Source organism: Methanoregula sp. (assembly GCF_050010295.1).
Classification (GTDB): domain Archaea; phylum Halobacteriota; class Methanomicrobia; order Methanomicrobiales; family Methanospirillaceae; genus Methanoregula.
In genome coordinates this window covers 1-40699 of record NZ_JBEKLH010000014.1, presented here as the reverse complement: position 1 = coordinate 40699, position 40699 = coordinate 1, and the positions used below count along the sequence as shown (strand labels likewise).

32 protein-coding genes and 1 pseudogene are annotated in these 40699 nt (G+C 50.0%); 24 read left to right on the top strand and 9 right to left on the bottom strand.

Annotated features, from left to right (window positions below):
* Window positions 1-526: 526 nt before the first annotated feature.
* A complete protein-coding gene (locus ABSB80_RS12890; protein WP_428371037.1) occupies window positions 527-1729 on the bottom strand; it encodes an ammonium transporter in 1203 nt (400 codons plus the stop codon).
* Window positions 1730-2025: 296 nt separating this feature from the next.
* Here ABSB80_RS12890 and pap point away from each other — a divergent pair, with 296 nt between their 5' ends.
* Window positions 2026-3504, top strand: coding sequence for a polyphosphate:AMP phosphotransferase (gene pap / locus ABSB80_RS12885; protein ID WP_428371036.1), 1479 nt, complete (start codon window positions 2026-2028; stop codon window positions 3502-3504).
* A gap of 401 nt (window positions 3505-3905) precedes the next feature.
* Here the strand turns inward: pap and thiI are convergent, their stop codons facing one another.
* Window positions 3906-5138 carry a tRNA uracil 4-sulfurtransferase ThiI gene (gene thiI, locus ABSB80_RS12880; protein WP_428371035.1) on the bottom strand — a complete coding sequence of 411 codons (1233 nt, stop codon included), beginning with the start codon at window positions 5136-5138 and terminating at the stop codon, window positions 3906-3908.
* Window positions 5139-5704: 566 nt separating this feature from the next.
* Here thiI and ABSB80_RS12875 point away from each other — a divergent pair.
* Both ABSB80_RS12875 and ABSB80_RS12870 read left to right on the top strand, forming a co-directional pair.
* A complete protein-coding gene (locus ABSB80_RS12875; protein WP_428371034.1) occupies window positions 5705-6337 on the top strand; it encodes a DUF2150 family protein in 633 nt (210 codons plus the stop codon).
* A complete protein-coding gene (locus ABSB80_RS12870; protein ID WP_428371033.1) occupies window positions 6334-6786 on the top strand; it encodes a DUF5814 domain-containing protein in 453 nt (150 codons plus the stop codon). The genes ABSB80_RS12875 and ABSB80_RS12870 overlap by 4 nt, the downstream gene beginning before the upstream one ends.
* Before the next feature lie 856 nt (window positions 6787-7642).
* Here ABSB80_RS12870 and ABSB80_RS12865 read toward each other — a convergent pair.
* The 3 genes from ABSB80_RS12865 to ABSB80_RS12855 form a co-directional block, all read right to left on the bottom strand.
* Entirely contained in the window at window positions 7643-9097 is a 1455-nt protein-coding gene (locus ABSB80_RS12865) for a tetratricopeptide repeat protein (RefSeq protein WP_428371032.1), read from the bottom strand.
* Window positions 9098-9476: 379 nt separating this feature from the next.
* Entirely contained in the window at window positions 9477-11465 is a 1989-nt protein-coding gene (gene feoB, locus ABSB80_RS12860) for a ferrous iron transport protein B (RefSeq protein WP_428371031.1), read from the bottom strand.
* Window positions 11462-12181 (bottom strand): metal-dependent transcriptional regulator, encoded by a 720-nt coding sequence (locus ABSB80_RS12855; RefSeq protein ID WP_428371030.1) that lies wholly within the window; start codon window positions 12179-12181, stop codon window positions 11462-11464. The genes feoB and ABSB80_RS12855 overlap by 4 nt, the downstream gene beginning before the upstream one ends.
* A gap of 313 nt (window positions 12182-12494) precedes the next feature.
* On the opposite strand from ABSB80_RS12855, the gene ABSB80_RS12850 reads away from it, so the two are divergent.
* Entirely contained in the window at window positions 12495-15164 is a 2670-nt protein-coding gene (locus tag ABSB80_RS12850) for an oligosaccharyl transferase, archaeosortase A system-associated (RefSeq protein WP_428371029.1), read from the top strand.
* A gap of 110 nt (window positions 15165-15274) precedes the next feature.
* On the opposite strand, the gene ABSB80_RS12845 is transcribed toward ABSB80_RS12850, so the two are convergent.
* Both ABSB80_RS12845 and ABSB80_RS12840 read right to left on the bottom strand, forming a co-directional pair.
* Window positions 15275-16426 (bottom strand): glycosyltransferase family 4 protein, encoded by a 1152-nt coding sequence (locus ABSB80_RS12845; RefSeq protein ID WP_428371028.1) that lies wholly within the window; start codon window positions 16424-16426, stop codon window positions 15275-15277.
* A gap of 10 nt (window positions 16427-16436) precedes the next feature.
* Window positions 16437-17594 carry a glycosyltransferase family 2 protein gene (locus ABSB80_RS12840; protein WP_428371027.1) on the bottom strand — a complete coding sequence of 386 codons (1158 nt, stop codon included), beginning with the start codon at window positions 17592-17594 and terminating at the stop codon, window positions 16437-16439.
* Between the two features lie 259 nt (window positions 17595-17853).
* Here ABSB80_RS12840 and ABSB80_RS12835 point away from each other — a divergent pair, with 259 nt between their 5' ends.
* The 14 genes and pseudogenes from ABSB80_RS12835 (at window position 17854) to ABSB80_RS12770 (ending at window position 32086) form a co-directional block, all read left to right on the top strand.
* Window positions 17854-18261, top strand: coding sequence for a hypothetical protein (locus ABSB80_RS12835; protein ID WP_428371026.1), 408 nt, complete (start codon window positions 17854-17856; stop codon window positions 18259-18261).
* A gap of 354 nt (window positions 18262-18615) precedes the next feature.
* Window positions 18616-18867, top strand: a pseudogene (locus ABSB80_RS12830) (glycosyltransferase); the annotation flags it as partial.
* 75 nt (window positions 18868-18942) lie between these two features.
* Window positions 18943-19419, top strand: a complete 477-nt coding sequence (locus ABSB80_RS12825; protein ID WP_428371025.1) for a dTDP-4-dehydrorhamnose 3,5-epimerase family protein — start codon at window positions 18943-18945, stop codon at window positions 19417-19419.
* A 21-nt stretch (window positions 19420-19440) separates the two neighbouring features.
* Window positions 19441-20403: a dTDP-glucose 4,6-dehydratase gene (gene rfbB / locus ABSB80_RS12820; protein WP_428371024.1), complete on the top strand. Its 963-nt coding sequence runs from the start codon at window positions 19441-19443 to the stop codon at window positions 20401-20403.
* A gap of 11 nt (window positions 20404-20414) precedes the next feature.
* Window positions 20415-21206 (top strand): dTDP-4-dehydrorhamnose reductase, encoded by a 792-nt coding sequence (gene rfbD, locus ABSB80_RS12815; RefSeq protein WP_428371023.1) that lies wholly within the window; start codon window positions 20415-20417, stop codon window positions 21204-21206.
* 1 nt (window position 21207) lies between these two features.
* Window positions 21208-21942 (top strand): sugar phosphate nucleotidyltransferase, encoded by a 735-nt coding sequence (locus tag ABSB80_RS12810; protein ID WP_428371022.1) that lies wholly within the window; start codon window positions 21208-21210, stop codon window positions 21940-21942.
* 312 nt (window positions 21943-22254) lie between these two features.
* Entirely contained in the window at window positions 22255-23193 is a 939-nt protein-coding gene (locus ABSB80_RS12805; protein WP_428371021.1) for a glycosyltransferase family 2 protein, read from the top strand.
* A gap of 171 nt (window positions 23194-23364) precedes the next feature.
* Window positions 23365-24372: a glycosyltransferase family 2 protein gene (locus tag ABSB80_RS12800; protein WP_428371038.1), complete on the top strand. Its 1008-nt coding sequence runs from the start codon at window positions 23365-23367 to the stop codon at window positions 24370-24372.
* A 48-nt stretch (window positions 24373-24420) separates the two neighbouring features.
* Window positions 24421-25203, top strand: a complete 783-nt coding sequence (locus ABSB80_RS12795) for an ABC transporter permease (RefSeq protein WP_428371020.1) — start codon at window positions 24421-24423, stop codon at window positions 25201-25203.
* Entirely contained in the window at window positions 25200-27038 is a 1839-nt protein-coding gene (locus ABSB80_RS12790; RefSeq protein ID WP_428371019.1) for an ABC transporter ATP-binding protein, read from the top strand. Before ABSB80_RS12795 ends, ABSB80_RS12790 begins: the two co-directional genes overlap by 4 nt.
* Before the next feature lie 13 nt (window positions 27039-27051).
* A complete protein-coding gene (locus ABSB80_RS12785; RefSeq protein WP_428371018.1) occupies window positions 27052-30003 on the top strand; it encodes a glycosyltransferase in 2952 nt (983 codons plus the stop codon).
* Window positions 30003-31190 carry a glycosyltransferase family 4 protein gene (locus ABSB80_RS12780; RefSeq protein WP_428371017.1) on the top strand — a complete coding sequence of 396 codons (1188 nt, stop codon included), beginning with the start codon at window positions 30003-30005 and terminating at the stop codon, window positions 31188-31190. The genes ABSB80_RS12785 and ABSB80_RS12780 overlap by 1 nt, the downstream gene beginning before the upstream one ends.
* Before the next feature lie 59 nt (window positions 31191-31249).
* Window positions 31250-31585, top strand: a complete 336-nt coding sequence (locus ABSB80_RS12775; RefSeq protein WP_428371016.1) for a class I SAM-dependent methyltransferase — start codon at window positions 31250-31252, stop codon at window positions 31583-31585.
* 78 nt (window positions 31586-31663) lie between these two features.
* A complete protein-coding gene (locus ABSB80_RS12770; protein WP_428371015.1) occupies window positions 31664-32086 on the top strand; it encodes a hypothetical protein in 423 nt (140 codons plus the stop codon).
* A gap of 31 nt (window positions 32087-32117) precedes the next feature.
* Here the strand turns inward: ABSB80_RS12770 and ABSB80_RS12765 are convergent, their stop codons facing one another.
* A complete protein-coding gene (locus tag ABSB80_RS12765) occupies window positions 32118-32348 on the bottom strand; it encodes a hypothetical protein (RefSeq protein ID WP_428371014.1) in 231 nt (76 codons plus the stop codon).
* A 715-nt stretch (window positions 32349-33063) separates the two neighbouring features.
* Between ABSB80_RS12765 and ABSB80_RS12760 the strand changes: the two genes are divergently transcribed.
* The 6 genes from ABSB80_RS12760 to ABSB80_RS12735 all read left to right on the top strand — a co-directional run bounded on the left by ABSB80_RS12760 (window position 33064) and on the right by ABSB80_RS12735 (window position 39331).
* Window positions 33064-34335 carry a UDP-glucose dehydrogenase family protein gene (locus tag ABSB80_RS12760; RefSeq protein ID WP_428371013.1) on the top strand — a complete coding sequence of 424 codons (1272 nt, stop codon included), beginning with the start codon at window positions 33064-33066 and terminating at the stop codon, window positions 34333-34335.
* Window positions 34336-34362: 27 nt separating this feature from the next.
* Entirely contained in the window at window positions 34363-35250 is an 888-nt protein-coding gene (galU, locus tag ABSB80_RS12755) for a UTP--glucose-1-phosphate uridylyltransferase GalU (protein ID WP_428371012.1), read from the top strand.
* Window positions 35247-36257 (top strand): UDP-glucuronic acid decarboxylase family protein, encoded by a 1011-nt coding sequence (locus ABSB80_RS12750; RefSeq protein ID WP_428371011.1) that lies wholly within the window; start codon window positions 35247-35249, stop codon window positions 36255-36257. The genes galU and ABSB80_RS12750 overlap by 4 nt, the downstream gene beginning before the upstream one ends.
* Before the next feature lie 134 nt (window positions 36258-36391).
* Window positions 36392-37501 carry an NAD-dependent epimerase/dehydratase family protein gene (locus ABSB80_RS12745; RefSeq protein WP_428371010.1) on the top strand — a complete coding sequence of 370 codons (1110 nt, stop codon included), beginning with the start codon at window positions 36392-36394 and terminating at the stop codon, window positions 37499-37501.
* Between the two features lie 518 nt (window positions 37502-38019).
* Window positions 38020-38760 (top strand): zinc ribbon domain-containing protein, encoded by a 741-nt coding sequence (locus tag ABSB80_RS12740; RefSeq protein WP_428371009.1) that lies wholly within the window; start codon window positions 38020-38022, stop codon window positions 38758-38760.
* A gap of 301 nt (window positions 38761-39061) precedes the next feature.
* Window positions 39062-39331 carry a hypothetical protein gene (locus ABSB80_RS12735; RefSeq protein ID WP_428371008.1) on the top strand — a complete coding sequence of 90 codons (270 nt, stop codon included), beginning with the start codon at window positions 39062-39064 and terminating at the stop codon, window positions 39329-39331.
* A gap of 705 nt (window positions 39332-40036) precedes the next feature.
* Here the strand turns inward: ABSB80_RS12735 and ABSB80_RS12730 are convergent.
* Window positions 40037-40699 (bottom strand): hypothetical protein (locus ABSB80_RS12730; protein WP_428371007.1); only part of this gene is annotated, 663 nt, incomplete at its 5' end.

Below are 40699 nucleotides of genomic sequence, written 5' to 3'. Positions count from 1 at the left end.
TACGGGCCCGGATGGGAGGTACTCAGAATTGCCCGTCAGGAAGCCATCCGGAGCTAGAAAATATGCAGAGACAGGCTAAAACCTGTCCCCCCTCCCTTTTCGCCTTCCAAATACACCCAAATAGCGTCTCATGTTTTCAGAAGTAAAAATGACCGGAATTGCATGAATTAATGTCTCATTTTCCGGAATTACTGTCTCTGTGTCCGGAAAAACAGGGAATCGGAGCCCGTACAGTGCCCCGTTCCATCAGGAAGGGGGGATGAGAAGAACCCGAACGGGTTCTTCGAGGGCGTATTTTGGAGGTACTCTCGCGGACTGTCAAGGCTAGGAGAGGACAAGGAGAACTCATCAGAGTTCTTCGATATGAGAAAGGGGGTCTCCTCATGACTATCTGAAATTATAAGAAATATATTTGAAAATAGGATTTCTCCAGAGTCAAGATATTTTCATCTTATAATGATGAGCTCAGATCCCGTAATATACGATTTTTTTAAAAAGTTTTCCGGATAGGTCCGGAAGATTAGGTCTACCTGCAGCTTTCGCCATGCTGGGAGAGGTCAAGGCCGACATACTCCTCCTCCTCACTCACACGGAGTCCTATCGTCCGGTCTATACCGATTGCCAGGATGTAGGTCACGACAAATGCGTAGACGGTGACAACCACAGCACCGATCACGTTTGCGGTGAACTGGTGGACATTCCCTTCAAGAAGACCGGAATAACTGCAGACCGCTGTGGTTGCAAAGATCCCGGTGCAGACAGTGCCGAAGAAACCTCCCACTCCGTGCACTGCCCAGGCATCGAGACTTTCGTCCATCCCGCTCTTGATCCGCCAGAGCATCGCCTTGTAACAAAGAATACCGGCAATTGCCCCGATCAGGATTGCTGTAAGAGGGGTTACGTATCCGGCCATTGGAGTGATGGTACCCAGCCCGGCTACAGCCCCGGTCACCATCCCCAGTGAACTCGGCTTGCCGTTGATCCAGCTCACTACCATCCACGAAAGCGCGCCTGCCGCCGCCGCTGTATTTGTAACGACGATTGCATTGACTGCCATCCCGTTCGCTGCAAGGGCGCTGCCGCCGTTGAACCCGAACCAGCCGAACCACAGCAGCCCCGCCCCGAGGAGGGTCATCGGGATGTTATGGGGTTCCATGGAGTACTGCCCGTATCCTGCACGTTTCCCGATCACGAGAGCGAGGGCAAGTGCAGCGAAACCGGCACTGATATGAACGACCATGCCCCCGGCAAAATCGATGGCCCCGAGCGAAGCAAGCCATCCGCCGCCCCAGACCCAGTGGGCGATCGGGTCATAGACGAAGGTTGTCCAGAGGAGCGTAAAGATGATAAAGGAACTCAGTTTCACACGTTCCGCGAGACCCGACGTAACAATTGCAACAGTAACTGCAGCAAAAGTCAGCTGGAAGATCATGTAGAGCAATGGCGGGTACCCTGCATTCCCTGTGGTCATCCCCACCCCGTTCAGGCCGAGATTCCCGAGGTTCCCGATGATGCCACCTGCATCCTGACCGAATGCAAAGGTGTACCCGACCAGGATCCACTGGATGCTCACAAGCGCAAACGCGATGAACGAGAGACTGATCATCGATATGAAATTCTTTTTCCGTACAAGGCCGCCGTAGAAAAATCCTACGCCCGGTGTCATCAGCATCACAAGCGCAGTCGCTGTGATAAGCCAAGCTATGGTTGAACTGCCATCCGCTACCATGTGTCTTCCCTGTTCCCGTCAGTATGTTGATTCCCGCACCTCTCGTCACCACACGGAGAAGGTGCGGTTAAAACATTTCTACAATTCCCGGAATTTTTGTACGACGGGATACTACATAAAATGGAAGGAAAATGTGTTCTTTAGTATTTGAATTTTTCATTTTCAAGAGATAAACATCCAACCAATAATCCGGCTGATCGGGAAGCATATACCTTCAGGTAATTTCATAACCTGTGGTGCCCTACGGTTCGATTATCCGGACTGAATGACATACTTTAAGGAGTAATGAGGCTACAATGCTGGAAAAAATTGACCTGACAAAGACTGTGAGCGATAAAGAGTTCAATGAGGCTCTTCCCAGACTGAAAGCGCGACTGTCAGTTCTCCAGCGGATACTTCGCGACAGGAAAATCCCGACGATTATCGTTATTGACGGGTGGAATACCGCGGGAATTACCATGTCGACTCACTCAATTATCCAGTCACTCGACCCTCGCGGGTTCACCCTTCATGCCACAGGGAGGCCTACGGAAGAAGAGAAGGAGAGTCCGTTTATGTGGAGTTTCTGGATACGGACACCCGCCCGGGGCCGTATCGCGCTCTTTGCGCGGAGCTGGTACAGCAGGGCGATAACAACAGAGATGCAGAAATCCGGCTGGAAAAAATCCCTGGAAGGCAAATCCGGTCCCATAAATAATTTTGAACGGACTCTGACTGATAACGGCGCAGTCATCATCAAGTTCTTCCTGCATATCGACAAGGCGGAGCAGAAACGGCGACTGGAAGAGAGGGAACGCAACCCTCTCACGGCATGGCTTGTTACCCCGCTTACCTGGAACATCCACTATCATTATGAAGACTCGCTCCCATATATCGACCAGTTCCTTGAGAAAACAGATACGCCATATGCTCCCTGGCACGTAATTGGAGCCACTGATCGGAACTATGTGATCCTGAAAGTTTACTCAATACTGGTAAAAACCCTTGAAAAACGGACCGAATCCGTAAACGACTCCAAGTCGAAGAAAGAGAGACTGAGGGAACCCGTCCTCCCGAAAAAGAACCCGGTAAAGCGGATATCCGTTCCTGAAAATACCTGTACCAAAGAAGAATGCCAGCAGACGCTCAGCAATCTCCAGATCGAGATGCTCGAATTGCACTACCTCATTTTCAAACGGAAGATCCCGCTCATCATTATGTATGAAGGCTGGGATGCAGCAGGAAAAGGCGGAAATATCACGCGGATTGCCCGCTACATGAACCCACTGGGCTATGATGTGATCCCCATTGCTGCACCGGACGAGACCGAGAAGGACCACCATTATCTCTGGAGATTCGTCCGGCACTATCCCAGAGCGGGGCATGTCGCCATCTATGACCGCAGCTGGTACGGGCGGGTGCTTGTCGAACGGGTCGAAGGTTTCTGCTCAACTGCCGAATGGCAGCAGGCCTATCACGAAATCAACGACATGGAAGCCGATTACGTACATTCCAGCGGGGGGGGCATCGTCAAGTTCTGGCTGGAGATCAGCAAGGAAGAGCAGCTCAGGCGGTTCCAGCAGCGGGCAAACGATCCTGAAAAGATCCACAAAATTACTGAAGAAGACTGGAGGAACCGGGAGAAGTGGGACCTGTACGACGAGGCCATTGACGAGATGCTGGCACGGACGAATACGGAGATCGCCCCATGGACGGTCATCGAGTCAGATGACAAATGGTATGCCCGGGTCAAGGCACTGACAACCGTCATCGACTGCGTGAAAAATCTCCTCTGAATATCCGCCGGTCAAAAACCCTGGTGGAGGTCAGTACTTTCCTGCATTCAGGATCACGTCCCGGAATTCGCCAGGTGTGATATGGCGACGGAGGGATGCATCCGGAAAAATTCCGCCCACCCCGGCTGCATGCTTGGCGGGGGCTCTTCACCAAAATTCGGGCCGGGACCTGTGATAACCGGAGAGGAGCCTAGTCCTGCAAGACCCCCCCTCCAGGCGCGGGTGGGTCAACCCTGCATTCATGGGGACAGACAGTGCAGCTTGTCAGCAGCGCGAAGGCACGGTCAGCCTGCTCCACGAACTCCCCGGATTCATAAAGGGCAAGATATCCCGGTTTTTCCATTTTGCTCATCGCAATCCGCTGCCGGAACCGGGTAAACAAAATCGTAGGGTATTTCCAGTCAGAGCGCAGTATGGTATCCTGTCGGTGTGATCACGCCGTTCTGTGCTTTTACAAACCGTACAGACTCACAGGTTTGTTCGGTAATCCTGTCAACCTCCATGGCCTGCTCGCACTTCAGGATCTCTTCTAATATGGCAGCTGTCGCCGGCATCCTGGGGGCTGCACGGCAGACAAGATCACCCGGGTGCGGATCAAAAGTCCCGATCCTGCGGGCAAGCCAGATCGTCTCTTCCTTGTCATAGGTAATAAGGGGACGGAGGACCGGTACGGCGACCGCCTGGGAGATCACGGACAGGTTGGCGAGGGTCTGGGATGCGACCTGCCCGAGGTTCTCTCCGGTGACTATTGCCCGGGCCCCTTCCTTTTGCATCATGCGTGCTGCGACCCGGTGCATGAACCGTTTGCAGATTACACAGCGGTAGCGTGCGGGAGTCCGGAGCCTGTGCATCTCGTCAAAGAGCGGTTCGCTGTCGGCAATTATCATCGAAAGTTCGTAACCGGGACACCAGAGGGAGAGTCTGCGGTGGTTCTCGGTTGCAGCAGGCGTGACGTCACAACCCGCCCACCGCCCGGCATCAAGGTACAGGTGGCTGGTCTCGCACCCCCTTTTCATCGCAAGCCACGAGGCGACTGGGGAGTCAATACCCGCAGACAGGAGTACGAGGACCCGGCCCTGCGTACCCAATGGCAGCCCCCCGGGGGCTTTGATCCGGGAATCATAAACCAGCCCGCCAACATCACGGACTTCCACAAAGATCTCATACTCCGGGCAGTTCAGGTCGACCCTGAGGCCGGGGACCCGGTCATAGATAGCGGAACCGATCAGGGTTCCCAGTTCCTGGCTGGTCAGCCCCGTTTTCAGCTGGCGTTTGGCCCTGACGGCAAAACTCATGCCAGCTGTCAACTGTTTGGAAGCGAGTGTTACTGCCGCAGCAGTGAGGTCTTCAGGACTGCTGCCTGTCCGGGTGCAGATGCTGACATCGACAACCCCGAATACGCGTGCAACGATCCATGCAATTTTTTCCGGCTGGTCACCGAAGATGAGTATGCGGCCGCGGGGGGTCTCGTAATGGGCAGAGAGCCCGTGGGCGGAAAGTGCACGACGGATGTTGCGGAGGAGCATGCCGATAAAGTGGTATTTGACCGGTTCGCTTTTGAGGAACAGCTCCCCATACCTTACCATAACCGGGTTTTTTACTCCCCCCGCGCCGCAATTATCAGCTGCTGCCATGTTCTCTGTAGTATATAAAAGTCAAGGGAGATAACCATTGGCGGCAGTCCCGGCCGGAGGACACCGGGACAGGTTCTTCCGGGTTCTTCTTCCACAGTATAGTGCAGACAACGGCTTTGTAAAAATCATCGATATTCGTTGTGGACGCTCATAGAGGAGACTGCTGTTCGAAGGTCGGCTTTTTGCCTCCCTTCTCATCCTCAAGGTTCTGATGAACCTTTCAGATTCTCGAAGGGAAGATCAGGCGGGAGAAGAACCGGCAGGTTTTTCGTTTAGGTCGAAGGTCGGCTCACGCCTCCCTTCTCTTCGTCGAGGTTTTGAGAAACCTCTCCGATTTTCGAAGAGGTCAATCAGGACCTTGAGGATAAGAAGAACTCGTCAGAGTTTTTCGACTTGTCGAATCTCAAAAGAGATGAGACATCAGAAGAACTCGTCAGAGTTCTTCGACGTGAGAGAGACGATTACTCTCATAAACAGTGAATATGAGCGAATTACACGATAAAATAGGATTTCTCCGAGCACAGACAACAAAATCCTTTAATCACGAGAGGGAATAGTGTACTGAAATGGCGAAAAAGGCGAGCAAAAAAACCGAAGAGGAACCGCTCAGGTTGTTCTATATCTTTTACAACCAGGAGCGCTGGGACAACTGGCTGAAAACACTTCAGGAATCAAGTTTCGAGATCGACCCGAAGAGCGAGGAACTCCCGGAGGGGTTCCGGGTGCTGGACAGTTTCTCTGTTGATATCACCCTTGAGGTTCTGAAGATCATCAGACTCTACCAGAACAAGCGCTTCGGCCGGGAAGAGACGCTGGACAAGCTCTCTCAGGTGGAAGCGATTGTCATGTCGGCCGCGCCGGAAGGCGATCTTGAAGAGATCGTCGAGATCCTCCAGCTCCCGAAGCTCGCGCTCTTTGCCGGGAGCCGGAAGTACCTTGAGGGAGGTTTCGACAAGGATATCAAGACCCTCGTGAAAAAGGGACGGGATCAGATAGAAAAAGATATGGAAGCCGCACTTGAATCGGCAGCAAGCATCGGAGCAAGTGTTATTGACGGTGCAGCCTGCTGCGGGAAGTACGTGAAGGATGACCTCGAGAACCCGACACTCTTTGACGAGTGGCTCATCGAATGCGAACGCATGAGCGATGCAATTACCTCCCTGAAGAACTTCGATGAGTCGACGGGAGAAGACGATTGATTGCTGACCGGGCACGGTTCCGTCACGCAAAAAAACTTGAACGCCTCGCCGGCTATCGTCTTCCCGAGCTTGCGTTCTCGGGAAACATGCTTGAGACCCTCTGCTCGCGGCTCAATTACGATGCGCTTGACTTCGCGGTGAGGGAGCAGATCCTTGCTTTTTTCAATGATTTCCTGCGCTGCGACTGCAGGGAATCCCCGCTATGCGGTTGCCCCGAGAAAAAATTTGCCCGTAAGGTGATCGAGCTCCGCGAGAACGGGCTGGACCACCGGCAGATCGCGGCGTTTCTGCTGGATGAATATGGTATCGAAGTATTTCCTGCAGATATCCTTTCGTTTCTTGAAGAGTCCGTGCATGTGCTTGAGGCCATCTCAGATGTGGCCCGGCTGCAGGGCATGGACGGGCTGGCGAAAAAGACCGATGATACCATTCGCCTGATCGAACGGTAATGGGTCCCCCCTGGCGAACGCAGGACATTTTCTCCACGCACAACTCACCGGTTTTCCTCTGTCCAGGGTTATTTTTGCATGGCACCGGGGACAACCTCCTCACCGCACGCCGGGATAGCGCTGGAGAGACAAAAGACGACTTCCCAGGTACGTCCGTGGATGAGTGCAGCGGGTGGCAGATCATGAGGCGGCTCGTATACTGCTTCAATGATCACATCACGGCAATTCGTTGATATTAAGAGCGTCCGGACATGATGTGAAAGTGAAGGCAACAGGTCTCCCAGTCCCGGTACGTGAATACCGTGTCCCATCCGCTGCCGCAGGATTATCCCGGGGAGTTCACTCCTTTTCCTCACGCCCCCGGTCCCTTGTGAGGATTGCGCATCCCCCTTCAATGTTTAGCTCGATCCGGTTTTGAGCGCCCCGGGCATGCAGGAGGTGATCAGTTTTCCGGTCATCACGTGGAGGGATCTTTTGCCATCTTCAGGATCAGTTTCACAGGTAGCGGTGAAGTCGGCATAGTTGGTAAGCGCGATGACAAGCAGATCCGGTTGGGTATCGACGAGTGTTCTCTCCGGCTTTCGGCCCTTTTTGCCGGAGAAACTTTTTTTTTGCTATCCTTTTTGCTGTGCCATATATGAAAAATGAAATACCACAATGATAGTTTCAAGATCCCACGGGCCTGCCTCGCACGCGTCACCGTCTCACGAAAAAAATGTGCCTGTAAACTTCTCATGGTTGTTTTTCGTCCCGGTTCCATTTACTGGATTATCTGAACGAAAAGATGTCGGATCTTGTTTTCCCGGCCGGGAGATCCCTACCGATAGTTCCTCACACGACCCGCGAGTTTGCATGACTAGCGGAAGTGCCGTTTATAATAATCCACGAGCGCCTTGTCCGCGATCTGGCGGGTCTCGGCATCGACCCGGATAAAAAAGTATTCCTCGTCCTGGACACGTACAAAAACCCCTTCACCGGACTTTTTTATCTCCAGCCAGCAAAGCGTCGTATCCTGAATTTTCGGGAACTGTATCCGGATGAATTCATTCATGTTATGAAAAATTTCCGGCGGAAGGTATTTTCGTATGACTTCGTCGACGATCATCCTGCGGTAACCATCTGTTGTCGGGTCCTTCAGTTTCGAATACTCGGCTTCTATCCCGGCGATCTCGTTTCTCATGCCCTTTTTGTTCTCCTTTATGCCGATGATGAGGTTCCCTCCTTCGGTATTGAGGAAACCCGCAAGGGTTTTCGCAACGATGAATTTGGACGTTTCCCTGCCGAACTTGTGTACTTCCCGCGACTCACTGGCTGAGATATCCGCTTTTGTAAAAGATTTGCTCCAGAGCGTGCTCGTCTTGTATTCAACGAGCTCGTTCTCGCCTTCCGTGACGAGACGGTGAAACTCTTCACTCCCCGGGGAACCGTTATTTTCCGGCAGTCCGTCATGGGCGATGCCTGGAGATCGAATCGTTTTACCCTGTTTTTCATCGTCAGTGAGGATCGTCCGGAAACGCGAGTACGCCTTCGCAAAATCCGCATTATCCGGTTCAAGTTTCACCGCCTCCCGGTATTCATGGAAAGCATCAACGAGCAGGCCTTTGATGACAAAAGCATCTGCCAGTTTTTTGTGGACTTCTGCATCTTCCGGATCGAGCCGCAGGGCAGCCCGGTATTCCGATATTGCTTCGTCGGCAAAATTGGAGATAAAATAGATATCTGCCAGTTTCCAGTGAAATGAGGGATTTTTCGGGTAGATGCGCAGTGCTTCGCGGTAATTTTCCACAGCCTCGTTCAGCAATCCCTTCTCAAAAAAGATCTGGCCGAGGATACTATACGGGTGCGCGCGGGACAGCGTAAATGCATCATCGTTCCGGGCTGATGGTTCAAGGCCGGCAAAAATTTCGGTGCACTGCCGGAAAAATTCCCGTGTTTCAGAAAATGACCGTTTTTTCTGGAAGATGGAGAGGATCTGTTCCGAGAAATGGTACAGCATTCCCGGTTCCCTCCGGATTGCCTCGTACAGAATCGGTACTGCCTCACAAAACCGGTCCTGTTCCATCAGGACGAGCGCCAGCCAGTACCTTGAATTGCCATCGAGCGGATTTTTTTTGATCGCACAGGAAAATTCTTCGATTGCCTCGGCATGCAGTTTTTTTCCAAGCAGGGAACGCCCAAGGTAATGATGAATGCCGGTGGTTTCCGGGTCCAGATCGAAGACTTCCCTGAACTTCTGGATTGCCTCATCGTACTCCCTGTTCTGGAGACAGAGAAGCCCTTCGTCAAATCTGGATTGAATGGTATCCGGCATTGTGTAATCCTCTCAGGCAATCCTCTACTCCCGGACCCGCGGGCCGACCGGAAAACGTGCGTTCGAATCAGTTACAGAGTAAATTCCTGTCAGGTGCGCATCCAACCCGTTCTCCTGACATCTCATTACGATGCCAATCTATTAGAAATGTATCGGCAGAAGCGCCGGAGAAGAAGAAAGGACAGGTACGCCCGTTACAAGCCGGGATCAGGAAAAAAATTCCGGGAGACGTAGAACGGGGAGCTCTCGTAACTGAATGACTTTCATGGTTCCTAGATGAATTCTTATTCATGTCTGGTTCTCCAGAGCCACAAGAACATCAGTTCTCGGAGAAAATGGAGTGCCTGAATTTGCACGTAGTGCTTCCGCGCCCGGAACCTCACATCCACAGTCCCAGCAGCCGGAACGCTATCCCGCCGAGCCCGATAGCCAGTACGATCTCAGTGAAGGAGATCGCAAGTGACCGTTTCCACCCGAACTCAGATGCCAGCACCAGTATCACCGATATGCACGGGATGTAGAGCATTGAGACAAGGGCGATGACGATGAGCTGGACCGGGGTGAGGAAGGCCGCGAAGTTGGTCGAACCGAAGAGCACCGCGAGGGTGAGGATGGTGAGTTCCTTTCTCACAATGCCGAAGATGAGGGTGATCCCGACAATTACGGGAAGGCCGAGCCAGAAGACCGTGACGGGCGCGAGGAGATTGTTGACCGGGTTGAGCAGGCCGACCGCGTAGAAGACCTGGATCGCGGCGCTCCCGATGATGTATGCGGGAAAGACAAACCAGATGAGCGACTTTGTCCGCGCCCATGTCTGCTTTATGACGACTGAGGCTGAAGGGACATGGTAGTCCGGCATCTCCATGATCAGCCCGACCGACTCGCCCGGCACCACTTTGAAGGCGATCCTCCCGACAATGATTATCAGGAGGATATCAAACGCATAGAGCGCGAGCGCCCACCAGATGCTGACGAATTTACCGACGAGGCCGAGGATGACAACCGTCCGGGCCGTACAGGGGATGAGGGTGACCAGAAACGCAGCGAGCAGTTTCTGCTTGGGCGATTCCATGATCCGGCATGAGAAGCAGGCCGGGACATTGCACCCGTAGCCAAGGATGAGGGGAATGACTGCCTTGCCGTGCAGCCCGAGCTTGTGCATCCCCCGGTCGAGCATCACGGCGATCCGGGTAAGGTAGCCGGAGTCCTCCATCACCGCGAGGAGGAGATAGAACGGCAGGACGTACGGGATGACCAGCGTGACTCCCGCGACAAATCCCGAGAACGCGCCGTTCCAGAGGATGCCGGCGACCGGGCCGGTGATGACCGGTTCATATGGCGCGATCTGCGAAAGGATTGTCTGGATGAAGTCGGAAATACGGGCACCAACGACAAAGGTCCATACGAGCAACCCCCCTATCACGAGAAAGACCGCGAGATATCCGAGAAATGGGTGGAGGGCGACACGGTCGAGCCGGTCGGTCAGGGACTTTTTCTGCGGCCCCTCCGACATGGAGTGCATCGTGATTACATCTGCAGCGATCCGGTCGGCGACCTGGTACCGCTCCGCGCTCATCACTACGCAGACCGATTCTCCGTGCATTGTCTCAATCTCTCCGGCGAGCTGTTCAGCTGTCCCGACGATGGCCGGGGCCTGCTCCTTCACGATCTTCACCATTGAGGGGTCGCGTTCGAGGAGCTTGATGGCGGTAAACCGTACGGGGTAAGGGATGGTCAGCTGCCCCAGCAGGAGAACGAGTTTTTCGATCCGTTCCTCGATCTCCTTTCCGTACCGGAGGACAGGGGGTGTCGGGCGGCGCTGCGCGAGATCGAGGATCGCATCGGTCAGCGTGGCGATCCCCTTGCCCTTGATCGCGACGGTCGGGATGACCGGGACGCCCAGGAGTTCGGCGAGTTTCTCTGTGTCAATGGTGATCCCCTTCTTCTCCGCGAGGTCGATCTGGTTGACCGAAATGAGGAGCGGCGGGGCAAGTTCGAGGAGCTGGATGGTAAAGAAGAGATTCCGCTCCAGCGCCGAAGCATCGATGACGTTGACGACAGCATCCGGCCGCTCGAGGGCGATGAAGTCCCGGGAGACGAGTTCCTCCATCGAGTAGGTTGAGAAGGAGTAGATGCCAGGCAGGTCGATGATCCGGATCCGGTGCCCTTTGTATTGGAGGAGACCTTCCGCACGTTCGACCGTCTTCCCCGGCCAGTTCCCGATGATCTGGTCGACACCGGTGAGCTGGTTGAAGGTCACGCTCTTCCCGACGTTTGCGTTGCCCGCGAGCGCGATCGTATATTCGGCGTCTTTTATCTTGGTCTCGCCTTTTGGCGGGCAGGCCTTACACTCCCCGCATCCGCTCATGATCGCCCGGCCCGCGGCGCATCGACAAAGATGTTCTCGGCGATGGCGTGGTCGATGGCAAGTTTTGTCCGCCGGACGAACACCTCAACCGGCCCGTTCATGGGGGCTTTCCGCGTCACGGATACCGTAGTCCCGAGCGTAAGCCCGAGATCGGAGAGGCGCTGGACGATCCTGCAGTCCCCCCGGATGAATGCGATCTTTCCCTTGTCCTCGGGGCCGAGGTCCGTGATCGGGATGATCTTCCTCTCCCGTGCTGCCAGGGTCTCTCCTGCTTCTGCTTCGGTCCGGCACTCGGTACAATTCGTGATACCTTTGTCGCACGGTCCGATCGGGCTCCCGTGCGGGCAGCGCGAAGGCGCGTCCAGCATCTTACAGAGGGCACACTCGGTCTCTTCTGAGATGGTGTGCTCCATCTTGCACGCCTCGTCGTGCACCTTCGCCCGGTTGATCTTGAGGACATCGGTCAGGAATACCTCGAGGAGGCGGTGGCGGCGCTTGATCTTCTCCGCAATCGTCCTGCCCGCTTCCGTCAGGGTTGCACCCTGGTACGGCTCGTACTGGATGAGCCCTTTCCTCTCGAGGTTCCGGAGGGACTCGGTAACGCTTGCCGGAGCAACATCGAGACATTTTGCTATCGCGGTCGTCTTCGCTGAACCGTCCATCTTCTGAAGATCGTAGATCGACTCGAGGTATTCTTCCGTATGTTCCTGCGCCATCGTACCAGATATTTAGGATGTCCTAAATAAATAAAGATTCAGGTTGAGCTAAAAATCGGGATCACTGTGCCACAATTCTGCCAATCCCTCAACAAAGGAACAGAACCGGTGCCCGCACAAAAGGGGATCACTGATTGAACCACCCGTGATACACCTTTGCCAAACGAGATCTCCCTTTTTCTCCGGCCCGTTCAGCACAATCCGGTTATCCATTCTTTGATCCAATCGGAAGGAATATAGAATCCAGACAATGAACATATTCTGATATTTGTGAAACACCCATGGATACCATAAAATAATCTGGGAATGGATTATGCTTTCATTAAAAATCAGATGGGATACCCGTTATTGGATAGTGGCGGTTATTCTTTTTTTTATGGCCATTGCTCTTCTTCTCCGTCTCATTCCTGCGCTGTTTATCAAGGATGCAGGTTTTTTGTATACCTATGACACGGATGGATGGTATACCCTGCGACAAATCGAGGTGATGGTGCACCATTTCCCGCAGTACAACTGGTTTGACCCTATGACTGCGTACACGACCGGAAAATTTATCGACTGGGGGCCGCTCTACCCCTTTATCGCTGCACTTTTCTGCCTGATCGGCGGGGCGACATCCCAGGCCGCGATCGTTTCAGCGGCAGGCTGGGTCTCCCCGCTCATGGCCGCGCTCATGGTCCCGGTTGTGTACTACGTGGGAAAGACGATCTGGAACTGGCAGGCCGGGATCGTTGCTGCCGGTCTTGTTGCGGTGATATCCTACCACTATTTCTTCCTTTCGTCCTATGGCCTGATCGGCCACCACATTGCCGAATCTCTTTTCAGCACGATATTTTTGCTGGTATATCTTTCCTCCCTCGCGTATACACGAAAATACGGACTGGACAGAAAAGATCTCCGCACATTTTATGTTCCGGCTCTGCTTGCTCTCGGAGGAGGCGTTATCTATTTTTGCGCACTGCTTGCTTCACAGACGGTTATCTTGGTATTACTCGTCGTAGGTATCTTTACCTTTATCCAGAGCATTCTTGATCACTGGACCGGCCGGTCTTCCCTTGACCTTCTGATCCTGAATGGAATCTCCCTTTTGGTATCAGCATCGCTCCTGATCCTTTTTGGATTCAAACAGACCGGTTTCTCAATCACCCAGTATTCCCCTGGCCTTGTGTATGCGCATCTCGCCGTTCTCGCTGAGACGGGGCTGCTCGTGGGTATCTCATCGATATTTATTGGGAAAAGGTACTCCTATTTATTCAGCATCGGCGCACTCTGCGCGGCAGGGATTGCCGTGATCGAACTGTATCCCCCGTTCCAGTATCTGAGTGCTCAGGGACTGGGACTCTTATTTGGATCCATGCAGTATTCTGTGGGTGTTGTTGAAACACAGCCTCTCACCCTGCCGCTGGCGTGGGACTATTTAGGGCTTGCCCTTCTCCTTACCGTTGGCGGGTTCCTGGTGCTGGGATATTCTATCCTGAAAAAACCGAAGGCCGAATGGATCTTTCTTTTGATCTGGTCGGTCGTGATGCTGCTGTTGACCGTCAAGTTTCAGAGATTTGACTACTACAGCACGGTCAATATTGTCCTGCTCAGTGCCATCTGTATCACGGAGCCCTTCCGCTGGCAGGATGCCGGCGTGAAAGCAAAAATCTCTTCCCTTGTATCCCTGATTGTCCTGACTCCTCCAGCTTCTTCAGGCGCAGAAGACCCTCAGGGAAGACCAGCGGGTGCTCCCGAACGTTCAGGGAAGAAAAAGAGGAGCCCCCGTTCCCGGGATGAGCGGGATGCCATGGGGACGCTTAAGGTCCTGTGCGTTGCACTGGTTCTTCTCCTTACCGTGGTTCTTGTGGGTGTTTCCATGTACAAGGATCTCGATCAGGGACTTCACACGCCGGATCACGAATTGTCTCCTGACTGGATCGAATCGCTCATATGGCTTGGAAATGCCACGCCTGCTACTGGAGTCAGTTATTTTGGCGAGTACCCATCTTCCGGGTATAGGTATCCCAACAGTTCCTACGGGATCCTGGCAACATGGGATGCCGGCCACTGGATCACATTCTTTGCGCACCGGATCCCGATCACCAATCCGTTCCAGGACAACCTTGCCGGCAGGAACGGCGCTGACGCGTTCTTCCTTGAGCAGAACGAGTCACAGGCAGATGCGATCCTGGAAGGATTCGGCGGGCGGTACGTTATCGTCGACTCAACCCTCGCGGTGGACAAATTCACGAACCTCATCCCATGGGCGAGCGATTCGACCGATATTTCGCCCTACATCACGTGGTTTATGCTCCCGGAGCCTGGCAACACCAAAAACCTGGACAAGGTCCACCGGTTTAAAGACGGGTATTTCCAGACTATGGTCTCCCGTCTCTACAACTTTGACGGATCCATGACCCTGCCTGCGAATGCAGAGTATATCCGGTACGTGATCCGGCAGGTGCCTGCGGCGGGGGAGTCCGCGGGAGATGTAAACGGGTACGCAAGGGTGATCTCAGGCGATGCGCCGGTCGACATCTCCTCGGGAACCGGGAATCTCACGCTCATACTGGAGGGCCAGACGCTCTCCGCATCGGGCTATGCCGGCCTCTATTCCAGTCTCCCGAACGAGCCGGTCGCGACCGTCCCGGCCCTGAACCATTACCGGCTCGTCCACGAATCACCGGACAATGCGTCTGTCATGGCATTTCCTGAGTCGGGTACTGTCACGCTCCCCGGTATAAAATCGGTCAAGGTTTTCGAGTATGTCAATGGGGCACAGATAGCCGGTGACGGGATCATCGAGCTCCCTGTCATCACCAACACGGGACGGACCTTTGTCTACCGCCAGGTAAGCGAGAACGGTCTGTTTACCGTGCCGTATTCTACGTCAGGTTCACCCTACGAGGTCAGGGCAACCGGGCTGTACCATCTCCTCGGAACAGATCGGTACGTCAACGTGACCGAAGAAGATGTGATACAGGGCAACTGGGTTCGATGAGGGATCCTTTTTGGCAGCTGTTACTTGTTGCTTTTACGATTTCGGTGGGGGGACCGGATTAAGCATCTCTTTTTTGGAGGAACCCTTACCTTTGTGATTACGGATCCCTGCTAGTTAGTCGGTCCTTTCGCTCCTGTCTTTGTAATCACCGATCGGTAATACTCCTCGCACTCTGCTGCGATGCGATCCCAGTCGTAGGCCGCTGCATTTGCGATACAGGCCTCGCGCATCTCCCTATGGTGCCCGAGAGCCCCGCGGATCTTTTCTGCACAGTCCTCTGTGGAAAGGGACGAGAGAAACCCGTTTCTTTCCGTGATGAGATCCCGGACGGCGTTTGCCGGGTGGTCGATTGTCACGACGGGCAGTCCGCACGCGAGCGCTTCGAGCGCGGTGATGCCAAACCCTTCCCGTGTCGAAGGAAGTATAAAGACCTTGGACGACCGAAAGAGCGAGATAAGCTCCTGGTGGTCTTCACAAAACCTTTTCAGGGTAACAGAACCCTCCAACCCCCGTGCCCGGATCAACGACTGTATCCGATCGCGTTCCGGCCCATCGCCGATAATAAGGACCTTCAGATCGGGGAACTGCGGCATGAGCAGCTCGGTGGCCGCAATGAGGAGGTCCACGTGTTTCTCCCGGATCAGCCTCCCGGCAAAGATGAGATCGGATCTCTTTTCGGAGGGGCGGGCCGTAGCGATCTCTGCGAGGTCAATCCCGTTGGGGATAACGACAGGACGCAATCCGGGAGACAGGCGCCGGAGTCGTCCCGCGGTCGTCTCCGATACCGCGATGGTATCGGACATGATCCGTGAAACGAACCGCTCGGTAATCGTACCGAACACTCCTTGGTATCCCAGGTAATCGTACCAGTAGTCGTCCCAGACCTCGTGCCAGGTGATGACGAGCGGTGTTCTTTTGATGATGGCCAGGAATTTTGCCGAGAAGCAGGAGAAAAAAGGAAACTGCTGGCAGTCGATGATATCGAACCGGTACCTTCCCAGGTGCGGGATGAGCCGGAGGCCGAAATTACATGCTTCTTCCACGGTCCTTTTTCCCCCGGCATAGAGAGGACGTGACGGGCAGACCCCGTGCAGGATCACCCCGTCGCGGATCAGGATATCATCCCCCTCCCAGTATTTCATGCCGAAGAGATGGACTTCGTGGCCCCTCTTTGCCAGCCGCACCGCCACCTCCCAGACCCGTTTTTCCACCCCGCCTTTCACGTACGGGTAGATGACATCGGAGACAAAGGCGATCTTCATGGTTGCCTGCCTATGCATGGCCGTTATTCTCGTTCAGGAGCATCATGCTCTGGAAGATGGCAAAGAGAAAGACCTGGATACCGCTCACGATCAGGACCAATGACACAATCGCCGTAGAAATCTCCGAGAGAAACCCAAACCCGACAGCGACCCACTGGATCAGGATATTGAGGCCGAGAATCACGCCACCCAGAATAAGGATAAGGCCCAGGACGAGGAATTTTTCCAGGCTGCTGTACTGCATGACAAGCGTGATGATACCCGCTCTTTTCTCATACCCGTGGATGACCGAGTAGGACTTCATCAAAAAAGCGGTAAGGATCACCTGCATACCGCCCATGATCATGATGGCGCCGACGATGAACGTGTGGAGGTGAGAGGACTCGACATTTCCCTCGAGAGCAAAGAAGGCCATCAGGAGGAGCCCGACCAGCGAGAAGAGCAGGCCCGGTATGGCAAGGAACGGGAGGGGTTTCATGAGGAGCACAAACCGGATGTGGCGCCAGCCATCGGCAAAACTGTGCAATTTGGACGGCGCAACCCGGGGGTGATAACTGACCGGGACCTCTTCGATACGCAGGCCTTCTTTGGAGGCCATCACGAGCATCTCGGAGGCAAGTTCCATGCCCCCGGTCATCAGGTTGAGCCGGTCGAGCGCGTCGCGGGTGATCGCCCGGAACCCGCTGTGCGTGTCCGTGAAACGGGTATGGAAGATGTGATTGATCATCCACGTGAGGAGCGGGTTGCCGATGTACCGGTGCAGAGGGGACATCGATCCTGCATGGATAGTTCCCTTGAACCGGGACCCGATGACAAAGTCCGCGCCGTTGTTTATCGGATCCAGAAGCAGGGGGATCTCGGAGAAATCATAGGTGTCATCGGCATCGCCCATGACGATGATGCGCCCCTGCGCGTGCCGGAACGCGCTCAGGTAAGCGTTGCCGTACCCGCCCTTTTCCGGCCGGATAATTCGCGCACCCAGCGATTGCGCGATCTCCGGTGTCCGGTCGGCCGAGGAGTCGGCAACGATGATCTCGCCGCTGATGTTGTTGCTGCGGAAGACGGTCTGGATTTTTTTTATGCATTCGCTGATGCTGAGCTCTTCGTCAAGGGCAGGTAGGATTACCGAGACTTCGACCAGGTATCCGGTTCCGGATGGACGATTCATTGGTTGTCTCTAATGGGTTTTTTTGTGAGACAATAAATATAGGGTATTTGGCATGATGCGGTTTTCCCGGCATCTCAAAACCCGAATTGCCCCCGGAAATTGCTCTTCTATTCTATGATGGTATGTTTTCAGCATCTTTGAGGTAACTATAAAGGGACGCCGTGAATAATTTCTTAAAAGGGATGGGAAAAAATCGAATGCAGATCGCAATATTCCATGATTATTTCGGCGCGACTGGGGGGAGAACGTCGTAATAGCAATGGCAAAGGCACTTGATATTGATATTATCGCTACCGCTACCGATGCTATCCGTAAAATTGATCCATCGGTTCCGCGTGATCAGCTTGGGAAAGACCCTGAAATACCCGGGGCTCAAGCAGATCTCTGCCCGATGAGGTTTTATTTCTGTAATTTTTCCCATGATTTTGATTTTTTTATTTTCAGCGGCAACTGGGCGCACAATGCTGCCCGGCGGCATCACCCAAATCGGTGGTATTGTCATACCCCGGTGAGGGCATTTTATGATAATTATGCAAAATTTTTAAGATCGTTACTCTTGTACAAACAGATTTTTTTTCGTGGAGATGCACGAATTTTTCGTGTGCTTGACCAGCGATCTGTCTCCCATATCGATCACATTGTTGCAATTCACGTAATGTCCAGATGAGAGTCAGGCAATTTTACATCCATGAATCAGACATTATCTATTCCCCTGTAGACTCTTTAAAATTTTATTTTTATGAATATGGGGACTTCTGGCTATCGGTGAACCGGCTTTACCCGGAGAAACAGATTGAATTACAGATTGAGAGTTTCCATGCTATGCATGAACAAAAACTGGTTATTGCCGGAGGATTTGCACTAGGGGATCACTCAGCTACCTATGCCAAAAAAAATTCAGGTGGCTATACCTCCGAACATAGCGTACCTCGGAGAACTAACAGACGCAGAATAGTGCGACCTTTTTGCATATTGCAAGGGGTTTAGTTGTACTGCAAAAGCTGAAGACTTTGGACTCACCCCTCTCGAAGCAACGGAAAGTGGGAAACCGGTGATTGCTGTGGATGCCGGGGGATATCGCAAGACGATAACACCGGATACCGGCATTCTCGTTCAACTGGATGTACAGTGTATTATCGATGCAGTACGTTTGATCTCCATCAATCCTGACCAGTATCATGACGCGTGTGTCGCCCGAGCGTACGAATGTACTGTAACAAGGTTTGAGAGAGAGATCCAGCACCTGGTAAAAAGTGTCACCGCCTCGTCGTAATGTTTCAGAAACGGACAGAAATACAACGTCCTGATGGATGAGCATTTTTTATACCCTCATGATCAATTATATTGCATGGGAAAGTCCATAGAGGGCGTCGTGCTAAAAAACCTGCGGGTGATCCCTGATGAACGGGGCTGGCTTATGGAGATCCTGCGGTGCGACGATCCGCTTTTCAAAAAATTCGGACAGGTATACCTCACAACCGCATATCCCGGTGTAGTGAAAGCCTGGCACTACCATATGAAACAGACCGATAATTTTACCTGTATACGGGGAATGATGAAAGTTGCGCTCTATGATGCTCGGACGGAGTCCGCAACCCGTGAGGCATTGATGGAGCTCTTTGTTGGCGAGAAGAATCCGGTCCTCATCAGTGTTCCCCCTGGTGTTTACCACGGGTTCAAGGCGATCGGGACGGACACCGCATATTTCCTGAGTGTCCCCACCCTGCCGTACAATTATGCGGAACCGGATGAATACCGTATTCCGCCGGATACGCCGGATATTCCCTATGACTGGGGACTGGCGCCGGGACTGAACCATGGATAACTGCTTCGGCAGGCGCAATTTATGAGACTCCTTGTCACCGGTGGCGCCGGTTTTATCGGGAGCAATTTCATACGGCACATGTTCAGTTCTCATCCGGACTGCGAGATTGTCAACTTTGATCTCCTGACATATGCCGGGAACCCCAAAAATCTGCGGGGTGTCGATGCCAAACCGGGATATACCTTTATCAGAGGGGATATCTGTAACCGGGATATCGTCATGGCCACACTAAGCAGATTCGATGTGGATGCGATCGTGCATTTTGCTGCTGAGAGCCACGTGGACCGGTCTATTTTGGATGCTTCGGTGTTTGTCAGGACCAACGTCCTGGGAACTCATACCCTTCTTGAAGCCGCACGCCTGCATGACGTCCCCCGGTTCATCCATATCTCAACCGATGAAGTATACGGGAGCACGACGGGAGACTCATTCCGGGAAGAGGATATTCTCACTCCGTCCAGCCCTTATTCCGCAAGCAAGGCAGGATCGGATCTGCTGGCATTGTCCTATTCTATGACGTATCATCTTCCGGTCATCGTCACCCGGTGCACGAACAACTTCGGCCCCTACCAGTATCCGGAGAAACTGATTCCTCTGTTTGTCACCAACCTCATGGAGGGGAAGAAAGTACCAGTCTATGGCACCGGGAAAAATGTCCGGGACTGGATCCATGTAATCGATCATTGCCGGGCAGTGGAGTTTCTTCTTGAGCGGGGGGTTCCCGGGGAGGTCTATAATATCGGTGGGGGAAATGAGAGGACCAATCTCGAAATTACCGAGAAGATCCTCCAGCTGCTCAACCAAGACGAGACCATGATCCAGTATGTCACCGATCGTCCTGGCCATGACTTCCGGTATTCCCTTGATTGCTCGAAACTACGGAAGATGGGCTGGACACCCCGCTACTCCTTTAATGATGCCCTCGGGGAAACAGTTGAATGGTATTCCCGGAATGAATGGTGGTGGAGACCATTAAAAAAATAAATTCCCGGAAAATGGTAATTTTTGGCACAAACGGGATGCTTGGCCATGCCCTGAGTGAGGTTTTGCCCGATGCCATTCATCTCGGGCATCCTGACGTTGATATCACGGACGAGATCCCGGTAAAAAAAGTGATCCTCCGGGAACGCCCGTTTGCTGTTATCAATGCGGCTGCGTACACGGATGTCGATGGCTGTGAAGAGAATCAGGATCTTGCCCGGGAAGTGAATGGCCGGGCTCCAGGGTATATCGCTGCGGCATGTTCTGAAGCGGGGGCACTTCTTGTCCACTACAGTACCGATTATGTTTTTGATGGCACACGGAGGGATTACCAGGAAGATGATCATCCGAATCCGATCAATGCGTACGGAGAATCGAAACTGCTGGGGGAGGTCTCAATTCAGAAAAACCTCAAGAATTACCGGATTATTCGAACCTCGTGGCTTTTCGGGGGCCATGGGAAAAATTTTGTGGACACGATCCTGTCGCTCTCCCGGCAGATGCCTGCAGTCCGCGTGGTGAACGACCAGATCGGGAAACCGACGTATACGATCGATCTGGCGCGTGCCACGCCGGACATTATCTCCCGGGCCCCGGGCATCTACCATATCACGAATGAAGGCCAGTGCAGCTGGTACGAGTTTGCGCGTGCCTTCATCCCCAACGCTGTGCCCTGCACAACAGCAGAATTTCCCCGGAGAGCGAAACGTCCTGAATATTCCGTTCTGGTGAATACAAAGACTCTCCCCCTCCGGCACTGGAGGGAGGCGGTTTTGGAATATATCCATGCAAAGGAGAGAACCTGATATGAAGGGAATCATTCTTGCGGGCGGGACCGGATCCCGGCTCTTCCCGCTCACGAAGGTGACCAACAAGCACCTGTTGCCGGTCTATGATAAGCCAATGATCTACTATCCGCTCGGTACGCTGATCCAGGCTGGTATCACGGATATCATGATCGTCTCCGGCCGCGGGCATGCCGGGCACTTTCTTGAGCTTCTGGGCTCCGGTGCAGAGTTCGGGGTACGGCTGACCTATGAGATCCAAGAGAAAGCGGGAGGGATCGCCGAAGCGCTCGGGCTTGCGGAAAACTGGGCCGATGAGGAGGAAGTAGCCGTGATTCTTGGCGACAACATCTTCCAGGACAACGTGCACGCAGACGTCGCCTCCTTTACGGAAGGAGCAAGGATCTTTTTAAAGGAAGTCCCCGATGCCCAGCGGTTCGGGGTCGCCGAACTCGCTCATGGCCGCGTCGTTTCGATCGAGGAGAAGCCGAAGCACCCCAAAACGAATTATGCCGTGACCGGTCTGTACTTGTATGACCGGGAGGTCTTCCCTTTCATCAGAACCCTGAAACCTTCAGGACGGGGCGAGCTTGAGATCACCGATGTGAATAATGCATATATCGAGAAGGGTATGATGCAGTATGCCCTTTTGAATGGATACTGGAGCGATGCCGGGACCTTTGGCAGTCTTCTCCGGGCGAGCATCCTCGTGGAACAGAACCGGAATAGCCAGGAAAAGGGAGTGCCCCCCGTCTAAACCTGTCTCCAATATTTAATGAACCTTTTCCCTTGTGCTGAAGTTGTACATGTTACCGTATGAAAAAGTCTCATCATCACGACAGTGTTCATTTTGTGATGAGATCTGCAACGACAATTTTGGGATGCATGTAAGAGATACTGTTTTATTTGGGAACCGGGCTTACTATTTCAAATAAGCATTCGACCAGTTTCTGTTGCGGGAGCCTGTCGTTATTGCAGATAGAGAGGATATTCATGAGCGAATTATGTCTGGTAAAACCTGCCTGTCCGAAATGGAGGAATTAATCCAAAGAAGGAGGAATGAAAATCAATGGATGAATTCTTGATCTCACCGGATCCAAAAACAGCCCGACGGCCATTGGTTTATATCATCATCCTCCATTATAACAGAATATCTGATACGGTATTGACCCTGGAATCGGTTCAATCCCTACAGTATGATAATTTCAGGGTTCTTCTTGTAGACAACGATCCAACACATGGGATTACACGGGAGATACTGTCACAGTTTCCCCAGGTCGAGTTTCAAAAAAATTCTGAAAATCTTGGATATGCCGGGGGAAACAATATCGGTATCCGGATAGCAATTGCGCGAGGTGCTGAGTTTCTTTTGATCCTGAATAATGATGTTATCGTTGAAACAGATATTCTTACTGAGCTCGTGCGGGTTATGGAAAAAAATGAACTATGTGCCGCATGCCAACCTATCGTGGTATATAATGATCGGGATGATTACATCTGGTCTGCCGGGACGGAATTTTATTTCGGCTATCCGCGCCTTTACCTCAAAAATAAGGAACGAAGTAAGGTTATCTTTCACGATCCCGTGAAGATTTTTGGACTGGTGGGGTGTGCACTTCTCATGCGAGGCGCAGCGGTCAGGGATATCGGAATGTTTGATGAAGACTTGTTTTTAATGCACGAGGAGACCGACTGGTGTATACGGGCTAAAAAAAGAGGATATGGCCTTTTCGTTGTTGATACGGCGATTGTTCGTCACAAAATATCTGCGTCACTGGTCATGTTCAGCAAGCAGTACCTTTACTATGTTTCCCGGAACTGGCTGCTCGTGGCAGGAAAACATTTTCCTCTCAGTACTTATTTCTATGTTCTCGCAACGGAATTTTTTCTCCGCTTTCCCTACTATGTAATTCACCTTGCACAGCAGAAAAAAACCCGGCTGATCCAGTATTACCTCAAGGGTGTGATTGACGGTATTTCCGGAATTTCCGGAAAGGGGGATTTCTAATCTGCAGGAGGTATCGGGCTCTCCGGGTATTGTCCTGATGTGTTTTCACATGGTTTATACTGATGGCAATCAGAGTGCTCACCAGTTTCCAAGGATCAATCCGGCGCCAGGGCGAACCAGTAGTTCGGCACACCATTTGATATGATACCAGCCCGGACTGATATACAGGCAATGAATCCATCACAATACCCGGGTATGTCTTACCCCCCTTTGATCAGTGTTGTTATCGTTAATTTCAATGGACAGAGATTTTTATCGGACTGTTTCAGTTCACTCTTTCGCGAGACCTACCCTAAGTTTGAAGTGATCCTTATTGATAATGCATCCCGGGACGGGAGTGTTGAATTTGTACGGGAAAAATTCCCTGATGTGAAAATATTTGTGCAGAAATCGAATCTCGGGTTTGCCGGAGGGGCCAATTCAGGTATCCGGAAAGCGCAGGGAGAATTTATATTTACCCTGAATAATGATACGATGGTCTCCGCCGGATGTCTGGACGAGCTAATAAAACCCATGATGGAGGATCCCGGGGTAGGCGTGTGTGCATCCAAAATGGTCTTTCCGGATGGACGTATCAATTCGACCGCTATCTGTATATCCCGCAGCGGTGCGGCCTGGGATCGGGGGATATTTGAAGAGGACCACGGCCAGTATGATCGCAAGGAAGAGGTTTTTGGGGCGTGTGCAGGTGCTGCCCTTTACCGGAAAGCGATGCTCGACCAGATCGGGCTCTTTGACGAGGACTTTTTTGCGTATATGGAGGATGTGGATCTTGCATTCCGGGCGAGGCTTTCAGGATGGACGTGCATCTATGTTCCTACTGCCACAATCATACATAAACACGGTGGGACTTCCGGATTCAATTCGGATCTATCCATCTACTACAGAAACAGGAACGTGGTATGGACTGTTGTGAAAAATTTCCCGGTAAAGATGCTGATTGCATATCTTCCCTGGATTGTGGGAAGAAATATTAGTATTATACCATATTATGTGATGCAGGGGAAATCTCTGACCATACTGAAATCAAAGATGGATCTGATATTAGGTATTAACAAAATGATGAAAAAAAGGAGGACGATAATGATGGCTGTCTCTGATGATAAGATCAAAAAATGGATCTCCCCCCGGGCAAAAATTCCTCTGGAACGAAAGCCAAAGAAGCGTAATATTTCATAATACAATGTATATAGTGTTATGAAAGAATACCCGTGACGGAAGGTATCTATGCTGAATATCGTATCCTATCGTGGTCTTATCTGGAATTTTGTCAAACGCGATATCTCCTCGAAGTACGTTGGGTCGCTCCTTGGGTTGTACTGGTCGGTGATTAACCCTATCATTACCCTTGTCATTTATATCCTCGTATTCGGGGTTTTTTTAAAGGTCCGTCTCCCCGGTGATACTGATATCTGGGACTTTGCCCTGTACTTTGCTGCGGGGTTCCTGCCGTGGACGGCGTTTCAGAATTCGGTTATGAGGGCGGCCGGTTCGATCATCGATAACAAGAACTATATCAAGAAAGTTCCCTTCCCCAGTGAAATTTTCCCCATCTATGTGACATTGTCGGAATTCGTGAACCTTCTCATCAGTCTTGGCATTTTCTTTGCGCTTTTTGTAATCCTGAAAGGTGTGCCGACGATCTTCATTCTCCTGCTGCCTCTTGCTATTCTCTTGCAGATGATGTTCACGTTCTCGCTCGCATTTTTCCTCTCCAGCGGGGCTGTCTTTTTCCGGGATATTCCTCAGATGCTTGGGGCGATCTTTTTGATCTGGTTCTGGGCAACCCCGATCGCTTATACGGTAAACCTGATCCCGGCTGGTTTCCAGTGGATTGTAACCTGGAATCCCGCATATTATATGCTGGAGATCTATCGCGACGCACTCTTTTACGGGAAATTTCCGGAACTTTCGATTATCGTGCCGTTCCTTGTCTTTTCCGTTGTACTGTTTGTGGTCAGCATCTGGTTCTTCCGGAAGACAAAAAGCGGGTTTGGTGAGCTGCTGTGAATGCAATTTCTGTCCACCAGCTCGGGAAAAAGTTCAAGTTGTTCCCCTCACCGGGCGGGCGATTCCTGGAGTACCTGAGTGCCGGCAGGATAACCCGGCATACCGATTTCTGGGCGCTGCAGGATATCTCTTTTGAAATCCCCCGTGGGGAAACTCTGGGTATCCTTGGGCAGAATGGTTCCGGGAAGAGTACGCTCCTTGGTATCCTGGCGGGTGTGCTTTATCCCAGTGCTGGGTCGTTTGAGATCGAAGGGAAAGTCTCCGCCATTCTTGAACTGGGATCCGGTTTCCACCCGGAATTTTCCGGCCGGGACAACGTGTACATGTACGGCTCGATCATGGGGTTGTCAAAGGCGGACGTCGATGCGCGTTATGCGGAGATCGTGAGGTTCTCTGAGCTGGGGGATTTCATCGACCAGCCCCTGCGCACGTACTCTTCCGGGATGATCGTCCGGCTCGCGTTCTCCGTTGCGGTGAACGTGGATGCCGATATCCTGATCGTGGACGAGGCGCTTGCGGTCGGCGACGCGATCTTCCAGCACCGGTGTTTCCGGAAGATCCGGGAAATGCAGGAGGCGGGAAAGACCATCCTCTATGTCGGCCACGACACCGAAGCGGTCCGGAATCTCTGCACGTCAGCACTGCTATTAGATGGTGGGCGGATCATCGAGCGCGGGGATCCGAATACCGTTGTGAACAAGTACTATGCGCTCATCGCAGAGCGGGAGCGGACGTACAGCGAGGGGAACCTGATCGAACACGGAGTGGTTCCGGGCGAGGAATACGAAACCGTGTACGATCTCATCCAGCATCTTTCCGGAGCAAAAATTGAAAGTGCCAAAGGAGTGCCCGTCCAGGCACAGATGGTGGAGATTCAGTCCGTCCCCCGGCGCGTAATCTTTGCGCACCCGCCCTCGCAGATAACATACACGGTTTCTGTTGAACCGGGGTCGTCGCTTGCCTTTGCAATCGGCATTCTCCCGTCGGCATGGGAAAAGATCCCGCAGGGGGTAAAATTCGATATTGATGTGGCGTCTGACGGGGTGGCAGCAGAATCTCTCTTTTCCCGTTTGCTCATGCCGAAGAGAAATATCGGGGACCGGGGGTGGCACAATTTCATTCTCCCGCTGGACAAATTTTCAGGAAAAACGGTTTCCCTGATGTTCAGTACCTCGGGTTCCGGGGATGATCTGAGTTATTGCTGGGCAGCATGGGGATGGGGGAAGATAGTAAAATCCTGTAAATCGCCCACAGTACCTCTCTCAAGTCAGGTTAGTGATCTCAATCAGAGTTCCGCATCTGAGAATGCATCATTGGGGAAACCGATTAAAACTAGGATTGGAAATAAGAAAGCAGAGATCTTTTTTGTGGAATTAGTTGACGAGAAAAATAATCCCCGATCAACCTTTCATTTTGGTGAAATCGCGTATTTAAGGTTTTTTATCAAGTTTAATAGCATGGTTAATTGTAAAACTACCGCTGGATGTACCATTCGCAGTAAATATCAGGATATTTATTTGATCAACACTCGATGGGAGAAAAAAGATATCCCTCCTAAAAATAAAGGGGATATCTCATCACTCACTATTAAATTTCCGGTAAAATTAGGTGCAGGCATCTATTCCATCACCCCTGCGATAGCTATTGTGCATGCTGATGATGATGTATTTTTACCGACAGATGTTGAGATGTTAGACAGTCTTGAAGATCATCTCTGGATAAAAGTAATTCATGATAAATATACGGGTCTCATTGATTTAGAAGCGAAAATTGAAATATGTGAGGATGGCAATATAAATAATTCAAATCTGTCTTTTATGGATTTTAACAGATAAAAGAGTATTACATATGCTTGAGTGGACCGGAGAACGATATTTACCCTATATTGATCCTTCAATATGCGGTGCCGAAATACATTATGAGCATCTGCATCGCTATGCCTTTGCATCGCAATATACAAAAGGTAAAAAAGTTCTTGATCTTGCGTCTGGTGAGGGATATGGAACATTCCTTCTTTCCCTGAGTGCTCAATGTGTTATCGGTGTCGAAATAGATCATGAGGTGGCAACTCATGCTTCAAACACCTATAAAAACGGAAATATTGAGTTCAGAGAAGGATCAATACTCAACATACCGATTGATGGAGAGAAAATATTTGATGTGATTGTGTGCTTTGAGGCAATCGAACACATCACAGAACATGATACCCTTTTTTTTGAGATTAAACGTTTATTAAAGGATGACGGTCTATTGATAATTTCGACACCGAATAAGCAAACATATACTGATGATCGTAATTTTCATAATCCATTTCATCAAAAAGAATTGTATCACTCTGAATTTTATAACCTTTTGAGAAAAAATTTTTTAAATGTTTATTTATTTGGTCAGAAAGTTTTTTCCGGATCTTCAATTTATCCTGCATCGGGAAAGACAACGCATCTCTCCAGTGAATTTGTTATTACACTGGAGGGGCATCAATTTTCTTTTGTAAACGATGTCGAAAAAATGCCAATTTATTTTGTCGCACTCGCATCTAATAATAAATTAGATACAGATGAAATCCGAAAAAGTTACTTAATTGATAAATCAAATACAGAAATAGCACTTTTCAACAGTAAAATTCATGAATGTAATGCATCAATTCAGTCTCTTGAACAATCAGTATCTTATCGGGATGCTCAACTTCACGAAGCGAATACGCAAGTACAATCCCTGACGCAGGCTGTAACCACGAAAGATCAGCAGTTACAGGAAATCAACACGCAAGTACAATCCCTGACGCAGGCTGTAACCACGAAAGATCAGCAGTTACAGGAAATCAACACGCAAGTACAATCCCTGACGCAGGCTGTAACCACGAAAGATCAGCAGTTACAGGAACAAATTGCCCATATTCACTCTCTTGAACAGAAGATTTTTTCTATTGACAAAAGTATCGTTTGGCAATTCACGATGAAATTTCATAACAAGGTTGTCGAGAGGATTCTCCCCCAGTATACGCGAAGACGAAGATATTATGATCTTGGAAGAGCCGGTGGAAAAATCCTCATAAACGACGGATACCATGCATTTTATCAATCGGTTGACCGATATTTCCATAAAAAAAATGAATTGGGTGATTGCCAGAAGAGGATTGAACAAAATAAATCTGTACCTTGTGACTTAGACCAGTTAAAGAAAAGTTCTCAAAATTTTTCCTATTGCCCCACGATCAGCATCATTACTCCAGTTTGGAATACCGATGAAAAATTGCTCCGTTTTGCTATTGATTCTGTCATTAATCAGGTTTATGATAACTGGGAACTCTGTATTGTGGATGGTGGTTCAACGAAAAGTTATATAAAACCGGTTTTGGAAGAATATGCTAAAAAGAATCCACGTATCAAGATAAAATTCCTGACAGAAAACAAAGGTATCTCTGAAAATTCTAATGAGACGTTATCCCTTGCAACCGGGGAATTTATCGGATTCCTCGATCATGATGATGAACTGGCACCGTTGGCTCTTTATGAAGTTGTAAAATTATTAAATCAACACATCGATGCTGAGATTATTTACAGTGATGAAGACAAAATTACAAAGGATGGTGATTTTTGTGAGCCATTCTATAAACCCGACTGGTCACCGGAGTATTTCAGAGGTGTCATGTATGTGGGTCATCTATTGATTATACGAAAATCCCTTACAGAAAAAGTGGGAGTATTTGATAAAACATTTGATTATATTCAAGATTATGAATTTATGTTAAGATTATCTGAAAAAACTCAGAAGATTTACCATATTCCCAAGATCCTTTATCATTGGAGGAAAACGCAAGGGAGTATCGCTTTGAATACTGATTCCAAAGGAGATATTAGCGATAAACAGGTTATTGCTGTAAATTCACATTTAAAGAGAGTGAATTTACCTGCATCAGCTCAACGTGGGCTGACACCTCACAGAGTCGTCATTAAGCCATTCTTACGATCAGATTACCCGTTGGTAAGTATTATCATCCCCACAAGGGATAAACCCGAATTAATCGAAAGATGCTTAAAAAGTATCTATGAACTCACGACATATCCCCATTTTGAAGTACTTCTTATTGATAATAATACAACAGATCAGGCTGCAAAAAAAATTATCGATGCGTATCCCTGTAAAAAAAGTTCTTACTTTGAGGAATTCAATTTTTCTAAAATCAATAATCTTGGTGCAAAGAATGCAAACGGAGATTACTTGATTTTCCTGAATAACGACACCCAGATCCTTTCCGGGGACTGGATTCACAATTTGTTGTACTATGCAGAACAGGAGGATATAGCTGCAGTGGGTCCTCTCCTAAAATTCCCGAATAACACCGTTCAGCATGCCGGGGTGGTTCTTGGATTCAGAGGAACCGCAGACCATATTATGAGGGGCTTTACCGTAGATTGCGACGGGTATGCTGGATCATTAACCTGTGCCCGGGAAGTTTCTGCGGTCACGGCGGCTTGTATGATGGTTAAAAAATCAGTATTCTGGGATGTTGGTGGGTTTAATGAACATTACTCTCTCATTTACCAAGATATTGATTTATGTTTAAAATTTATTTCGCGGGGGTATCGAATAATCTTTAATCCGCGCGTGGTAATTACACACTACGAATCTTCCACCAGAAACAAGAACCAGTATGATTTTATTGACCGGAATCTCTTTTTGGATCAATGGAGCGAAATTATTGAAAAAGGCGATAAATATTACAACGAGAATTTTGATTTAATAAAATATGGCCAAAGGAGTTCAGGATATACTGTTAAAGGAAAGGGGACCCTTTGATGGCAAATATTTTATTTATCACCTATCATGATTTTTCCAGTAACAGTGCTATTCAGATACATAATTTTGCGAATACTTTAGTAAAAACAGGCAACGATTGCTGTATTGCTGTACCTTCTAATAAAGAATCAGTGAAGAATTTTATGGGTGGGGATATACGATATATTCCATTAAATTATGCTGATTTGGATGAGACGAAATTATTTCCAAACGGAAACGGACCGGATATCATCCATGCATGGACCCCCAGGGAAATTGTAAGAAAACAATGTATACTTTCATTGAAAAAATTTAATTGTAAATTGATTATTCATTTGGAAGATAACGAAGAATTACTCCTGGAAAATGCATTAGGAATATCCATTGACATTTTAAAGACATATCCTCCTGAAAAATTGAATGCGTGCGTCCCGGATTCCCTATCTCATCCTTTTTTTTATAAGGATTTTATAAATCTTGCTGACGGCGTAACCATGATAATGGATAAATTGATTGATTTCGTTCCGCACGATAAAAAACATTTAATTTTGTGGCCCGGGGTGGATAGCTCGCGATTTGAACCAAGTCAGGTGAATGAAGATCTGAAAAGAAAATGGGGTATCAGTAAAAAAGAACTCGTTCTTTGTTATACCGGGAATGTTCATTTTGCCAATGCTAAAGAAGTTAGGAGTCTCTATCTTGCCGTCGCAATATTAAACAGGGAGGGGATCCCTACCAAATTAATTCGTGCGGGAAAAGATTTTACTAATTTTTTAGGGGGCGATGCCGAATGGGCACACAGACATTCAATAGAGTTGGGTTTTCTACCGAATAAAAAAATACCCGAGTTGCTCAATATTGCTGATATCCTTGTTCAACCGGGAAAATCAGACAGATTTAATGAGTACCGATTGCCCTCAAAACTGCCGGAATTTTTTATCATGGAAAAACCGATTATTCTTCCCAAAGCAAATGTCGGTCGGTTTATTCAGGATTATCAAGAGGGACTCTTACTAGAGAAAGGGGATGCTTTGGATATTGTAAATAAAATCAAATTGATTGTTGCTGATAAAGAGTTATATAAACGATTATCTCACGGGGGGCATCTTTTTGCTTTAAGAATGTTTGATTTAGATACAAATACGAAAAAATTGGATGCTTTTTATAAAACAATCCTGAATCCTCAAAAAACAATGAAATTTCATTAAGCGGATACAATGGGTCAAATCAAAACAGTGACTTATTTGCGAAATATGATAACTATCCTGTGACCGAACTGTCCTATCCTACCGTCAAAGATTTTTGTGACAGTGTAGAGAATTTCAAGGATTTATGTTCATTGAATGGTGATTTAAAAAACGTTCAAAGACCTTGGCTTGTCAAAACAATACTTAGGATTTTACCGGAAGGAAGTAAATTGTTGGAGATCGGAGCCGGTGAGCCAAAAGTAGCGGATTTTTTAAATAAGTTGGAATATAAGGTAACAATAATCGATCCCTATGATGGCACTGGAAATGGACCCACCGAATTTGAATATTTTAAAAAATGTTATCCAGATATTAGGATAATAAAAAATTATTTTGAATATGTGCCGATTCCCTAAAGAATAAATCATTTGATTGTAATTATTCCATATCCGTATTAGCATATTCCCGATTATCAGATCCCGAAAATTTTCAGCGTGATTAGAGATCTTTTAAAGCCTTCAGGCTATTCGATCCATTGCATCGATTATGTATTATCAGGTAATGGTGCGGAAGAGCACAGTACTAAGCTTCGGATAATTGCCAATGAACACGATATACTCCCCATGCTTGACACAACAATAAATAAATTATCCGATGACGTGGAAACGTATTTTCTGTCAGATGAAGGGCATTATTTTTGGAAAGGTCAGAAAAGGTATGATGAGTTTCCATTTCGGAGGGTTGTATCCATCAATATGATAAAAAAATGTCGTAGACAGGGCTCTGTTGAAATCCGAATTTTCATTACCAAGAGTTTTACTCCCTTGATTTGGTCAATATTTCCAGAAGCAAGTACGCTCAATTTTTCAGTTTCTAAAAAGATTGAGAGGTTATATGCTATTGATGGATCTGGATGATGTGTTTTTAGATCATCCACGGGGATAGTTGTCACTGGCGGTGTAAAATTCCCGCTTTCGGCGGGAAAAAATCCACCAGATAAACCTCCGGCAGGAACCTGGTGGTAGTGGCAACGATCCTATGAAGATCTCCGGACTGAGTAGATGTATACTCTTTAAATTTCCCAGATCGCACGGAGTCCATCTCCTGTCCGACTCCGTTCATGAATACATTCCTGAAGGCCATCGTGCATCTGCCCTCCATGAAAAGGATATAATCCATCTATTCTAAAAATACCCGATTATACCGCATTTTCCAGTATTTTTCAAAAAACGGCGGCCACAGGCCTTTCCGTGGCCGATCGTCCCGGGAACCGATCTGAAATACCTCCCTTTTTTCAGGGATGCTATACGGCCGCTAAATTGCAGGGTCAAAAAGTCAGGAAAACAATTTGTCCGGGAAAAAACGCATGTAAAACACTATTTTTCAGGAGCGTGGACATCGTTTCCTGTGGAACCTGGAGACGGAATCTGGAACCGTGGAATCGGGGGCTGATTCAGGCCGGATTTGTCGTGAGGAGTGCAGGTATCTCCATGCTCTATTTTTAGGACTGCCCGGGACTGTATCCTGACTAAGCCCGTAAAGGGCTCCGATTCCTGGATTCACCTTCCGGAAAACCTCGTAACACATCCGGATTTGACGATGATCCGGACATCTTCCATTTGGGGTTTTTTGGGGAAAATACATCCATATAGTCTCAAGAAATTAGCCCCATGATCGGGGCGAGTTTTGTTCCGGATATACTTTGGTCTTCCTGAGGGACGGTCAGTCGCGCACAGGGCTTGGGGAATTGGGCGCAAGAACAACCCGGAGTATTTCTGTAATGATTATTCTGCCACCGGTTGAGGTGAGAGATATATTTTCATGGTTATTTATCCAAATAGTACAACAACAAAAATTACTCTCAGAATAATCTGGTTCCTTTGTGGTGCATCCGATGAAAATTTCAGTTGTGGGTGGGGGCTACGTCGGTCTTGTGACCGGGACGTGTTTTGCGGAACTCGGACATAACGTAACAATAATCGAGATCGATCCTGAAAAAGTGCGGGCGATCAATAACGGAAAGCCCCCGATATATGAAAACGGGCTGGAAGATCTGCTGAAAAAGAATACCGCCAGAAGACTCCGTGCAAGTACCGGGTATAAACCTGTGACAGACGCCGATATTGTTTTTATCAGCGTTGGTACTCCGCCAAAACCGGATGGCAGCGCGAACCTTGCGTATATTGCATCCGCGAGCACCTCGATCGGGGAAGCGTTGAAAAACACCTCCACCTATTGTGTTGTCGTTGTAAAAAGCACGGTTCCCCCGGGCACTACTGATAAAATTGTACGGCCTGCAGTTCTTCTGGAATCCGGAAAAACCGAAAAGGAGATCGGATTTGCGATGAATCCCGAGTTTCTCCGGGAGGGGCGGGCAGTTGAGGACTTCCTGCACCCGGATCGCATCGTGATCGGCAGCAGCGATTCGCGTGCAGGCAACCGGGTCGCTGAAGTATACACGGATATCCGGGCCCCGGTCCTCCGTACTGGCCTGACTGCGGCAGAGATGATCAAGTACGCTTCCAATGCATTCCTTGCCACCAAGATCTCATTCTCCAACGAGATCGGAAACATCTGCAAAAGACTGGGAATCGATGTGTACGAGGTTATGCAGGGGGTCGGCCCTGACCCGAGGATCGGCCCCCGGTTCCTGAACGCAGGGGCCGGTTTTGGGGGGAGCTGTTTCCCCAAGGATGTGTCCGCCCTGATCTCTCTTGCTGAATCCTGCGGAGAGGATCCCCAGTTACTCAGATCGGTGATTGAAGTAAATGAGCAGCAACCGCAGCGGATGATACAACTCCTTGAGCGGCATGTCCCCTCACTGAACGGGAAAAAGATCGCGGTACTTGGCCTGGCATTCAAGGATAATACGGATGATATCCGGGACTCCCGCGCAATTCCGGTGATCGAGGCACTCGTAAAGAAGGGGGCGCGGGTTGCAGCCTATGATCCCATGGCCATACCGTCAATGCGGAAATTATTTCCGGATATTGAGTACTGCGTGAAGGTCGAAGATGCACTCACCGCTGCAGAGGGATGTCTCGTGATGACCGAGTGGCCGGAGTTTTCCCAGCTCGACAAGGAATTTGACCTTATGGCGCAGAGGGTGATTATTGAAGGGCGGCGGATTTTATGCTGTGATACGACAGAGGGAATATGCTGGTAATATCCACTCTTCCGGAGATTTGAAACTATGACAAAAGGACCGATCGTGAGGAGAGTTGTCATCCCCGCAGCCGGACTGGGTACGAGATTTTTGCCCATGACAAAAGCCCAGCCCAAGGAGATGCTTCCGGTCGTCGATAAACCTGTGATCCAGTACGTGGTGGAGGAAGCGATCCAATCCGGCATCACCGATATCCTCATCGTCACCGGGCGCAACAAGCGTGCCATCGAGGATCACTTCGACCGGTGCTTCGAGCTGGAAGCGAAGTTAAGCAACCATGAAAAAAACCCCTTCACGGAAGCCCTTAGGTCGCTCTCGGATTTTCCAGACATCCACTTCATCCGCCAGCGGGAGCAGAAAGGGCTCGGGGACGCCGTACTCCTTGCCGAGCGGCACTGCGACAGCGAACCGTTTGCCGTGTTGCTTGGCGATACCATCTGCATCTCACCAAAAAACGTGAGCCCCTGTACCCGCCAGATGACGGACGCCTTCGACCGCTATCACCGACCGGTCATTGCGGTGGAACCGGTAGCGCGGAACAAGATCAAGGATTACGGGATCATTGATGGCCGTAAGATTGAAGATGGTGTTTATGAAATAAACGACATCGTGGAAAAACCCGAGCCGGAGGATGCGCCTTCAAACCTCGGCGCGATCGGGAGATATGTCCTGACACCTGATATATTCCCCCTACTGCGTGAGGGAACCCCGGGGGTTGCCGGGGAGATCCAGCTCACGGATGCGCTCCGCAGACTCGATGAACCCCTGGGGCTGGTCACCAACTGCCGGCGCTACGATATCGGCGACAAACTGGGCTGGATGAAGTCCAGCATCGAGCTCACGCTCGAACGGGAAGAGTTTGCCGGCGAACTTAGACCCTTTTTATTCCGTCTCCTGAAGGGGGATCGTTCATGACATTTGACCCGCAGGAAGAACTCGACGTAATACGCAGGAATCTCGGTGATATATCCTTTGAAGACCGGCACATACTTGTCACAGGAGGTGCTGGATTCCTTGGCTCTTGGATGTGCGAGGCCCTGATAAACTCCGGTGCATACGTCACCTGTGTCGATAACTTTGCCAGCGGACAGAAAGTAAACATACAATCCCTTATGGATCACGAGCGCTTCCGGTTTATCGAGCACGATATTTCAACACCGCTTCCGGTTGAAACACCCCTGGACTATATCTTCCACATGGCAAGCCGTGCATCGCCGTTTGAGTTCGAGCACTACCCGATCCAGATCCTCAAGGCAAATACAATGGGGGTGCTGGTAGCACTGGGGATCGCAAAGAAGCACCAGGCACGGATCGTCTACACATCCACGAGCGAGGTATACGGGAATCCCGACATTGTCCCGACACCTGAGACCTACCACGGCAATGTTAACTGTGTCGGCCCGAGGGGATGCTATGATGAGGCAAAGCGGTGCGGGGAGGCATACGTGATGGCGTACCGGCGGCAGCACCATCTCGATACCCGCATTGCCCGGATCTTCAATACCTACGGTCCCCGCATCCGTACCGACGGTATCTATGGCCGGGTCATTCCCCGGTTTATCGATCAGGCACTGACCGGCAAACCCATCACGGTGTTCGGCGACGGTTCCCAGACCCGGAGTTTTACCTATGTGACCGACCAGATCGAAGGGCTTCTCCGATTGGCGGCACTTGATGCAGCTGAAGGGCAGGTGATCAATATTGGGAACACGAATGAGATCATGGTGCTCGAACTCGCCAAAAAAGTGATTGCACTTACGGGATCGGAGTCGTCCTTGTCATTCCACCTGCTGCCGGAAGACGATCCCCTGCGAAGGCGGCCGGACGTTGCCCGGGCAAAAGAAATCCTAGGATGGGAACCAAAGGCTTCGCTGGAGGCCGGGCTTGTAAGAACGATTGCGTGGATAAAGATACAAAACTGAAATATATGAAAAAGCCGGTAAATGCTTCCAGAACCCTGTAGTTCCGCTATACTATACTCTTTTATTGTATCCGTGAAAGATAAATAAGATATAATTCTGCGAAAAATAAATGCCCTCTCAGAAGTGAATAATCAATGAAAAATGTAATAATTACCGGTTCAAGCGGACTAATCGGCAGCGCATGTGTTGAAAAATTCCTTCACGAAGGCTGGGACGTAACCGGAGTTGACAACTTCGCCCGGGCAAAATTGTTTGGGGCAGATGCAGATACCCATAGCAATCTTGATCCGTTAAAAAATAAAAAGAATTTTACATTCGTTGAATCCGATATCAGAAATAACGAGGTCGTTACGCCGTTGATCAAGAATGCAGATGCGATTGTGCATTTGGCTGCCCAACCTTCCCACCCGCGTTCACTGGAGATCCCCATGGAAGATTTTCAGATCAATGCGTTTGGTACCCTGAACCTTCTTGAATTAACCCGGAAATATAATCCGGAGATCCCGTTTGCATATATGTCCTCCAATAAAGTCTACGGGGACTATCCCAATTTTTACAATTACACAATTATTGAAAACGAGATCTATAAGCGGTTCGAGAATACTGGATTTGAATCCTTTGACGAATACCTGCCGATTGACGGGTGTGGCCATACACCGTTTGGGGTATCAAAAGCTGCCGCTGATATGTACTGCCAGGAATATGCGATAAATTACGGGATGACCACGGCAACCTTCCGGGGAGGATGCCTCATCGGGTCTCACCAGAAAGCAGTTGAGATGCACGGGTTCTTGGGATTTTTCACAAAACAGATCCTGCTCCAGAACAAATTGTTTGTCTATGGTGGGGGATACAGAGTTCGTGACAATATTCATTCAAGCGATGTAGCCGATGTGCTTTACCGCTGGGTGACCCACCCCAGACCATCACAGACCGGAAAATTCGGAAAACCCTATAATCTCGGCGGCATGCGTGCCAATTCTGTCTCGATCTATGAGACCATTGCGGCCATTGAAGCAAAAACCGGGTTAAAAGCCAATTTCGAAGAAGCTCCCGAACGTGAAAGTGACCATCTCTGGTGGATCAGCAATATGTCAAGGTTCAAAAATGATTATCCTGACTGGAAAGGTCCACAAAGAGATCTGGATTACATTTTTAATGAACTCCTCCAGAACTGGATCGATATCTTCCATCTTAATGTGGATCTCAAGGAACCGTACTACTTCCGAGTGCTCCGTAAATGAAGATTCTGATTACCGGGGGGCCGGGTTTGTCGGGTCAAAACTTGCGATTTTCCTGAAAAATCATCTGCCTGCCTCCTCAGTTATCTGGTTTGATAATCTGAAACGGAGAGGCTCCGAGCTGAATCTTACCCGGTTAAAGAGGCCGGTATACGATTCATCCATGGGGATGTGAGAAATGCGGAAGATTTCGAGGCCATCCCTCCCTTTGACCTGATGATCGAATGCTCGGCAGAACCTTCGGTGCCTAGCGGAACAATAACCGGCCTCACGGCAGTCTGGATTTCGAAAATATTGAATCTCCGGACTCGCGTTCTGGAAAAGACTATCTCACGAGGCTATCCTCGGTATCAGTATCAGAATTTTTGGTTGATGGGAATATGATACATTCAAATTCTCTTACGTAATGATCCTTGAAAAATTATTTCAAGACTGTTCAACTATCGGCGTTCTTCGAAAGCCTCATATATTTTTCTCGGCAAACATCCCACTGTTGAAAGAATAAAGGGGGGAAGTTACCTATGGATGATCCAGAACTACACGGTGGTGAGAGAATTCTTATCCGGACCGCGAAGGTCCATGTAAAATCGATCTCGTTTGAAGCAATCCTCACTAACAAACGAATCGTCCTTATCGACAGAGTAAAAAATATCCTGCCCCAAAAAGAGATCCCCCTTGCCACGATCCAGACCGTGGAGGCCGGGGAGAATGCGATTCGCGAGACGGTGATCACGCTTACCGTGGTCACCAGGAGCGCGGGGATGCGGCAGATGGTGCTGACTTTCTCCCGCGAAAGTGGTGGAAACCGGGCAAAAGAACGCAACGAATGGGTGCGATTGATAAAGGAGAACATCGACCCTTCCTTCGCGCAGGTCAGTACGGTTATTCCGGGTATTGACCCGGCAGAAAAGGCTGCCCCGGTGCCCCCCCCCAGATTCAAAATTATCGGATCCGCGGTACCGCAGACACCCGCTGCACCCTATGAGCAGGCTACAAAGCCACAGCCGGTTAAAAAAATTGTAGAATCACCTTCGGCGGCATCGCGGCAGGCTCCCCCAGTACCGGCAGCCGCTCCTGCAGCGGTGCCAACCATGTCCTCTTCTGTAACGCTGGGAACGTATTGCACCAAATGCGGGACGAGGGTGCCGGATGGTTCGGGGTTCTGCAACAGGTGCGGCTCCCGGATTATCGTCCGGGGGGGGGAGACGTGCCTCAGGTCCCGGTCGCCATTCCCACGCCCGCCGCACCTGTGCAGACCGTAAAAAAAGAGCGGCTGATTGATCAAAAGATCCAGTCTGTAGATCCCCTCATCGAACGTTCATCCGTAATAATTCCCCGTGATCCCCAGGATGCAATCCCGCCGGAACCTGCAGCAGTACAGGAGACACAACCAGCGGCCATCCCTGCAGCAGCGCAGCCGCAAAAAAGGTTTATCCCCCGGCTCTCTTCTCCCCAAAGGATCATTCCTCCCCACAGCTCGGGTCTATACCCCTCCCAAAACCCCGGAGCAGAAAGAACCTGGTTTTTGTCCTTGGTATCGTTATTGTCATCATTATAGCGGTTGTGGCAATCGCCGTTGTCCTGCCAAAAACGGGATCCATAAAGAGCATTCTGCCGGGGTTCAACAGTTCGGGATCTTCAACGACGGCAACTATCCCCACCGTTACCGTGGCTCAGGCCGCAACAACAGGAACGACCGTGCCGGCCACGCAGGTAATTAACCAGGCCGCATCAATCATGACATCGGTGACAACCACACCGGTGATAATTAATCAGGAAGCATCAATCATGACATCGGTGACAGAGAAGGTCACTCTATCCCCGAACGAATAATTGTCGGTAAAGTAATATTGGTCCGGTGTGATATCCCGAATTACTATTACACAAATAACCATTTCTGCGCATAGGCCCGGATCCTCACCGGAGGTAATCTGTATCAGAAGACGTGAGACGGTTCATAGTAATCGAGACTCGTGTGAGGTTTGATCGTGCTTATTTCAATGAACGATCTCATCGATAACCCAATTTCCTGATTCTTCGTTTAACCTCACCAAGAAAACCGTTCAATTTACCCCTTGTTCTGGGGTTTTTCACCTTGGCGACAATGTATTTGATATCATGCAGATAAAGGAACTCCTTGAATGCGTGCTTGGCACTTTCCCGGTCCCGGGCCAAAATGAACTGGATAGCATGGTTAGTCAGGATCCCGGGGAGGTTTCGTATCATTCCAATTCTTCGAGCGTTCATTGAACGGCTGAATAGTTACAAAAAAGATGAATGAGACATTATTTCAGAACTGTACATTCTCTCCCTGCCCCACCATGCTCGAAGTTCTTGCGAACTTCTCACACTTCGTGGTTCTGACGAACCACTCAGTCCTCGGAGAGACCCTGAGGCGGGGAACCCTCCTCACACATTTAACGATTTTCATGGTTCCGGTGTGTACCGGACCGGTTCATGCCCGTTTCTCCAGAAGCGGAAAATTTTAAAAAAATGATAGGGGATGAAACCCCCCTCACTGATTCTATTTTTTTGCGTTCAGATCCATTTGCCTGCTAACGGGGTGTCAGTGGGTAGGCCATAGTTGAAGGCTGTGACTGTTCCACCGCCATTCGTGTTGCTGGACGCAAGGTAGAACGTACCGGTCGATGGCCGGAATACTCCTACGGTGTCATAACCCTGACCAGTCCAGTCTCCTACTACCGGTATGTCACCGGCCAAGCCAAAGGTGAAGGCTGTGACTGTTCCACCGCCATTCGTGTTGCTGGACGCAAGGTAGAACGTACCGGTTGACGACCGGAATACTCCTACGGTAGTACCCTGACTGTTCGTCCATCTGCCTGCTATCGGGGTGTCAGTGGGTAGGCCATAGTTGAAGGCGTTGACTGTTCCACCGCCATTCGTGTTGCTGGACGCAAGGTAGAACGTACCGGTTGAAGACCGGAATACTCCTACGGTAGTACCCTGACCGCTCCAGTCTCCTGCTATCGGGGTGTCAGTGGGTAGGCCATAGTTGAAGGCGTTGACTGTTCCACCGCCATTCGTGTTGCTGGACGCAAGGTAGAACGTACCGGTTGACGACCGGAATACTCCTACGGTAGCACCCTGACCGCTCCAGTTTCCTCTTATCGGGGTGTCAGTGGGTAGGCCATAGTTGAAGGCGTTGACTGTTCCACCGCCATTCGTGTTGCTGGACGCAAG

Bases quoted from the DNA above. Each gene is read 5' to 3' on its own strand.
- ABSB80_RS12890 (WP_428371037.1), bottom strand. From the start codon at position 1,729: ATGGTAGCGGATGGCAGTTCAACCATAGCTTGGCTTATCACAGCGACT.
- pap (WP_428371036.1), top strand. From the start codon at position 2,026: ATGCTGGAAAAAATTGACCTGACAAAGACTGTGAGCGATAAAGAGTTC.
- thiI (WP_428371035.1), bottom strand. From the start codon at position 5,138: ATGGCAGCAGCTGATAATTGCGGCGCGGGGGGAGTAAAAAACCCGGTT.
- ABSB80_RS12875 (WP_428371034.1), top strand. From the start codon at position 5,705: ATGGCGAAAAAGGCGAGCAAAAAAACCGAAGAGGAACCGCTCAGGTTG.
- ABSB80_RS12865 (WP_428371032.1), bottom strand. From the start codon at position 9,097: ATGCCGGATACCATTCAATCCAGATTTGACGAAGGGCTTCTCTGTCTC.
- feoB (WP_428371031.1), bottom strand. From the start codon at position 11,465: ATGAGCGGATGCGGGGAGTGTAAGGCCTGCCCGCCAAAAGGCGAGACC.
- ABSB80_RS12855 (WP_428371030.1), bottom strand. From the start codon at position 12,181: ATGGCGCAGGAACATACGGAAGAATACCTCGAGTCGATCTACGATCTT.
- ABSB80_RS12850 (WP_428371029.1), top strand. From the start codon at position 12,495: ATGCTTTCATTAAAAATCAGATGGGATACCCGTTATTGGATAGTGGCG.
- ABSB80_RS12845 (WP_428371028.1), bottom strand. From the start codon at position 16,426: ATGAAGATCGCCTTTGTCTCCGATGTCATCTACCCGTACGTGAAAGGC.
- ABSB80_RS12840 (WP_428371027.1), bottom strand. From the start codon at position 17,594: ATGAATCGTCCATCCGGAACCGGATACCTGGTCGAAGTCTCGGTAATC.
- ABSB80_RS12835 (WP_428371026.1), top strand. From the start codon at position 17,854: ATGGCAAAGGCACTTGATATTGATATTATCGCTACCGCTACCGATGCT.
- ABSB80_RS12825 (WP_428371025.1), top strand. From the start codon at position 18,943: ATGGGAAAGTCCATAGAGGGCGTCGTGCTAAAAAACCTGCGGGTGATC.
- rfbB (WP_428371024.1), top strand. From the start codon at position 19,441: ATGAGACTCCTTGTCACCGGTGGCGCCGGTTTTATCGGGAGCAATTTC.
- rfbD (WP_428371023.1), top strand. From the start codon at position 20,415: ATGGTAATTTTTGGCACAAACGGGATGCTTGGCCATGCCCTGAGTGAG.
- ABSB80_RS12810 (WP_428371022.1), top strand. From the start codon at position 21,208: ATGAAGGGAATCATTCTTGCGGGCGGGACCGGATCCCGGCTCTTCCCG.
- ABSB80_RS12805 (WP_428371021.1), top strand. From the start codon at position 22,255: ATGGATGAATTCTTGATCTCACCGGATCCAAAAACAGCCCGACGGCCA.
- ABSB80_RS12800 (WP_428371038.1), top strand. From the start codon at position 23,365: ATGAATCCATCACAATACCCGGGTATGTCTTACCCCCCTTTGATCAGT.
- ABSB80_RS12795 (WP_428371020.1), top strand. From the start codon at position 24,421: ATGCTGAATATCGTATCCTATCGTGGTCTTATCTGGAATTTTGTCAAA.
- ABSB80_RS12785 (WP_428371018.1), top strand. From the start codon at position 27,052: ATGCTTGAGTGGACCGGAGAACGATATTTACCCTATATTGATCCTTCA.
- ABSB80_RS12780 (WP_428371017.1), top strand. From the start codon at position 30,003: ATGGCAAATATTTTATTTATCACCTATCATGATTTTTCCAGTAACAGT.
- ABSB80_RS12765 (WP_428371014.1), bottom strand. From the start codon at position 32,348: ATGGATTATATCCTTTTCATGGAGGGCAGATGCACGATGGCCTTCAGG.
- ABSB80_RS12760 (WP_428371013.1), top strand. From the start codon at position 33,064: ATGAAAATTTCAGTTGTGGGTGGGGGCTACGTCGGTCTTGTGACCGGG.
- galU (WP_428371012.1), top strand. From the start codon at position 34,363: ATGACAAAAGGACCGATCGTGAGGAGAGTTGTCATCCCCGCAGCCGGA.
- ABSB80_RS12750 (WP_428371011.1), top strand. From the start codon at position 35,247: ATGACATTTGACCCGCAGGAAGAACTCGACGTAATACGCAGGAATCTC.
- ABSB80_RS12745 (WP_428371010.1), top strand. From the start codon at position 36,392: ATGAAAAATGTAATAATTACCGGTTCAAGCGGACTAATCGGCAGCGCA.
- ABSB80_RS12740 (WP_428371009.1), top strand. From the start codon at position 38,020: ATGGATGATCCAGAACTACACGGTGGTGAGAGAATTCTTATCCGGACC.